Origin of the sequence: Oceanobacter sp. 5_MG-2023 (genome assembly GCF_030548165.1) — a bacterium.
GTDB lineage: Bacteria > Pseudomonadota > Gammaproteobacteria > Pseudomonadales > Oceanobacteraceae > Oceanobacter.
Genome location: NZ_JAUORS010000002.1, coordinates 1 through 57,671, shown reverse-complemented (window position 1 = coordinate 57,671; position 57,671 = coordinate 1). Strand labels below are relative to the sequence as shown.

Below are 57,671 nucleotides of genomic sequence, written 5' to 3'. Positions count from 1 at the left end.
TCCAGCCGTAACTGCCGCTGTTTCATCTCCGGGGCACTCAATTCGCCCACCAGACTCATACCCGGCAGTGGTGATGTCCAGTCGAGGTAATAAGCCTGTTGACGTCCCAGCGATTCACTGACGGCTCCCAGAGCCTGGCTCAACCCCGGACGATTGGCCTGCAAACGCTTCATGGCTACTTTATCTGCTGTCGGATTACGTCGGCGATTGGGCGACACCACATCGAGGAAATCCCGATACGCGCCGTCATCCCCTTGCCGGAAACGTTGCGCCAATGCCGCATAGCGCGCTTCTTTATCTTGCAGGCCAGCGGCATCGTCACCAGACAATAGCGCCGGTTCAAGCAAATACAGCAACCCAAACGCATGCCGCTTGACCAATTCTGTCGCCACCATACCGCCAAAAGAATACCCAACCAGATCGGTATCCCACCAATCCAGCGCTGTCAGCAATTCTTCAATTTGTTGCGCATAATCGTTAATGGTTGGCTTGTCGCAATCGATAAAGGACGACTTGCCCATCCCGGCAAAATCCGGAATCAATATTTCACTCCAACCATCCAGATAATTAGCCACATACGTCCAGGTCAGTTCCCCGGCGATACCGGCACCGTGCAGCAACACCAGACGCCGGTGCCCGGCCTGAGATGTTGATGGCGATGTCGATTGCAACAGCAGTGCATGTTGATTAACACGGGTGGTACGAAGATTAACGGGGTGCTTTTCCACAATTAGCCTTAAAACTACAGAATAATAGGTTCAGAAGGGCTCAACGGGCAGGCAAAGGCTGCCCAAAGACGACAGCGCCAGTCTAACCAGCAGGTTATAGCAATGCCAGGGGTTGTGAATCGGACACCATGCGCCGGATAATACGCCGCTATTTTATCCACCGACCGATCGGGAATCCTTCGCTCTCATGTCCAGCACGCCCATACCGGCCGCATCTCACGCCACCGGACTGCCCTTTTCAGCCCGATCACTCTTGTTCTGCTGCCATCAACTCCCCGGGGCTGCCTTATTGTACAGCGGCAGCAGTGGCCAGTCGCACTCTCAACGCTGGGCCGTACTGGCCTGGGCTCCGAGCCGCACCCTGTCGGCTCGCAGTGCATCACAATGGCAGCAACTGCAACGCACTCTGGAAACAGGGCAAACGCCATCAACAAACCCGACGGACCGTTCCGACAACAGTGGTTTTATCAGTGGCTGGATGGGGTATTTCTCCTTTGATGCCTGCCATCAGACGGTCGCGGGCATGCAGCCATCGGCGACGCAGTCGACACCGGCACAACCACCGCTGGCAGAATTTCATTATTATCCCCATAGCCTGCTACTCGACTTCAACGCAGACACCGTCACCCTTCGCAGCCCACAGCCTCTGACTGGCCAATACCGTCACGAGCTGATTACGCAGTTACAGCAAGCGCTTGAGCAACAAGATACTCACGACACCGCTCTTCAGCTCCAACAACCAGACAAACCCGATTGGCAAGCCCGCTGGAATGCCCGCGAGTATGAACAGGCATTCAATCAGGTGCAGGATTACATCCTTTCCGGTGATGTGTATCAGGTGAATCTGACCATGCCTTTTCGCTGTCAAAACGATCTGACCGATGCGGCACCAGCCGGATTACTGGAGCATTTTGATGCGCCGTTTTCTTGCTATTTCCGGAGCCAGTTCCTGACGCTGTTCAGTGTCAGTCCGGAGCGTTTTATGCGTATCCGCCAACGCCAGATGACCACCAGCCCGATCAAGGGCACCGCCCCCCGGGGGAAAACCGCCAGCGAAGACCAGGCCAATCGCCAGTGGCTGGCCGACAGTCAAAAAAATCAGGCGGAAAACCTGATGATTGTGGATCTGTTACGTAATGACCTGGGGCAATCCGCGCGCACCGGCAGTGTTCAGGTCGACAAGCTGTTTGATATTGAATCCCATGCCAATGTCCACCATATGGTCAGCACCATTCAGGCACAGCTGAAAGCGGATATTTCACCGTTGCAGGCTGTATTAAGTGCTTTTCCTGGTGGCTCGATCACTGGCGCACCCAAAAAACGGGCACTGGAAATCATCCAGGAACTGGAACCCGATAGCCGTGGCCTGTACTGCGGTTCTTTTGGTTACTTCAGTGATCAAGGGGAAACTGATTTCAATATTCTGATCCGCTCGGTCGTGGCGACCACAACGGGGGCAGAATGCTGGGCCGGTGGCGGCGTGGTCAAGGATTCTACCGCAACAGGGGAATACGACGAGTTATACAGCAAGGTTCAGGCGCTGCTGGATATCATCGGCTGACATCATCGTTCAGAGCCAACCAGACCGGTCATCAGCCATGGCTACTGATCGATCCGGTATATTACCTGCCCACCACTTTCACGCGTCTTGATGTTCATTACCGCATCCTGCTTGCTGATCACGGTCGTACCGGTGCTGGTGGTCGACGATTTTTTGGCTGCCGTTGTTTTGGCTGGCTTGACTGACCGGATTGGTGTGGTCGACTTCGCTGGTGCCGCCGCTTTGGCCGGCTCCCTCGGTTCGACCACGGTTACCGCCTTGGCCACAACAGCGGACTCAGCCTTGGCCTCGTCTTGTGACTTGGCAGGGGTTGCAGCCACTGGTGTTTTCCTGGCTTTACTGGTTGTTGTCGCCGCAGGTTCGGCACCGGGATTATTCAGATCACGATTGGCATTCCAGCGCGGAAAGTCTGCCGGCACTTTTTTGGTGGTCTTGACCGATGACGTCGCTGCCTGATTCACCGCAGGCGACTTGACCACCGGCTTTGTTTTGTTCAGCGTCAGACTGCTGGACGGCGTTGGCAATGCCCGCTGACTGGTCACCGCAGGTTTGGTGGCAAGGGTTTTAGAGCTGCTCACTCCAGCCACACTCTTGCCAGACGATGCCTTGGGGGCCACATAAGCCGGGACTGAGCGCTGGACTGTCCCGGTATCCCGAACCGTCTTTTTGGAAACCAGTGCCGAAGCAGGAATCGGCACCACTTCGATAATTTCTGACCGGGTGTACCCTTGGGTTGTATTGCTACTAACCGACCGGGAGCGGGAACCAATATTCTTTACACCTTGACGGTGTGACACTCCGGTACTGCCGGAGCTGTTTCTGGAAACCAGTTCAGACGTCGGCATTGGTGCGACCTCAACCACATTGGAACGGGTATAACCCGGAGATACCCTGGCCGCAGGAACGGATGATCGAGTGGTATCAGCAGCACCTAGATGGCGGTCTGCTTCCAGTGGTTGCGGAGGCAAATACGTTACTTCAGCCGGTGGCCGGTAATTCACTTCCTCCTTGACCACGACGCGTCCACTATGATTTGCCGCCGGCACTTCCACCATACCGGCAGCTTCCTGGGGCTGAACCCGCCGCCGGGACTGTAACTGATTGACCTGATCCGCCGGTAGCAACTTGATTACCGGGGCACTGTGTTGCTGTATTTCCGCCACATGAGGAACAACTTCCTGTGGCACTGCCATTTGCGGACTGGTCATTTGTTGACTGGTCATTTGCGGACTGACCACCTGAGCACTGACCGCTGGTGGATTAACTACCTGCTGGGTGATTTCTGGCGAGCTATCACTCCCGGCACCGACTTCTACGCTGCCAGCGAGAATTTCCATCAACTCGTCTTCTGCAACAGCGGCACTGCCACCATGCTCTTGCCCTTCACCATGACCACTGGGGGTGTCGGCCGTTTCAGTACGGGCAACCCCTGTCAGCTCCTGCGAAGGAACCGGCAAAGCAAAACTGCTGCGGCGTTGTTCTTCGATTCTTACCGCAGCGGCTGGCAGGTTGCTGGCAGTTGCTGTTTTGGGAGTCGAGGTGACCGTCGTGGTCGTGGTGTTCTTTTCTTTGGCGACCGGTTTTGTTGTTTTGACCGGCGCAGCGGCCGGCGCCTTGGCGGCGGAGCGGATTACCGGAGAACGGCTGGCAGCAGACGATTGACCGGCGCTTGACGAATGCTGCGTCACCGTACTGCTGCCGGAAGAGGTCATTGGAGTCTGATCGTAGGTTTTGTGATCTTCCAGATGCGATTGCCCGGTGGAAATCACCACGTTGTCAGCCAGAACGGTTGGGGCAAGCCCACACAGCACAAATGCCAGCAACCATCTGACAGTTTCTCTCTTGGAGTTCCTGACTGGATTCTCCCGCCATTGCCTGTTGGTCATACTTAAAATCAGCCATTGCTGATACATATTCAGAACCCGTTTATCACTTATCAGCAAAGGAATTACAAGTACTGGAAAATCCCTGAAGATGCTCTGGCCACCATGGCAAAAACGACATCCAACCAGATTTTATCTTGAATAACGTAGCTTTCTTAAAAAACACACTGTCACGAACGCCTAGTATAGTCGCGACTGTAATAACTTCCCGATTTAATTGTCATTCTGGCTGTCAGCGGTACCTGCCCATGAATGTCATCGCCAAATTACACTGTTTTGGCTGACCTAAAAAGATGTATTGGCTATTCAACACACCCTTACCGCCCATTACGACAAAACCGATGAACGATTGACGGACAATCCGCCAATCGCTCAATACGTATTACAGTGGATACATGACATCAAATACAATACTTGACCATACATGCATTAAATCACATCAGGATCAGAGACTTAGTTCACGATTACTGGCTTTGATAAACGCCTTTTTCAAATCGTCATACGTATGCACTGCTGGAAATTGCGGAAATTCGTCAATCACATTTTGCGGTGCATGAAACAGAATGCCAGCATCGGCTTCAGCCAGCATGGTGGTGTCGTTGTAGGAGTCACCGGCCGCAATGGTGCGGTAGTAGATGGTTTGCAAGGCCCGGATCGATTGCCGCTTGGGATCGGCCTGACGCAATTTATAATCCACAACGTTACCGGCTTCGTCCGTAATCAGGCGGTGGCAAAACAGCGTTGGAAAACCCAGCTGACGCATTAATGGCTGGGAAAACTCATAAAACGTATCGGACAGAATAATTACCTGAAAACGCTCACGCAGCCAGTCAACAAACTCCGCAGCCCCTTCCAGTGGCGACAGGGTCGCTATCACGTCCTGAATATCCTGGATTTTCAAACCATGCTGTTTCAATAAACCCAAACGTTGCTGCATCAGCACGTCGTAGTCAGGAATATCACGGGTTGTGGCTTTAAGCGCCTCAATCCCGGTTTTATTGGCAAATTCAATCCAGATTTCAGGAACCAGAACACCTTCAAGGTCCAAACATGCGATTTCCATGATATCTCCGCGATTCGAGGAAGTTTTTCGGGGTATTTTCAGCCGCCGTACTCTAGCCAGTTGCCTGCTATAACACAACCGCCGGGGGGAACGGAGGTTTAAGGTTCAACAACGATCTGTTAGCTTTTAAGAGCAAGGACAAAATAACAGAATTCCTTCTGGTTAAATGATTACCAGCACCCTGCCACGCTACCGCCAGCTGATGGTATTGAGCCTTAACGGCGCGCAGCTTAAAAACACTGACTTTATAACCATAATGAAATAACAATATTCTTTATTAGTATTTTTTGACCTAAAAGTGGCGTGCTACCATTTAACCAAACTTCCAGTAATTAGCGGTTCAGCCAGATGACAGACTTCACCCAACTTAATGCAGAGTATGCTAGCCAGCGCCCCAAAGACCTGATTCGCTACGCCCTTGAACAGCACGACGCCATTGCCGTGTCGTTCAGTGGTGCCGAAGATGTGGTGCTGATCGATATGGCCGTCAAGCTTCGCCGGGATGTTCAGGTATTCACTCTCGACACCGGCCGCCTGCACCCTGAAACCTATGAATTTATCGAAGCCGTACGCAAGCACTATGGCATCAAGATCCAGGTACAAACGCCGGACCAGCAGGCACTGCAGGAGTTTACCTCCGACAAGGGCATGTTCAGTTTTTTCGAAGACGGCCATAAAGAGTGTTGCGGGATTCGTAAAATCCAGCCGTTAAAAAACAAACTGGCCACCCTGGATGCCTGGATCACCGGCCAACGCCGTGACCAGAGCCCCGGTACTCGCAGCAATATCGAAATGATCGAGGTTGATGCATCACCCGGCCGCCAGGGGGAGTTAATCAAGTACAACCCGTTAACCCACTGGACATCCGCGCAGGTGTGGGAATACATCAAGATGTTTGATGTGCCATACAACCCGCTGCATAGCCGTGGTTTTGTCAGCATCGGCTGCCAGCCCTGTACACGCCCGGTACTACCCAACCAGCACGAGCGGGAAGGTCGCTGGTGGTGGGAAGAAGAAACCCATAAGGAATGTGGCCTGCACAGCGCCAATATCATCAGCAAGGGATAACGACTCTCCGCCTAGGCGGAGGCTTGCGCACTGCGGTTGCCAGTTCCATCAGGGCCTGGCACCCATGCGCTACCTCGCGATTACAGCCTCAGTGCCTCAGTGCCTCAGTGCTGTAACGGTGTAAACGGCTTGCCTGCCAGACAGCTTGCCAACCCCGGCGGGTCCCCCCTACCGGCTACGGTCAGACGTCCGGCAGCTTGATCCCATCAAATACGTCTTCCACATCGTGTTTACTGCCACATTGTGCCGCCGCATCCACCAGCTCTCGCGTCAAATGTGGCGCAAACCCGGCAATAAAGTCATACATAAAACCACGCAGGAAGGTACCTTTTCGGAAACCGATCTTGGTCACACTGGGCGCAAACAAATGGCTGGCATCAATCGCGACCAGATCTTTATCCTGCACTGGATCAAGCGCCATACTGGCAATAATGCCAACACCAACCCCTAACCGTACGTAGGTTTTGATCACATCGGCATCCGCGGCAGTAAACGCCACTCTCGGTGTCAGCCCTCGACTTTTAAAAGCCTCATCCAGCTTGGAACGCCCAGTAAAACCAAAGACGTATGTTACCAACGGATAATTGGCGACCTGCTCCAGCGTCAGCTGTTGGCACTGCGCCAATGGATGATCAGCAGGTACCAGTATGCTGCGATTCCAGCGGTAACACGGCATCATTACCAGATCACTGAACAGCTCCATGCCTTCCGTCGCAATGGCAAAGTCGACGGTACCATTGGCCGCCATCTCTGCAATCTGCATTGGCGTCCCCTGGTTCATATGCAGCGCCACATCAGGATACTGCTTCATAAAGACGCTGATCACTCCTGGCAAGGCATAACGGGCCTGGGTATGCGTGGTGGCTAGCGTCAGGGAGCCTTTGGTTTCATCGCTAAATTCCTGGGCAACTTGCTTGATACCTTCGACTTTGCGCAGGATTTCTCCGGCTACCGCAAGAATTTCTTCACCGGCAGGGGTAACCCGCGTCAGGTGCTTGCCACTGCGAGCAAAAATCTCAACGCCCAGCTCATCTTCCAACAGACGAATCTGCTTGCTGATGCCTGGCTGCGAGGTGTACAACACCTGAGCGGTGGCAGACACATTCAGATCGTGGTGGGCTACTTCCCATATGTATTTAAGCTGCTGTAGCTTCATGCTACCTCCCCAGAAATTCAGTTATAAAAATATAATCAAATATTCTTTTTAAGTATAGAAGGTGCTCGGTTAGAGTACCATCACATCCTCTTTCCGTTCTCGGCAGTGTAGACCTCAAACATGGACTTTCTGTTATATATCCTCGCCGGCGCTGGTGTTGGTTTTATTGTTGGCCTGACAGGCATCGGCGGCGGCGCGCTGATGACTCCTCTGCTGCTGCTGTTTGGTTTTCCTGCCCATATCGCGATTGGTACCGATCTGATGTACGCCTCAATCACCAAGGTCTCTGGCGCAATATCGCATCACAAGCAGGGCCATGTGAACTGGGGCATTATGCGCAAACTGGCACTGGGTAGTATAACCTCCGCCTTGATCACCGGTGTAATACTGAACCAGCTCTTTGATAACCCAGAGCAATATAGCCATATTCTGACCAGCGTGCTGGGTGCCATGCTGCTGTTCACGGCCTGTGCCATCGTTTTTCGCACCACGATCCAGTACTGGTCCAACCGCCTGCTTGGCGACAACCCTGCCCGCATTGGTCATTTAACCATCGCCATGGGGGTTGTTCTTGGTGTATTGGTCACCTTGTCGTCGGTGGGCGCCGGTGCCATTGGTACTGCGATCCTGATGATTCTGTACCCTGCGCTGCGCTCAACCAATGTGGTGGGTACGGATCTCGCCCACGCGGTCCCCCTGACACTGGCAGCCGGTTTGATACATATGTATATGGGGCATGTTGACTTTATGCTGTTGGGCGCTCTGCTGATTGGCTCCATCCCGGCAATTCAGGTATCCAGCCGTCTGGCCCGACATATCCCGGAAAATGTTTTGCGCAGCTTGTTGGCCAGCCTGCTGTTTGGACTGGGCCTTAAATACGCGCTGTTCTGAACCATCAGCCTTGCCAGGCCTGGGCCAAACCCTGTACCTGCACATCAGCCCCATAAATCCGCGGTCTGATGAATGCCACTTTCTCCGGGCCAGACAACCGGCTGCTGCCAGTACTCTTGCAGCAACCGCCGATGCAGCTGCGGCACATCGTGATTACCCACGGTATGCCAGAAAACATAGGGCGACTTGCCCTGCTGCTGCCATTGGCTCAACTTCTTGTGCCATTGCTGGAAATAGCGCTGATTGTCTTCATAACGAGGATGGCCGATAAAACGCACCACCGGGCAACGCCCTGTCGCGATCGGGTGTACTGGCATGGCTGGCTTTTTACGCTGGGCATCCAGTAGCGCTGCAGACGAGCCCTTATCTGCCATCAGGCCCCGAGTATCAAACACGACCCGGTCAATCTGGCGATCGGCCAACGCCCGCAACCATCGGGGCTCATGATGGGTTTTGTCAAAAAACGACGGATGCCGGCATTCCACGGCAATATCCAATGCCAGTCCACTGCCCTGACCGCCACTGAAATGACCACCCAGCAAATAATCCAGAGCCTCCAGAACCGCTCCGGCACGGTCGGCCCCCAAGCGTCCGGGAAGCTGCAACATCAACACACCCAGTTTGTCGGGAGCATGGGCCAGGATCACTTCCAGAAAAGCTGCAAGGTCTCGTCCTGGCAAGCCTCGCAAAGCCGCCTGAATATCCGTTGCATGACTGATTGCCCGAGGCAGCTTGAAGCAAAAACGAAAGTCTTCTGTTGTCAGGTCCAGCCACTGCCGTAGCCGCGCCGCCTCAGGCAAACCATAAAACGTCGTATTGCCCTCAATCGAGCGAAAGACCTGGCTGTATTCTGCCAGGGCACTGGCGCTGGATTGATCGGCTGAGAGCAATTGCCCTTTCCATTGCGGCAAAAACCACATCGGCAGCCCCATGCGTAATACACCTGTTTCATTTGCTGAATGTGCTTTTTGAGCTGTATTTGTCATAATCACTCAATTATAACAGCGCCACCGCCCAAAATGCCGCCCGCTTTAGCAGAGCTGGCTATACTGACCGTCGAGCGATCTGGCCCAACATACAAGCGTCAACCATCATCAGGATTTTTATGACAGACAACCGTGTCGAAGACTTGAACATCGAGTCGATTACCACCCTGATCACCCCCGATCAGCTCAAACAGGAAATGCCTATTTCCGAAGCCGCCGTCAGCTGTGTACAACAAGGCCGCCAGGTGATTCGTGATATTCTGGATCGCAAGGACAATCGCATTTTTATTGTTATTGGTCCCTGCTCAATCCATGACGTCGATGCCGCCAAAGATTACGCCACACGCCTGAAAGCGCTGTCTGAAAAAGTCGGCGATACCCTGTATCTGGTGATGCGGGTTTATTTTGAAAAACCCCGTACAACCGTTGGCTGGAAAGGTCTGATCAACGACCCTTACATGAACGACAGTTTCAAGATTGAAGAAGGCTTGCACATTGCCCGGCGCTTGCTGCAAGACCTGTCTGAAATGGGTCTGCCGCTGTCTACCGAGGCACTCGATCCGATTTCTCCGCAGTACCTGCAAGACCTGATCACCTGGTCTGCCATTGGTGCCCGCACCACGGAATCCCAGACTCACCGCGAAATGGCTTCCGGCCTGTCTTCTTCGGTCGGCTTCAAGAACGGCACCGATGGCAGCCTGTCAGTCGCGACCAACGCCTTGATGTCGGTCGCCAATCCGCATCGCTTCCTCGGTATTAACCAGCAAGGTTCGGTAGCCATTGTGACGACCCAGGGCAACCCGTATGGTCATATTGTTTTGCGCGGTGGTGGCGGCAAGCCAAACTATGATTCCGTCAATGTTTCCCTGGCTGAACAGGCGCTGGAAAAAGCCGGGCTGGCACAAAACATCATGATTGACTGCTCGCACGAAAACTCCAGCAAAAACCCGGCCTTGCAACCACTGGTTATGGAAAACGTCACCAACCAGATCCTGGATGGCAACCAGTCCATTATCGGTCTGATGGTGGAATCCAACATCAAGCACGGTCGCCAGAATATTCCGGCCAACCTGGATGAGCTGGAATACGGTCAGTCCGTCACTGATGGCTGCATCAGCTGGGACGAAACCGAAACAGCGATCCTGACCATGTACGACAAGCTTAAAAACGTATTACCCAAACGCGGGCAATAATTCCCCGTCATGCCTTGCTCGCAAGACGGTACCGAAAAACAGCGCCCGGCAAAGCGCTGGAAAAACGATGTAAAGATGTAAAGATGTAGAAAGTCGAGCATAAAAAAAGCCCCGGTGTTTATCTATCACCGGGGCTTTTTGGTTTTATCGATCCATCACATCAACTCAAAATCACATCGAATAGGTTTCGCCAGTGGATGCCGGGTCTTGGTCTTCCTTATCCCAACCTTCGTCCCAGTCTTCATCCCAATCGTCATCCCATTCTTCGTCGTCAAAATCGTCAAAATCATCTTCAAAGCTATCGGCCGCCACACCGTCATTCACCAGATATTCCCGCCGTTGCACATAAAAACTGCGCAAGAATATATACCGATCACCCGTAATCAGGCCTTCTGAGGAAATCAGGTCGGCGCGCAAATCAACAGCCTGCAAGGCGATCATCGAGTAGTCTTCAGTGACGCTGTCACCTATCCTGGAACTGGTCAGGCCACTCCCCCAGTGCATCACCAAACCACCGGTATCGCGCAAGTTGCTTGGACCAAGGAGCGGCAGCATCAGATACGGGCCGGTGCCAACTCCCCAATACCCCAGCGTCTGGCCAAAGTCTTCATTGTGTTTTCTGAGGCCAATATGGGTTGCGACATCAAAGAAGCCAAAGAAACCGACCGTGCTGTTAACCAGAAAACGGCCAGTATCCGACGCCGCCTGAGTCAATTTGAGCTGGCCCAGGTCATTCACCACCACCAGCACATCGCCAATGTTGGAGAAAAAATTACTCACCGAATCATCCACACTTTGTGGTGTCACATACTGGTACGCTTGAGCTGTCGGCTTCAGCACGTATTTATCCATCACCTCGTTGAATGCAAAAACCCGACGGTTAAAGCCCTCCCACGGGTCCAGATTGTCATCAGCGCTGGCCGCTTGGCCAGTGCTGGCCAACGTCAAGAGCAACGTCGCAAGAAGAAGCTTCATCATGATCCCCTCAATCCATTTGGGCGGTATTAAAACAGCTTGCAGGCATGGAAAAAAGCCGCATCTCAATACCGGCCTGTTCCATAAACAAAGACAACCATCATAATGACCAATCGCTGTCCTCACCAGAGCGCCCAGCCACTAACTTGTCAACTCTTGCCAACGTTTATCAAGCCGTTTTAACGACACCGCTTCCTGGGTGCCTAGCGGCTGGGCAAACAGCGACACCCGGAACTCCTCCAACAACCAGCGAAAATCCGTCAGTTCCGATGGTTCATCCAGCACCATACCTTCAGTGAACTTCACAAAAGGCTCATAAACCGAGGCGTATTCTTTCATGCCCAGACGGTCGCGAGGCAAGTTGCCCTGCAGTTTCTCGATGCGATATTCCATGGCTTTAAGGTAGCGGGTAAAACATGTCAGCCGCTTCCAGCTGGCATCGAGCATAAAGCCGGGTTGCAGCAAACGCTCCAGATTCACCTTGATATCGCTGTAGGCCATGGCGCGATCCAGGCTGACAGCCCCACTCATGCTCTTGAGGATTTTATGTCGCAGGGCAAGCCATTCGATAAATTGCGCCAGTAGCTGCTCACCGTGCTCTACCAATGTCGCTCGACGTAACAAGCGTTGCTGAAAATCACTCTCTTTATAGGGCAATGGCTCATCCAACGGAACAAACACCTGCTGGAAAGCGGCTTCGACCAACTCGTTGGTCAGGGACTGTTGGGTACCCATTCCCTTGGCCTGCAACCAGCGGTTGTTCATACTTTTCTGGATGCGGTTTTTTAACAGCCGCTCCTGTTCGCTCAGCGATTGCCGGAACAGGGTCACCAACCCACGCCGATGACTGCGCCGGGCAGCATCAGCATCCGCTTCCACGGTCAGTTGCAGCTGCTCGTTGTCCACTTTCAGGCACGGGAATGCCCGCACTTGCAAACCGTTGATCTCAGACTGAGTGGCTTCGGGCAAATCGCCAAAATCCCAACGCTGGACGTTTTCCCGCTGCAGCTCATGCTTCACCATGCCTTGCATCTGACGCTTGCTGAGTTCATTCAGATCGGTTTTTAATGCCTCCAGATCACGACTCTCCGCCATCAACTTGCCGCCTTCCAGCACCTGGATATTCATCAGCATATGCGCAGGTAACTCAATCGCCCTCAAGGTATCTACTTCAATACGGGGCCGGGCTGTCCGGTTCAGGTAGGCACACAACAAAGAATACAAACTGCCTTTGCTGGCATGCGCCCCTTGCAGGAAATCTTCGACGGTATTCGGTACCGGAACAAACAATTTACGGATGGCTTTGGGCAGGCCCTTGATGATCAGCGCTACTTTTTCGGCAATAAATCCGGGCACCAGCCACTCCACTTGAGCGGAAGGCACCTGCTGTAACATCGCCACGGGAACACTGAGCGAGACCCCATCATCCATGGCACCGGGTGCAAACTTGTAACTCAGTGGAAATTGCAGCCCCTGCCACTCCAGCTCTGCCGGAAAGTCCCGATCAGTAATACCGGCAGCGGCATCACTCAAGAGTTGTTCCCGGGTCAGTTTGAGAGCGCTTTGTTGCGCCTCAGTCGCTTTGCTGTACCAGCGTTCCAGATGCCGGGTAGTCACTACCTCTTCGGGCAAACGTGCCTGATAAAAGTCGATCAGGAAGTTGTCATCAATCACCAGATCACGACGGCGGGATTTCTCTTCGTATTCGGTCACCTCGGCAATCAGGTCGATATTGTGCTGCAAGAAATCCGCCCGAGTACGGATCTTCTGTCCGACCAGACCTTCCAGAATCAGTATTTCCCAGGCTTCCCGTGGATGACTGAGGGCATAATTCACCCGTTTGCGCGGATTAACGATCAGGCCATACAGGGTGCTCTGTTCAAACGCCACCACCTGGCCACGCTTCTCATGCCAATGCGGCTCAAAATATTGGTATTTGAGCAAGGGTTTGCCGATTTCCTCAATCCAGGCCGGTTCGATCTTGGCCACGGTACGGGCAAACAACCGGCTGGTTTCCACCAGCTCCGCCGCCATCATCCATTTCGGCTTTTTCTTGTGCTGGCTCGACGCCGGAAAAACAAACAGCTTGCGGTTACGGGCACCCAGATATTCCTGGCCTTCACTTTTAAAACCGATCTGGCTCAACATGCCCGCCAACAACGATTTGTGCAGCGACTCGTAACTGGCAACCTGACTGTTTTCGGTCAGGCCAAGATCCTTGCACAGCAAATGCAGCTGACGATGGGTATCGCGCCACTCGCGCATGCGCATATAGTTGAGAAAATGCTTGCTGCACCACTTGCGAAGCTGGTTCTGGGTCAGCTCCTGGCGTTGCTCTTCGTAGGCATTCCAAAGATTCACCAATGCCACAAAGTCTGAGTCTTCATCTTGCCAGAGGCGATGCTTTTCATCGGCCTGCTGTTGTTTATCCTGCGGTCGCTCACGCGGGTCTTGCACTGTCAGTGCCGCCGCTATAATCAGCACTTCCGTTAATGCACCTTGCTTCTGGGCTTCCAGCATCATGCGGGACAAACGCGGATCGGTCGGTAAACGGCCCATCTGCCGCCCCAAAGCAGTCAGCTTGTGTTGTTTATCGACTGCCTCCAGCTCTTGCAGCAGGGTAAAGCCATCCTTGATAAACCGCTCATCCGGTGGATCGACAAACGGGAAATCCTGCAACCGCCCCAGCCCCAGATGCAACATCTGCAAAATCACTGCCGCCAGATTGGTGCGGCGAATTTCCGGGTCGGTAAATTCATCCCGCCCCAAAAAGTCACTCTCTTCATACAGACGGATACAGATGCCCGGCGAGGTTCGGCCACAACGACCGGCACGCTGGTTGGCGCTGGCCTGCGAAATCGCCTCTACCGGCAAACGCTGTACCTTGCTTTTGTAGCTGTAGCGGCTGATACGGGCGACACCGGCATCCACCACATAACGAATACCCGGCACCGTCAGCGAGGTTTCAGCAACGTTGGTGGCCAATACCACTCGACGCCCACCATGGGGTTTGAATATCCGCTGCTGGTCGGAACCACTCAGACGGGCGTACAGCGGCAAAATATCCGTAGCGGGCAAACTGGCACGCCGTAAATATTCAGCACATTCCCGGATCTCTCGCTCGCCGGGTAAAAACACCAGGACATCCCCAGGAGCACCGCCTTTTTTGTCCTCGTTACGCAATTCAGTCAAGGCATCATGCACCCCTTCGAACAGGGTGCGATCAGCCTCCTCTTCCGATTCCCGTACCAATGGCCGATAACGGGTCTCGACCGGATAGGTTCGACCGGACACCTGTATCACAGGCGCATCGCCAAAATGAGCCGAGAAGCGTTCGACATCAATGGTCGCCGAGGTGATCACCAGCTTCAGGTCAGGCCGTTTGGGCAGCAGGTTTTTCAGGTAGCCCATCAGAAAATCGATGTTCAGACTGCGCTCATGGGCTTCGTCAATAATGATGACATCGTATTCATTGAGGAAGCGGTCATGCTGGGTTTGCGCCAGCAGAATGCCATCGGTCATTAACTTGACGCGCGTCTGGTCGCTGCTCTGATCGGTAAAACGAATCTGGAAGCCGACCAGCGACCCGAGCTCGACACTCAGTTCATCCGCGATACGCTGCGCCACCGACCGGGCCGCCAGCCGGCGCGGCTGGGTGTGGCCAATACGACCATAACGCCCCAGTCCGGCTTCCAGACAGATTTTGGGTAACTGTGTGGTCTTACCTGACCCGGTCTCACCGGCAATCACCACCACCTGGTGGTTCTTGATGGCTGAAAGAATCTCATCCTTGCGCTCCGAAACCGGTAAATCCGGATAACTCAAGCGCACCGGATCACTGCGTTGCGCCACCCGCTGCTGACTGGTTTCGATACGTGACAGCAGCTTCGCCAGAGCGGTTTCTACCGGTCGCTGCTGACGCTGATTGGCCAGCAGCTCTTTTAATTGGCGGCGCAAGCGCAGGCGATCCCGGATCAGGCAATGGTCGATCGCCTGGTGCAAGGCCCGCGCATCAATGGCAGCAGGGTGTGAATCGGCGGTTACAGCCTGGTCAGAGGTGGGGACTGAAGAATGGTCGGAAGACAAAAGCGATCCTGAAAACAGCGAATATGAGGGAAATCAAACGGCCATTATACGACGTGTCAGCGCCAGAAGGCAGACGGTAATTTCAACCAGCAAGGCCGCTTGTATCGAGACCAGTCCAACCTGTCACGGCCAGCCACTGGAATGATTCAGAAACCGGCACAGGCACCGCAGCGGATATTTTCATGCCAGCACAATATCCGCTGCATTCTGGCCGTATTTTGGGCCTTCCTGGCAGAATCCTGTTATCCCTGACTGGCGCCTCAAACGTACCCGGCTGACCCGCCCCAGGCGCAGCAAGCCCTGAAGCACATCAGTCTGCAGCCACCTCGGTGACCTGGCGAATCCAGTCGTCGAGGTTGTAGTAGTTGCTGACGCGGGCAATTTTGCCATTCTGAACATCAAAAAACGCCCCGGCAGGCAATACATAACGCTGGCCATTGGCGGCGGGCAAGCCATCATCCGTGAGCAGGTATTCGCCATGCACCACAAATTCAGCTGCGGCACGTTCGCCGTCGGGGCTGCTGAGAATCACAATATCTTTCAGCGTTTCCTGGTAGTGCCGGCTCATTCGCTCCATAAAGCGCGCAAAGGCTTCCTTGCCAATTTCTCGTTCGCTCTGGTTGATATCGTGGATCACATCCGCCGTCAGCAAATCCAGAAAGGTCGTCATATCGCGTTGATTAAACGCTTGGTAGTAGTTGAAAATCAGTGCTTCAGTGTGGGAACGGGTCATAGGCAGTCATTCTCATAAGTAACAGACTGACCGAGATTACTACGACTGGGACAGGCCGTGATCAGGCCTGTCATCACGAAAAAGTGTTTTTATGCCGACGGTTTTATCGGGCACGATCGATCTGTTCACACAGCACTTGAATTTCATCCAGCGCCCGTGGCGTCATGCGGTGTAACTTGTCGGCATTCGGATGAATCATTTGCTGGTTTTTCACCGCTGGAATAGTTGGCCAGCGACTCCAGTTAACCGCATCAGCGTCAATATTGCTGTTGTCGTTTGTATTGTGGCTTGGCTGGATAATGACTTCCGGAGCCGACACAATCACCTGCTCCAGACCAACACCGGGGTAATCCTGATCCAGACTGGCAAAAGGGTTGTGTGCACCGCACAGGATCAACTGTTGCTGTGGCCAGGCGTTACCCGCCACCGTGGTCAGCGGTCGCGACCAGAGTTCGTAAAACACGCGCACCGGAGCTTTACCTGCAAAGCGATGGCGTAATTGCTGCAAGCGTTGCTCATACGCCAGCGCTTGCTGCTCGGCACGCTTTTCATGGCCGGTAAGCTGGCCAAAGTGGCGCAACTCGCTGGCCACATCATCCAGTCGGGTCACTTCGGAATACACCACGGGCAGACCATAGTGCTGCAGTCGCTCCAGATCCGGCAACGGGTTCCCGGTGCCCCAGGCGATGATCAGATCCGGTTTCATTTGCAGGATTTTTTCAATCTGCAAACCAGCGTACGACCCCACTCGGGGAATGTGATTGGCCGCCTCAGGGTAGTTGGCGTATTCGGTGGTGCCGATAATCTGTTCACCGGCACCAATGGCATAAAGCAGCTCTACGATATGTGGCGCCAGCGCAATAATACGCAACCGCTGACGGTCGGCGGCCACAGCAGCGGCAGGCGTCACCGAAACAGCTTGAGGTGCTGTCCCGGCTGACATGGCGAGTGCGGTCTGCACCGCCAAGACCGTGGCCAGCCAGAGCCCGCCAATACCATGAACCAATCTCACCAATCGACTCCTTTACGGGCCTTGATACCGGCGTCAAACGCATGTTTGATCGGCTGTACTTCACTGACGGTATCGGCCAGTTCAATCAACCGGGGATGCGCATCCCGACCGGTAATCACCACGGTTTGTTCAACCGGGCGATTGGCCAGAGCGTCGAGAACCTCGTCAATATCCAGGTACTCGAAACTGAGCATATAGGTCAGTTCATCCAGCAACAGCACATGAATATCCGGGTCCGCCAGAAATACCTTGCTGGCCGCCCAGGCTTCTTGTGCCGCGGCAATGTCTTTTTCCCGATCCTGAGTATCCCAGGTAAACCCGGTCCCCATCACATGAAATGGCACCCCCAGTTGTTGTAGCAGATCTCGCTCGCCACAGGGCCAGGTGCCTTTAACGTACTGTACAACGGCTGTTTTATAGTCGTAGCCCAGTGCCCGCACAATGGTGCCAAAACCGGACGTGGACTTGCCCTTGCCATTACCGGTGATCACGATCAGTGTGCCGCGTTTTTCCTGTGCAGCCTTGACCCGTTCGGCGACGGTGGCTTGCTGTTGCTGCATTTTGGCTTTGTGTGTTGCATTTTTATCGAGTGGCTGGCTCACGGGTTGCTCCCTGATAATGGATGATGGCTGTTTTCTTGGCTGTTTTCTTGAGTGGGTACTTGGGGCCTGGATGCCGAGCTAAACGCCAGCAACGCCGGGATATCAAGATGTTCGGCACAGGCAGCGGCAATACGATCCAGCGCCTGCTCCTGTTGTTGCTGATAATCGTCAATCCGGTCAGTGCTGGCACCGGCCCAGGCCAGAATGGACTGCAAGGCAGATGGAGTATCAAAAACCCCATGCAGATAGGTTCCAGCCACCTGATCGTCGGCGCTATAACAGCCGTCCAGTTGGTTCTTGCCGGAATCCAGTTGTGCAAATGGCCGGGCCGTCGATGGCTCAAGATAATGACTCCGTCCGACGTGTATTTGATAACCGGTCACTGGCACCCGCATCGGCGGCGCTACAATCTGGTGATGATCGTCATACAACAGCAACTGGCCATGATCGTTGGTGAGGGATTTGTCCGGGAACAGTCGTGTTGTAATCGGCAGGTAACCCAGGCCTGTTGCACTGCCCGCCGGGCCTTCGACACCTTCGGGATCATGAATGGCTTCCCCTAACAGCTGATAGCCTGCACAAATACCCATCACCTTGCCGCCATATCGCAGATGGCGGGCGATATCGCCGGCCCAACGCCCCTTACGTAACAGGTCCAGTTCGGCCCGGACGTTTTTACTGCCGGGCAAAATAATCAGATCAGCGCCGGTTAATGGCTGCCCTGGCCCGACATAAGCAAAGTCTACCTGCGGGTGCTGGCGCAGCATGTCAAAATCGGTGTGATTACTGATACGCGACAGCACCGGCACACGTACCCGCAAGCGAATGTCGGTGTGATCAAGTTGCTGCTCGGTGTCAATGGCATCTTCTGCCGCAGCACCAAGGTTCATAAGGTAAGGCAAAACGCCCAGCACCGGTTTGCCCGTGCGTTGTTGCAGCCAGTCCAGGCCCGGTTGCAACAACCCGATATCTCCGCGAAACCTGTTGATCACAAAGCCCGCCACCCGCTGCTGTTCGGTCTCAGATAACAGCTCCAATGTCCCCACCAGCTGGGCAAACACGCCGCCCCGATCAATATCGGCAATAATAATCACCGGGCAGTCAACGGCTTCAGCGAACCCCATATTGGCAATATCCCGGTCGCGCAAGTTGATTTCTGCCGGACTGCCCGCCCCTTCCACCACGATCAGTTCGTACTGCTGCTGCAAGCGCTGGTGGGATGCCAGTACCGCGGTCATCGCGGTGGTCTTGTAATCGTGATAGGCCGCGGCTTCCATATCGGTAATGGCCTTGCCATGAATAATGACCTGGGCTCCGGTGTCTGAATGGGGTTTGAGCAGCACCGGATTCATATCGACATGGGGTACCAGTCGTGCGGCTTTGGCCTGGAGTGCCTGAGCCCGGCCAATTTCACCTCCGGACGCGGTCACGGCACTGTTCAGAGCCATATTTTGTGGTTTGAACGGCGCCACCGCGATACCAAGATTGTGGAAACAACGGCACAGGCCCGCCACCAGCAAGCTTTTACCGGCATCCGAGGTGGTGCCTTGCACCATCAGTGTGTCCGGGGATCGCCAGGTATGATTCAGCACGACTCACTGCCCGCAGGCAACCAGCCGATACACTCCACCACCGGTGCCACGTCAGGGTGCGGCGAAAGGCGGATACGGGTGCGACTGCCATAATGAATCGCCAGCGAGGAATACCAGTTGCCATCCCGCCAGTCGACCGGTAGCAAGTAACCCAGAATCAGGCGAATCACAGCACCGTGGCACATCACTACCACATGCTGCCCCCCATGCTGCTCCGTTATTTGCTGCCAGCCCTGTACCACCCGTTCGTACACCTGTTCGATGCGTTCGCCTCCCGGTGGTGGATTACCGGCCGGAAACTGGGCAAAGGCTTCCAGTTCGCTCCAGCCATCCGGGTTATCTTCCGGGGGACCAAACAGGGTGGTAAATGGAATACCGTCCCAATCGCCAAAATCGTACTCCCGCAACGCCGGAACAATATCCAGCGCCATTCCTTGTTGTTGCGCCCAGTGAGCAGCAAACGCCTGACATCGCTGTAGTGGAGAGCTAATGATCGCGTCTATGCTTGTATCCGCAGCAGTAATCGCGGCCAATGCCTGCTCCAGCTGCCGCCAACCGACGGGGCTGAGTGCAATATCAAAACGGCCATACAAGGCCGCCTCACCGTCCACGGCACCGTGTCGAACCAGGTCAATAATCGTATCGCCTGTTGTTATATCGGTTGTCATGCTTGCACCTCCTTTACAATCACGGGAATACCAGCCACCACCAGCGTGACCCGGTCGGCGATTGCCGCCACTGCCTGATTTAGCCAGCCTGCCTGATCGACAAACCTTCGACTGACATCGCCAGCCGGTATCACGCCCAAACCGATTTCATTGGCAATCAGCACCACATCCAACGGGCACTGTTGTAATGCCTCGGTCAACGACTGAAACAAGGCGGGGAAATCCTGCTCAGGAAAATGATAAAACTGGTTGTTTAGCCATAACGTCAGGCAGTCCACCAGCATCACACCCGGGCCGGACTGCTGCGCCAAATACTCAGGCAGCGCCAGCGGGACTTCGGCCAGCGGCCAATCCTTTCCTCGCTCCTGCTGGTGCCGCTCAATCCGATGCTGCATTTCATCGTCGAATGACGTGGCAGTGGCGACAAAATATTTGTTCACCTGTTGCCGGGCTGCCAGATCACTGGCAACAGACAGGCCGTAACGGGATTTGCCCGAGCGAGCGCCTCCCAGTATCAAATGAATCATGCCAGTTGCCCGCCATTCGCAAGGGCCAGCAAAACGCTATAAATCAGCAACTCCTGCAATTGCTGGGCAGCACCGAGGCTATCCCCCGTAAAACCGTACAGATGTTTGCTCATCCAACGTTTCAGCCACCATCGCATGACCACAACAGCAATCACCAGCACCCATGCCGACCAGAACGGCAACCACAGCAGTCCCGCCGCTCCCGTCACCAGTACCTGCATCAACAAGGCGGTGTTCATGGGTTGCGCCAGCGGATCGCTTTTACTGGTTCCCGGTGCCGATACATACGGCAAATCCTGGGCATGGGTAATCGCCATCGCCCGCGACAAGGGATAACCAATCAATAACGCCAGTAGTAATTCGCCCTGTTCTGCCAGGGCGACCAGCAACAGGTACTTGAACAGCAACGCCAACAACAGCGCACTGCTGCCATACGTGCCCAGTCGGCTGTCTTTGAGAATGCGGAGTTTGTGAGGCTGATCCAGGCCCCCATAAAAGCCATCAAAACAATCCGCCAGGCCATCTTCGTGCAAGGCACCGGTCAATAACAGGCTGGTTATCAACAGCACACATACCGCTGGAGCCATACCTAATCCGGTTTCTGCCAGCAGATACACCGGCATCAATAACAACCCCAGCAGCCACCCCACCAACGGAAAGTAACCCAAGGCACTGTGCATTCTGTCAGGGCTATATAGCAACTGACTACTCATTGGCAAACGGGTCAAAAACCCGATTGCCAACTGTAATAACTGCCAATGCTGGCGTAACTGCATCAGAAGACTCGACATCAGACCTCGACCCCGGCGCTGGCAAAGCTGGCCATCTGGTTATAAAAACCTGCTGCGGCCCGCAACAAGGGTAATGCCAAAGCGGCGCCGGTGCCTTCGCCCAGTCGCAGCCCAAGATCCAGCAAGGGGTTGGCTTCCAGGGCCTGCAGCGCCAAACGATGTGCCGGTTCCGCAGAATGATGGCAGAACACCATATAGTCCCGACAGCCGGGTTCCATCCGACAGGCCAGTAGCGCTGCAACCGTGACAATAAAGCCATCCACCAGAATGACCGTCCGTTGCGCCGCCGCCGCCAGTATGGCTCCAACGATCTGGACGATTTCAAAACCACCCACTTCCTGCAATGCAACCGCCGGACTGGCATCGGCATACGCTGCCCGAACCCGCTGCACACCCCGGCCCACCAGTTCACTCTTGAGCAACAGCTGATCATCATTAATGCCCGTCCCCCGGCCAATGACTTGCTCGACTGCCAGGTTTTCTGCCAGTGCCAGTAACGCGGAGGCGGAGCTGGTATTCCCAATACCCATCTCACCCAGCCCCAGCACATTACTGCCTTGGGCAATCACCTCGCGGGCCACGTCTGCACCCAGGTATAACGCGCGCTGGTACTGCTCTGCCGTCATGGCTGACTGGGCCGAAAAATCGGCACTACCCGGGCCAACCCGACGCCGTAACAGTGACCGATGATCAGCTTCCAGCGGCTGAATCACTCCGGCATCAATCACTTGCAAGGCCATATCACTGGATTGACAAAAGCAGTTGATAGCCGCCCCACCAGCCAGAAAATTCAGCACCATTTGTCTGGTAACAGCCTGAGGGGCAATACTGACGGGATGACGAGCAATACCATGGTCAGCAGCAAACACCAGCATGGTTGGCCGGGTGATCCGGATTTCCTCGTCGCCGCCATCCAGTTGTTGGATCTGGGCCAGTTGGGCGGCCAGTACTTCCAACGCCCCCAATGCCCCCGGAGGTTTGGTTTTCTGATCAATCCGTTGTTGTATCTGCGCCTGACCAGCCTGTCCGAGTGCTGGAATATCAAAAGAAACCGTATGCATAAATAAACGAAACTCCAGTCAGCTCTGATCAGGCCAGCCGCTGACGCATAACCAACAGAAAAAAGACGCTGCCCAAAGCAGAGGTAATAATACCGATGGGAATTTCCTGGCTGGCGACTGCCGAACGGGCAATCACATCCACCCAAACCAGAAAGGTACTGCCGAGCAACAAACAGCCTGCGATCAGCGTTCGGGTCGTAACGCCCAGCCAGCGTCGCACAATATGGGGAATCATCAGGCCAACAAAACCGATACCACCACAATACGCCACGACTGCAGCGGTCAAGGCAGCACAGATCACCAGTGCCAGCGCCCGTAGGCGTACGGCATCCACTCCCAGCGTGCGAGCGTTGTCATCCCCCAGCAACATGGCATCAAAATGACGCCCAAGCAGCAGCAGTACACCACTGCTGACCAACACCACAGGGAACAACAGCCATAATTGACTGCTTTCAACCCGCCCCAGGCTGCCCATCAGCCAGAACAGCACCTTGTTGGCAGCAAAAGGCTCACCGATAAACAGAATAAAATGGGTGAGTGAACCCAGCATCAACGAAATCGCCACCCCGCCCAACAACAACTGCTCGGAACTGCGGGCGAACGAAGTAATAGCCAGAACCTGAACCAGCATCACCGCAAACAAGGCACCACCAAACGCGGCCAACGGCAAGGCCGTGCCGACCGGCAACCAGCCCAGCAGCCAGGCCAGCAACGGCTGCTGTGACAGCATCGTACCCATCAACACGGTGACCACACTGGCCCCCAAGCCGGCACCGGCGACTACACCAAACAGATAAGGATCGGCAAGGCCGTTACGGGTTACGTTCTGTAATGAGGCACCGGCAATGGCCAATCCAGCACCAACCAATACGCCTGCAGCAACCCGCGGCAACCGCAGGTCAGTAAAGATCAATTGGTCCAGAGGATCGACCGGCAAACCGGCGAGACAACGCCAAACGGTATTAAAAGGCAGGTCGGCAGACCCAAAAAACAACGCCGCCAACGGCGACAACAACGCCACCGCGATCAGGATTATCCAGCGATATCTCATATGGCTTGATCCTGCCCCGTCGGAGCGACGGTCTGAGCCATCGGTGCTGGTGGTGAAAAATCGACCCGCAACGCTCCGGCATCGTGACGTACCGCACAAGGCAAACGAAATACCTGCTGCAAACGCCCAGGCTCCAATACCTGCGACGGTGTGCCATAAGCCACTTGTTCGCCATGATCCAATAACAACAACTGGTCGCAGTAATGTGCCGACAGATTAAGATCGTGCAAACTCATCACCACGGTCAGGCCGTTATCCCGAGCCAATTGCCCCAGCAAAGCCAGCACATCGTGCTGGTAATACACATCCAGATGATTGACCGGTTCATCGAGCACAATCAGTTCTGCCCGTTGCACCAGTGCCCGGGCAATCAAGCCGCGCTGCTGTTCACCACCAGACAAAGAGGCAAACACCTGATCGGCTTTTGTCGCCAGACCAACACGATCTAACGCTTGTTCGATACATTGGTCGTCCTCCTGGGTCTGTCGCCCCAACCAGGACTGATGCGGCAATAATCCCATGCGTACCATTTGCCGCAGGCTGAGCGCAAACACCGTATCATTAAGCTGATGCACAACAGCAATCCGCCGCGCCCGTTGACTCAAGCGGTAATCCGCGACCAATTGGTCACGCCAGCACACAGTACCGGCGCCAGACAACTGACCGGACAACGCCAGCAGCAAACTGGTTTTGCCCGCCCCGTTAGGGCCCAGCACGCCCAGTACCGAGCCACGCTTTAACGCAAAAGAGATCTGTTTCAGAATCGGCTGTTGATCAATCGTGAGCACCAGCTTATTGACCGCCAGACCGGAACAACCAACCATGGAGATATCCGACAAAAGTAAGCCGTACGAAGCAAGACCATCAACACCGTGCCGACATGTGCATCCACAGGGAAAGGAGATGGTTCGTGTCTTCCCGCACGAACAAAATTCAAGAGACTGAATCATTCATTCACCCGTGCACGACGTTAGTCGAGACAGGGCAGAGAACCATTCCAGGGAGGTATCTGACTTTTCCTGGCCCATCACGGCCACAGAATTACAGTTGCGGGTACAGTTCCGGACTCACACCGGATTCCCAATTACGTTAAGCCGCCAGAGCAGCCCAACACCTGTTTGATAGCGCAGGACTATATCAGCAAAGCAAAAACCATACGATAGCGAATCGATTCAGGGGTTCAGCCAGTTACCATCCACTTGCAGCATCACCTGTCATCACCTGCCACAGCGTTACCGCTCATTATGGCGATGCGCGTCACATCGCCTCACAGCAGTCAACACTGACATTTCATGACGCAACCGGTCATCCCGCCTTGCTTCGCCACAAACAGTCCGCGCCAATCACGGCAGGATTTCCCTGCCTTCTCAGTACAGCAACAGAAAACACCCACATCGAGACAACACCAACCAAAAAGGCGTCTTATTCTTATTATAATTCTTACTCTGTTAATTTCGATGCTGTATAAAACAGCCGGAAAAACCTGAAAATATGACAAAAACATATAAAAATTATTAAATTTTAATTAAAAACAAACAGTTGAAGCTTCTTTACAGCTACTGGTAGCAGAAAAATACCACATCACCCAAAGATAATTACAAAATCAGACCCAGCACTCATTTCGTGCAAAATTAAGCCGACTGGTGAATAATTCCACTATCCTTGTAAGCAGCAAAGGTTCTTTTGGGCATCGATACATCGCCGCTGGCAAGGTGGTTTCTGACAAGAAATCCATTGCCCAACAAGAGACACAACAAGTATCAAAATACAGTAAAGATATGTAAAAAAAGGCATTACATCCATCCTGAGAAACAACAGGGATATTCCAGCGTCTCAGGTGCATGTAACAATCCAGGCCTACTCATCCTGATGTAAAGTGATATTTTGCACCAGGGTCGGTCATGTACTAGACAAAAAATCAGACCTATACCGCCATGTTGCGATAGAAGGCAGGCCACAAAAAAAGTTAACGTTCGAAATGACCTCAGATGAAATCATTCATTGACTCAGGCCTTCGATAAGATCATTTTTTGCTGCATTGTAGAGCAATCAAACCACCTGACTGTTATTTCTCCAGGTTGGCAAACGCCAGCCCTCCTGGTAGTCAAGACCAAACGGCACATGAAGAGAATTCGCGGAGGAATTCAAATGCTTCTGATCTTCATTGTTGTGTTGATCTGGTTTTTCTGGATCAAACGACCTAAAAAGAACAACTACACCGCTAACAGAGCCAATAGTGTTGTGGCTATAACAGGCAGTCTGATCATGCTTAGCCAGAGGATGATGAAAGATCATCTGATGCTTGGCGCAGGGGTGAGTACTCGTTCGGCCCACAGCCAGCGCGATGTGAGCGTCATGCTGTTTAACCAGCGCCTGGAACAACTGAAAAAAGAAGATCACGACGAAGCGATGCAGAAGCTGTTGGCCAACACGCAGGCCATTTGGGATATCCACCAACCCCAGATTCTGGCACAGCCAGACCTCAATCTGGTTGGCAACCTGATGCAAGATAATGACCGCTTGCTCGCCCTCTGTGATGATATTGCCCGCAGCAAGGCAGAACATGAAGGCGATAACATCGCCAAAATGGCCTACCTCGCAGGCAGACAGCGTATGCTATCCCAGCGAATTGCCAGAAACTGTGTGGCTATTTACTGGGGCTATGACAACGACTGGATCCATTACGATCTCGACGCCACCATTGCGCTGTTTGATCACACCCTGCGTGAGTTGATGCATTCCCGTCTGACCACGCCACAACTGGCGGCATCGCTGGAAGCCGCTGCATCCTTCTGGATGGCATCCAAAGCGACGTTCAAACTGTTTCAGGACAGTGCCGACAAGCGTAAGGATGTGCCACATATTCAGGAAGTGACTGAAACATTACTGGTAAAGCTGGATAAGATCACCAGCCAGTATGAAGCGATTATTGTTGGGGAAGAACGCCCGGACCAGTCCTGAGCCAGCCGTTCTGAAGCCTCCATCGCGGCTCAGACCCGCATAAAAAAGCGGATAAGGGTTCTCCCTTATCCGCTTTTTTAGTTAGCCATCATACCAGCCGAGTACCTTCTTCAGCGGGACTGGGCAAGCTCTTCTGCTCTCAGCTCACGCCGGAGTATTTTACCAACATTGGTTTTTGGTAATTCAGTACGGAATTCCACATATTTAGGTACCTTGTAATTGGTCAGACGCTCTTTGCACCAGTGGCGCAAATCCGCCTCACTGAGTTCAGACTTCACCACAACAAAGACCTTGACGGCTTCTGAGCTTTTCAGATCCGGCACACCAATAGCAGCCACTTCCATCACCTCGGGGTGATCGGCAATAACATCTTCAACCTCGTTCGGATACACATTAAAGCCGGAGACAATAATCATGTCTTTCTTGCGATCCACAATACGCATATAGCCATCATCCTGGATCACGGCAATATCCCCAGTGCGCAGCCATTCGCGGGCAGGCAAACCATCAGCCCCTGGCAAAAATGCCTCATCGGTCGCCGCTTCCCGTTTCCAGTAGCCTTTCATGACCTGTGGCCCTTTAACGCACAACTCGCCCCGTTCTCCCAACGGCAACTCATGGCCATCATCATCCACGGTAATGCAGAGGGTACTCGACACCGGCATACCAATACTGCCCAGCTGGATATGTCCTGGCGGATTAAACGACACTACCGGTGACGTTTCTGTCATGCCGTAACCCTCGGCAATATCATTACCGGTGACTTTTTTCCATTGTTCGGCAGCGGTTGTGGTCAACGCCATGCCACCGGAGATCGTCAATTTAAGGCCAGAAAAATCCAGTTGCCGGAATTTTTCCTGATTACACATGGCCACAAACAGGGTATTCAAGCCCACAAACGCTGAAAACCGGTGCTGCTGCAGGGTTTTGACAAACCCTGGAATATCTCTGGGATTGGGAATCAGCAAAGAACAGTTCCCGGTTTCAAGCAGCACCATACAATGCACCGTAAAGGCGTAAATATGGTACAGCGGTAGCGGTGCTACCACCCTCTCCACCCCTTCATCCAATGCCATCACAAACAAGCCATGACACTGCAACATATTGGCGATCAGGTTTCGGTGCGTCAGCATCGCGCCTTTGGCCACCCCGGTGGTACCGCCGGTGTATTGCAGCACCGCCACATCATTGCCGGCAGACGGATACGGCTGACAAGGGCGCTTTGTACCTTTCGCCAGGGCCGCCCGCAATGTCACCGCACCGGGCAAATGATAGTCCGGCACCTGTTTCTTGACGTACTTCACCATGCCATTGATCAGCATCCGTTTTAACCCTGGATGCAAATCGGCCACTTCCGTGACAATAACGTGCTGGATCCCCGTATCACTGAGTATCTTTTCGGCCTTGTCGGCCATATTAGCCAGCACCACCAGCGCCTTGGCTCCAGAGTCGTTGAACTGGTGCTCCATTTCCCGCTCGGTGTAGAGTGGATTGGTGTTCACAACCACCAGCCCTGCCCGCATGGCACCAAAAACCACAATGGGGTACTGCAAAATATTTGGCAATTGAATGGCAATACGTTCACCAGGCTGCAAACCCAGCTCATGCTGCAGATAGCTGGCAAATTGTGCACTCAATACATCCAAGTCCTGGTAGCTCAGCGTATGTCCCAGGCACATAAAAGCAGGACGATCAGCAAATTTTTTCACAAAGCGATCAAAAAGCTCGATGACTGAATTGTATTTATCGGCATCAATCGTGCCTGGATAATTTTCCGGATAGCGTTCCTGGAAGAACTGCTCGTTCATACCGCCCCCTTACACCCCAACATTGGTTATTCTTATACGTCGTTGTCTGCTCGTTTATTTCGCGATAACGCTCAGAATGCGGAGCGCGTCATAAACAATTAGTGAGTCAGAATCTGGAATTGTAACCATCTTTTGAATTTCAGGCAAAAAACTGTTTCCCAAATCAATACTGAATTACCGATTCGATACCGTTCTGGCCCGTGGATAGTACAATATAGACAACCTGCAGCCGCCTGCACGACCATTTCGCCCCGCTTTTGATTGCCACACAATCACGAACCGGGACAACTATCGACGGAAAGGAATATTTCATGAACGATGTCAGCCCTGCGCATACTTTCAGTATAGCCAGTGATAGCGGTCAGACATTTGCTGCCCAGCTGTTTATGCCGGGCACTGAGCCAACGGCCCTGATCCAGATATATCACGGCATGGCAGAACACTGGCGCCGTTATCAACCCTTGATCCGCAAACTGGCTGCATCCGGTTACGCTGTGCTGGCACATAATCACCAAGGTCATGGAGAACGTCAGCCGCTCGGCCACCTGCCCGTCGGCCATCACCACACCAGCACCGGCTGGCAACAACTGATCAACGATGCCAACCAGGCTCGCCAGATAGCTTTGGCCACACTGCCGGAATCGACCCCGGTTATTTTGCTGGGTCACTCCATGGGATCGTTTGTGGTATTAACAACAGCGATGCACCCTGTGGAAGGTCTGGCAGGCTTGGTATTATCGGGCAGTGGTTACCCTGCACGCTGGCGCTGCCAACTGGGTTACATCGTTGCCTCTGTCATTGCACACTGGCATACCGCGGAAAAACCCTCAGCGTTACTCGGGGCACTGGCCTTTGCCGGATACAACCAGCAGATCAAACAGGCTTCTGGCCGCTGGGACTGGCTGACACGCGACGCCAACCAGCGCCAGCAATACCGTACCGATCCCTTGTGCGGCTTTGATTGCAGCGCCGGCTTCTGGCAAAACCTGTTCACCGCTCTGACAAACATCACCCGGGAGAACGCACTGGCATCGATCCCACCGCAGCTGCCTGTCTTATTGTTATCTGGCGATCAGGACCCGGTCGGTCAATATGGCCGAGGTATCCGAGCGCTCGACCATGCCTTACATCGCAGCGGCCATGATCAGATCAGCACGCTGTTATACCCTGGCGGACGCCATGAAATGCTGAATGAAACCAATGCCGGGCAAGTGCAGTCTGACCTGCTGGCATGGCTACAAAACCACTTGGGTTGATCCACTCTACCGGGATCAACAGCAGTAAGTGATCCTGATCAATAGCATGGCAAATGACCTGTGAATGGTGCATTGAGCGCTGGATTTCACGTTACACTCTTGCCGTCCACTTATATTCCAACGACCAGAACTGGTCATTTTTCACCTCTGACATCGGATGTATATCATGGAAACCATCACCAATCGCACCTACGAAGAACTGAACATCGGCGACAGCTGCCAGCGCACCCACACCATTGATGAGCGCGATCTGCAGCTGTTTGCCATCGTCTCTGGTGACCACAACCCTCTCCACCTTGATCCGGTTTTTGCCGCGACCACCCAGTTCAAAGGCCAAATCGCCCACGGCATGTACTCCGGCGCTCTGATTTCAGCTGCTTTGGGAATGGAACTGCCAGGGCCAGGCACAATTTATCTGGGCCAGAATGCCCAGTTCAAACGCCCGATCATGATTGGAGATACCGTCACCGTGACACTGAGGGTAAAAGAAAAGCGGGATCGTAACCAGGTTGTTATCGACACCACCATCACCAACCAGAATGATAAAGCGGTCGTAACCGGAGAAGCTTTTATCCTGGCTCCAAGCGAAAAAATGACCATCGACATGCCGGATCTGCCAGAAATCACCATCACCCAGCCAGCTGGCAAATAGTGGGTTATTGATTTGACCGACCGCCAGTAACAGGCGGTCGCTCTGCATCGGCATACCACACAGGTCCGGTATGCCTTTGCAGAGCACTTAGCCCCATAGCCCCAATCCCGGGCAACAAACAAATAATCGCAGAACAAGCAAAACAAGAACTTCAAAACCAGCACCAGAAAGATAACGGTATAATTCCGATTTTTACTGTACCAGCTCCGCCTGTTGTTGTTGCACAACCTGAAGATAACTGGCCAAACGCTGATGCTCCTCTGCCAGGTACACCAACAAACTCAGATACACGTGTCGCTGTGACAGTTGATAGTAGTAATCTGCCTGTGACTGATAGGCCGCCTGCCTGCCACGCAACAGGGTCTCATCCTCCAGCCCTTCGCCATTGTCTTCACTGACCTTCTCAGTGCGGCTGTCATCTGCCGCTCCGGCCACCAATACCCGAGCGTCAGGCACCAGCCGCTGTGTTACCTCTGCCAGGGCTGCCAGGCGTGTTCGCAACCCCTGCGACTCCTGACGATCGACCCAGGCTGCACGCAACGTCTGGGACCGTACAGCCTGGTTCAAATAACGGAGCGGCAGACTCTGGCAGTGCCTACTGTCATGACGCCCAGCAGCAATCAATCCGGCTGCCGGACACCCCACAAACGCACGAAAACGTTCATCCGCTTCGGCGCTGTCCGGCATCATTCCTTGTCCCAACCAGTGCTGTAACAATTGCTCCAGACGTTCGGGGTGCTGCCATTGCCGCACAGCGTCAATATGCTGCTGTAATCGCAAGGATAACGCCTGCAACAACACCGGCCGCATCGACGCTCCCCCCATGGTATTCAGCACCTGCAACTGCAACATCGCCTGATCCAGATGGAACAGATCCAGTCTGGCCGGATCTGCGACCCATCCAGTCGTGGTGGCAGAGAGCGCTTGCAACCAATCCCTGCTGCCACTGGCAAGCGGCAGCAAAGGCTGCACCACCCTTAACACCAGAGCCGTCACATACCAGGGAGAATCCAGGGGAATCCGCTGCGACAACCTCTCCATTTCGACCGTCTCACCGGCTTGCCACTGCGCCATCCACACCATGACTTGCACAGAAGCCATCAGATTGGATGTCTCACGCTCCGTCACTCCGCCAGCATCCGCCAGTGCCTGCTGCAAAGTCTGCAGCAGAAACACCTGTAATTCCGGTTTGACGCCCAGCTGTCTCGCAGCCAGGATCACATCCAGTCGGGCCAGCAGGCCCAAGCCAAACTGGCCCTCTGCCAGGTCGCCGTGGGTAATCGCCATTCCTGATGACACATCCATGGCATCACTCAGGCTATCCGGCTGGCCTTCCGCCAGTAGAAACCGGACACGGGCATATTGCGCCAGCCGCTGCAGCGGTGGAGTTAACCGGGGACCTTGCGCCAACAGGCTATCGCTGGCGGCTTGTAGCTGCTTATCCTTTCCTTGGTACAACATCATCAGGATTTCATCGGTAACGGCCTGCTGTTGTCTGGCATCCAGTGGCCGGATTGAGTCTGCCTGGCACGAAGCATAACCACAGCAACCGACCAGCAGCACGCCAATCATCCCGGCAAACGACCGCTTCAGAGACGCAATCCATAACGTTAAAAACAATGGCCATCGGCCGTGTCTGTTCATAAGCAGCCTAGTCTGAGGTATCCGTTCGGAGAATCATAAACTGCACTTCAACTCTGATTACCTGACCCGCATATCGGGGCTGGAACAGCACGCTGCTCATGGATTGCCCGGCGGCTTCTGCGAAGGATTCGCCACTGGATTCAATCAGCCGCAACAGGCCAACCTGGCCGTTTGACAGAATCGTAAACTCAATGACAACCCGCCCCTCTTTGCCACGTCTGAATTCCTTGTCGGGGTAGTGAGGCAAAATGCGAATGGCCGGCTGAATATCACCAGCAAACAGCATACGTACAATGCCACGGGTTTCAGGCCCGGCCGTCGGCACTTCAAAACCGGATCGACTGCTGACCGTCGTGGTCATGCAACCCGCCAAAGCACTACTTCCTGCCAGGATAACCAACAGAGTCAGAATCGCTGTTATACGCTCTGAATACCTAACCATCACTTGCACCTGCCACTCCCGTTATCTGTTACTGTCGATCCAGCGAATACCCCGCAGCCGATGCTAACAAATACCCCAACATCCACCCACAGGTATTGCCGGTAATAGTCGTCAGAACACGGAGCTACCCTGTCGGCGATAATCAAGCGCCATGAATAACGGCACTCACACCGTGCTGTTATCAGAGGAAATTCATCAGGAAACACACCACTGCCAGTCGTTATTTACAACCTTGACAGCAAAGCCACAAACAGAACAGGGAAATATAGCGAGGATGGCCATTCACTACGGCGCCGGGAACAATACCGAACAGCAAGCGAACAGCCAGGTTTATTTATTCCAACAGCCCGGCACACTCTGCAGCTGCAAAAAAACGCTCTGCCAGAGCTGCGGGCGCGCCAGACCGGTTGGCCAGTTGCCGAGCAGTCATCGCCTGACGCGATAACAACCAGGCCAGCTGCCGAATAACAGGACCTTCTGTCTCAACCACCGCATCAAACAGGCTGTCATCAGGCATCAGCACCATGCGTCCACAGCAATCAGGACAAGCTCCAGGCAGTGGCTCACCATGCCAGGCTTGCCAGCCACAACGCCAGAGCAGTTCCCTGACCGGCCGTCCAATCAGCGCTTGCAGTGCCATCGGGTCATCGGCAGACAAGCTGCGGTGCTTGAAACTACTGGATGGGCTGAAATGACGGGTCACGCACTCAGGAATATCATGTTCAATAAAACGCTGCGCACCACCCGCGACAATAATTTCGCCATGGTGGGAAGTTTGCAGTGAAGCATTCAGTTGATGTTGCAGACAAAACTGAACTTGTTCCAGCAGCCAAAACTCTGCCCCAGCCCACTGAAAGGCTCTATCAGACATGGTCACCCCCGTCTTGTTATTGTTTTTTCCGGATTCGGGCGCCGCAAAGAATGCGTATACGATTCCGGGGGGTCAATATTTCCACCAATGCTGGCTCACAATGTTCACAGCTACATAACGGAGCACACCCCCTGCCACCACAAACGCACAGAAAACGTCCGGTCAATAACGAACAACTGTCGTGATCCATAAAAGCAAAAGCAAAACAAACAGGAAGATCTGGCGAAACAGAATCCAGCATCAGCAACAATATCGTTGTCAAGAAAACAGTCAGAAGGAAAACAGCAGCCAGAACAGGCCGGATACAGGCAGGAGAAAAACAAACAAGAGAAAAACAGACAAGCACCAGCGGCAAAGTGCCACTGGTGCTTTCAGACTTACTTGACGCTCAGTTCAACACGACGGTTTTCTGCACGACCAGCAGCAGTCACATTGCTGGCAATCGGGCTGGCTTCACCGTAACCACGAGCAGTCAACTGATCCGCGCTCAGACCTTTACCGATCAGGTAGTTACGAACGGAGTCTGCACGTTGTTGGCTCAGACGCAGGTTGAATGCTTCAGCACCCTGGCTATCTGTGTATGCCGCGATTTCTACCATGGCATCCGGGTAGTTGCGCAGTTCAGCGGCTGCGTTATCCAGAATGGTACGGGCGTTGGCAGTCAAACGAGTGCTGCCACTTTCAAAGTTAACACCGTGCAGATTGCCTTCAAATACAGCACAACCCTTGGCATTCACGTTGGCGCCGGCAAGCGTGTCCATACACTCGTCATTGTCATCGATAACCCCGTCGTTATCGCTATCTGCTGGCTCAGGAATCACCACTGGTTTTACTTCTTCAACCACAGGTTCTTCAATGACTGGCTCTTCGATAACCGGCTCTACGACAACGGGCTCAACTGGCTTGAATTCTTCAACGATGGTTTCTTTGGTGCGAGTCATGCCACTACCAAAGCGATAACCAATTTCCATCATGAACACACCGTGCTCATTGCCTTCATCGGTCATTTCATCAATATGCAGCTCGGCACGGCCAAACAGCTCATCATTCAGGTCATACTGCACACCACCACCCCAGCTGAATACATGGGTTTTACGGTCGAGTGCACCATCCTGGGGTACATCAAGGATTTCGATACCATAACCTGCTGTCAGGTAAGGTTTCAGGGGACGCTCACCAAAGAAGTACAACCCTTTCAGTTGATACTGTGATACATCTGGTTTCATATCACCTTGCAAGAACGACGGGAAAGTCAGGGATGCTTCTGCTGCCAGCGCAGGCAGAACCATGTAACCCAGGGATACTTCGTTGGTCCAGGAATCATTGACGTTATGACCGGTTCTGGTAGTCAGCTCGTCATAAATTTCGTTTTCAACGTATCCGATACCACCCGTAACGTACATTTCCTTGTCGGCGTGTGCCATTGTTGCGCTCGCAACAGCCATGGCTACCAATAATGGTTTGGTCAACATATTTCTCTCCAAAGTGAACAATGTGTGTGTTCTTTACAATTTATGGCGCATATTAGTAATACTACGTGACAGTTCAAGCGGAATCGGCCATTTATTCTGAGATTTTTGTCACGATCACAATAATCAGCGACTTTCGTACGCTATTTCTTTACCTCACTCCTCCTAAAGTAGACTGTTTTTCGAAAAAATCGAGTTTGTCTATGCCATTTACCGAAATAGTATGTAAATGCTTGATGACATATGATCAAAGGAACAGGCACGCCAATTGCCTTGTCGATGGATTCAACGAAGGGAGAACACCATGTTGAGTGATTCCAGCAACTATAAGAAGAAAAAAGTAGCACTGGCGATGATAGGCGGATTGAGCATCGCAGCAACATCACTGGCAGCCAGATCTGATGGCAGCCATTTTGACTTTCGCAGCCCGACCATAGAACCGGAGTCTCGCTTCGATATTCAACACCTGTATTCTGGTTTTGGCTGCACCGGCGACAATATTTCCCCGCCATTGGAGTGGTTTCATCCACCGGAAGAGACACAAAGCTTCGCCATTACCCTGTACGACCCGGACGCCCCGACAGGCTCGGGCTGGTGGCATTGGCAAGTATTCAACCTGCCTGCCGACAGTCGTTCCCTGGAAGCAGGGGCTGGCAGTATGCATTCACCTTTGATGCCGGCCTCTGCCCAGCAAGGGCGTAATGACTACGGTAGCCATGCTTACGGTGGTGCTTGCCCACCAGCGGGAGACCAGCCCCACCGTTATCAATTTACCCTGTTTGCCCTCGACCAGCCCAGCCTCGATATCCCGGCGGATGCCAGTGCTGCGCTGATTGGCTTTATGCTGAATGCCCATGCTATCGACAAGGCAAGCTTTACGCTATATTACAGCCGTTAGCCACCGTTCACACGGCGTATCAGGGTGTGGTGCCTGCCGCATCCACAAGAGCCTGGTCGGCACGCTTGTCGACCTTGTGCTCATCCTCGCTACGTCCCAACTTCCAATAGCTACTGATATAGGTTTCCTTGCGCCCGGTCTGGCGTTGCTGCCGAAAATACCGCCGCAATGCCTTCATTTTATGAAACTCACACGCCGCCCACACAGCAACACGACCGGGCAACCATTCAGCCGCCACCACTCGCTGCAGCAGAGCGCTTGACGTTGCCATGGATTCAGCCTGCGCCAGCTCCGGGCTTGTCTCATCCACAACCCAGATCACCTCAACCCCGGCCGGACATTCGAGTGATTGACGGTCTTCGGCAGAGGCAATCTCAATCACGGCATAACCCCGAGCCTCTGCTGGCAATTGCTCGAGGTTGCAGCTGATTGCTGGCAGAGCCGTCATATCTCCAGCCAGGAAATACCAGTCGGCGCTGTTATCAATCAGCTTGGTTGGGCCTGGGCCACCCACCAGAATCCGCTCACCGGGCTGGGCACGTGCAGCCCAGCTGGCGGCAGGTCCTGCCGGTTGAGGGCCATGGTTATGCAAGGCGCAATCAACCGTAAGCTGGAACTTGTCCGGGTCAAAGGCCCGCACCGTATAGGTCCGCATCAGAGGCCGCTGGCCTTCCAGCGCCGTTGCCGGGGTCAGCGGCTGACCATCGGCGGTAAACATCAATTTGATATAACCACTGGCACTGTCGACCGGAAAATCGGCCAGCGCATCGCCGGAAAAGACCAGCCGTTGCATATTAGTCGTCAGGCGTGATGACGAATGAACCACCAATTCACGGGGAGAAGGACGAGACATTACCGCTCCAGATAAAAAACAGACGGACTTGATCAGTGTACCCAACCAAGGTGACAGACAAACAGTGTAACGCCCTGCCTGAAAAACACGAGAATGATTCTCAGAACCAAGATTCCCGTAACAGCAACAATGTCAACTCAGCACCACAATACGCCAGCGACCCGAGCCCAACAGCAGCTCATCTTCCAGCCCCAGGGTCAGCAAGCGTTTGGCCAGTGGCGCCGAGATCGACAACAACTGCACCGTCTCGCCCTCCAGCGACAAGGTTCTGCCACCGACAGGGGTCAGCCAAAACCAGCGGCGTCTGTCTGCCGTCGTGCTGCCCAGCGAATCAGCGGGTTCCAGCCCGACCAGAGTTCCCAGCGCCAACGGTGCATCTTCCTCCTCGCCATTGCCGAACAGCGGCACCACCCAACGAGCGATCTGGATACGCTCCTGCTGCAACGCCAGAATACGTTCCGACTGCCCATGAGCCAGATATGCCGCTTCCAGACTCAGGGTATCGTACTGGTTTTCGGGTTTGTTACCCTCATGTGCGGCACTTTCCTGGGCTGTCCGGGCAGCGGCCAGGGCAACCTCGATTTCCTGATCCAGCAGCGCCAGCAAACAGGGCTTAAGTTGGCTTTTGTTCACACAAAATAATCCGGTACAGTAGAAAGAAATCACACTCATTATTGGGTGCAACCCGCCATTCTAGCGATTTCTGCAAGGTAAGCCATGCGCCAACATCAGAACCGGTCATTAAAAGAACGTCTTTCAACCAGTGCCTTTTGCCATTTCGAGCAACGCGGCGAGCTGCCCTGCATCGTAATTCAACACCCCGGGTTCAGTGCCAGCCTGCTGCCACAAGGAGCGCAACTGCTCTCCTTTTGCCCCACGGACGATACCTCCTGGATCTGGCTCAGCCCAACCGCAGAATACCGGCAAGGAGTCTCATTGCGCGGCGGTATTCCAATCTGCTGGCCCTGGTTTGGCAACGCCGATAAAAACCCGCCCGAAGTCCGGGATGCCATCGCCGGAAGACAACCACCCGCTCACGGCTTTGCCCGAACCAATCGCTGGACGCTGTCCCGGCTGTATGAAGCCGCCGACCGTATCGAAATCGAACTGACGTTACCCCAAAGCCATTGCATCCAGTCGGTCTGGCAAGGCAACGCCGAGCTCACAGCGCGCTGGATTATGACCCCCGACAGCCTGGAAATGCAGTTGATCACCACCAACACCGGACGCTCCACCCTGGCATTCAGTCAGGCGTTACATACCTACTTGCCGACACCAGACATCCATACCACCCGTATCGACGGGCTGGCAGGACACTCGTATATTGACACCATGACTGGCTGGCAACGCAAGCAGCAACAAGGGGCAGTCGTCTTCCAGGGAGAAACCGACCGTATCTATCTGCAGCAGGCAACGCCCTTGCGTCTGGTTACACCGCAGCGCACGTTACTGATTCACAGCCGTGGCAGCCACAGCACCATTGTCTGGAACCCCTGGGTTGAAAAAGCCCAACGCCTGAGCCAGTTTGACGATGCTGCCTGGCAAACCATGCTCTGTATTGAGACAGCCAATGCCGCCGATGACTGGGTCAATCTGGCCGCTGGGGAAAGCCACTGCCTGAGCATGCGTTTAAGCGCCGTCTGAGGCTATCTGCGACGGATGTGATTCAGCAATGCTGGGCCACATCCACAATAATACGACGTAACCAGCGATGCGCCTGATGATGCTGCACCAGCGGTGACCAGGCCATTTTCAACTCAAATGGCGGGATTGGGAACGGTGGTGGCACCACCAGCAAGGATGCTGATTCCGCCTGCATATCTGCCACTTTACGCGGCAAGGTCGCCACTAGATCGTTATTGTGAGCCAGCAAGGCGGGCATTTGATAATGGCGGGTAAATACCGAAATGCGCCGTTTATAACCCAACTTGGCCAGCGCGTTATCGACCCAACCAAGGCGAACCACTTTCTCAGGGTCTATCCCTACCCCGGCGCCCATACCGGTTTTAGACACCCAAATATGATTACTGGCGACGTAGGCTTCCAGATCAAATTTTTCGGCCAACGGGTGGCCATGATTCACCAGGCAGACAAAGTCGTCTTGCCACAGCGTCATCTGGTGGAACGATTGCGGCATATCATCAAAACGGTTGATGGCCATATCAACCTTGCCCGCTTCGACATCCTTGAAGGTCACATCCGATGGCGTCAACACATCAAGAATCACGTTCGGGGCTACTTCCCGCAGGCGCTTGACCAGCTCAGGAATCAGCGTTGACTCTGCATAATCACTGACCATCAGGCGAAAAACCCGATTACTGCTGTGGGCATCAAATTCGCCCAGCGGTTGCAGCGCAGCTTCCAGTTCCGCCAGCGCTTTACGGATCATCGGCTGCAGCTCACGAGCCCGCTCCGTTGCCGTCATACCATCGGAAGTACGCACCAGCAACGGATCACTAAACAGATCACGCAGGCGGCGCAGACCATTGGACATGGCTGGCTGAGTAATACCAAGCTGTTGCGCCGCCCGGGTCACACTGCCCTCACGCAGCAGTACATCCAGATACACCAGCAGGTTCAAATCTATGCGATCAAGGTTCACGACAGCAATCCGGCAGCAAATGACCGGTTATTGTCGCAGCTCCGTTGTCATTCACCAAGCCTATCAACAAAACAATCAGCATTTTTTCAGGTGATTTTTATTCACACTGCCCCTGATTTGCTTTCGATCATACCCCAGAGCACATAAAGCTATCGGGATCCTGCATTAACCGCCGGTTTGCCTTACACTGCACCTCTTGAATATGTGCAGACTGGAGTGCCTATGAACCCGATTTTACCTACGCTGACCGCCACTGGCCTGATTCTGCTAAGTGGCTGTGCCGCTCTGAAAGAGAGCTTGACCGCCGCCGACAAACCCAGCGCCACGATCAGTGGCCTGTCGATCCAGTCCTTGGGGCTGGAACAAGCCGACTTGCTGGTCTCGCTGGATGTTACCAACCCGAACAGCTTTTCAATTCCCGCCAGCGGTCTGACCATGACCATGTCGGTAGAAGATCATGCTTTGGCCACCGTCAACCAAACTGACACCGACCTCACCCTGAGCGCCAACGAAACCACAACCACCCAGCTCCCCATCAGCTTCAGCTACAGCGATCTTTATAACGCTGTCAAAGCGGTTGCCGACCAGGATGAAGTAACCTGTCAAATTGATACTGCCCTGCTGTTTAATTTGCCGGTACTGGGATACATCAGCCTGCCCGCCAGCTACACCACGACCCTGCCGATCCCGCAACGTCCTAAAATCAGCCTGGCCAGCGCCAGTGTTGCAGATTTGAGCTGGCGTGGCATGGAGCTGCAACTGACCGTTGATGTTGAAAACCCCAATGGCTTCGGGATTGATCTGAAAGGGCTGGATTATCAGGTAACTGCCGCCAACAGCGCATTGGCATCCGGCTCGGTGCAGCCAGCCAACCTGGAAAAAAACAGTCAGCAGCAGTTGGTTATTCCACTGTCACTGAGCTTTGCGGATATGGCCAGCAGCCTGATGTCTTTGCTGACCAGCAAGGAAGCGGTTGATATCGGCGTTGCCGGTACCCTGGACTATGCGCCAGAGCTGGCGATCTGGTCACCCGAACCGCTCGACTTTTCCATGTCGACTGCATTGACTCGCTAGGCCAGGCAGTACCAGGAAGGAAACAGGCAATACCAGGAAGGAAAAAAGCAAAAAAGCAAAACGGGCTGCCAAGGCAGCCCGTTTTTATGTTGCAGAATGCACCAGCTTAGTGCTGGTGGCCTTCTGCGCCATGTACATGGCCATGTTCCAGTTCTTCTTCACTGGCATCACGTACGGATTCAACCGTTACGCTGAACGCCAGGTCCTTGCCTGCCAGCGGGTGGTTGGCATCAACCGTTACTTCTGCTTCTTCCACTTCAGTAACAATCAGATTAACCGGGCCTTGTGCAGTTTGTGCTGTAAATGCCATGCCAGGTTCAATTTGATCAACACCGGTAAAGGCATCACGCGGAACTTTCTGCACACGGTCTTCGCTGTATTCACCGTAAGCATTCGCGGCTTCTACGGTGACTTCCAGTTCGTCGCCGACTTTTTTGCCGTCCAACGCCGCTTCCAGGCCAGGAATGATGTTCTGGGCACCGTGAAGGTAAGTCATTGGCGCTGCGCCTTCAGAAGAATCAATAGTTTCTCCAGAAGCAACGTCAACCACTTTATAATGAATGGAAACGACTTTGTGCTGGGCAATTGTCATGATGATTGTCCGTTTTTTGTCCCTGATTAAGGGCAGTGAATTCTACGCAAAGGCGACAGGATGCGACGTTGGAAACCAGCGGCGACCAAAGTCGTTCTCTACGAAATGGGCCCCCAGTATAACAACTGCCCCGCTGAGTGCCAGTCGGTGACGGGTGTGGCCGCCAAAAGCACAGATTCCATCAGCCCGCAACGCCACCCGACGGATCTGATTATCAATGCAACCACTGGATATGCGGCTCGGCAAATACCCGATCCAGGCGCCGGGTTGTCCGTTCGCCATCAAACTGAATAATCAGATACTGTTCATCCTGCTCCATCACGGTACCGGCTCCCAGGCGGGCATGCACCAGTCGTGGCAGTGGCTGTCCGGTCACAGTGGGTTTGGCCGGATCGCGCAACGACCGGTTACCACCGCGAACCCCAGGCTGTACCCGGGACGGCTTCACCTCCAGCACAACCGGCGCCGGTTGTGCTGCCAGATACGCTGGCAGCCAGCTGGCTACCTCGCCTTCCATCACCAGGCGGGATTGCCCTTGCTCCAGGGCACTGGCCACTTGATCACTACGACTGACATTCAGTTCACTCGTAAAAGGGCTGGGCTTTTCCCGTAATGAAGGGCGCTCATCTGACCTTTTACGTCCCGAAGATGACGGCACCAATCGCAGTGGCACCAGCAGATGTAATTGATGAATGGCGCGGGTCATGGCGACATACAACAGCCGCCGCTCACTTTCCTCGCTGGCCGGAGTGCTGAATTCGCCTTCTGGCCGGTACGGGAAGTAATGGCCATTCAGGCCGGGAATAATCACCACCGGCCATTCCAGCCCCTTGCTTTTATGGATAGACGTCAGCCTGACCCCGGCGTGTCGCTCACGGGACTGGGCCCGGGCGCGATCTCTCAGTTCCAACAGCAATTCCAGGGCTTCGTTCGAGTTCACGCCGGAGTCGGCCATAAAACGCACAAACGCCCGGATGGTTTGTAACCGGTCTTCCACCTGTTGAGCAGAAAAAGCACTGTCTTCAATGCCTTTTTCCAATTCAGTCGTATCGATATAAGCGTTCAGCAATCGCTGCACCGGTACCACCACATGCTCGGCACTGTCGAGCACCTCGGCCCGTGCGTGCAGCTGCGCTTTTTGCCAGTGGCTCAGGGTATCGGGAATCGCTTGCTGTAACGCAATGCCAAAGTGCTCGCGGTGCGTCGCCAGCGTATCGGCCATATCTTCCAGAACCGCCCTGCGTACCTTGGGAAACGGCGTAGTCAGTATCTGCAACCAGCCCGAGCGGCGCTGCTCCCGGCTGCGATCCCCAAAACGGCCTGCGGCAATTTCCAGTAACAGCCAGAAGATTTCCAGCTCCCAGCGCTCCAGTACCGAGAGAGAATGATCCAGCTGATAGGGAATACCCGCCTGCAACAAGGCCAGTTCAATCGGCGCACACAAGGCCCAAAGACGATGGATCACAGCAATCTGATGGGCTGGCATGGTTTCCAGGCACTGCCGCACCAGCGTCAGAACCTGATGCGCTTCCGCATTGGCAGAGCAGCTGTGCAACTGTACCTGGGTGGCCGGAGTGGATATGTGGGACAACCCCATCACCGGGTCTCGCTGCCGGTTATGGTGAATCAGATGATTCGCCATCAACGACAGCCGATGTCCATACCGAAAGGTTTCCGGTAACTGATACGTAGTGACGTTTCCCAACTGGCTAGCAAAGCCACTGACAATAAATTCTGGCCGTGAGCCACGAAATTCATAAATCGTCTGGTCTGGATCACCAATAACCATCATCGACCCCCGGCCAGCATGGAGCAGTTCCAGCAAATGCTGCTGAATACCGTTGATATCCTGGTATTCGTCCACCAGAATCCATTGCATATGGCCGCCAAAATAACGCGCCGCTTCCGGATTTTGCCGCAGATGCATCACCGGGTCGTACAGCATGTCGGAAAATCCAATACGCCGTTGCTGTTTGCGCCAGTCTTCAAAACGTTCAAACAACTCAATAAACATACGACACTGAGGGGGTAAATCGAGCTCTTCATAAACCGCCTGAGGAGGCGCCAGCCCGGATTTCACCAGGTCGATAAAACCAACCGCTGGCTCAACCCATTTTTTTCGTTGCGACAGGATTTCCTGCCGGGTGTCGCCGTCGGCCAATTGCTGTAACAAACGCCACACCTGACCTTCAACTTCGCTATCTCCCAACAATTTACGCTCAAAAGCAGGCAACTGTTCCAGTTCAATCAACTTGTGATAAATACGCAATCCCAACGAGTGAAAAGTGCGTACTTCCGGTACCGCTTGATCCGGTAAACGGCGAAATAAACGCTGTTGGAACTCCTGCTGGGCCGCCTTGTTATACATCAGCACCAGCATACGGCGAGACGATACGCCGGCCTGTAATCGCGCAGCAATAAAATGCGTCAGTGTGGTGGTTTTACCCGCACCCGCAACGGCCACCACTCGGGCGTGGCCGTCGACGTGTTGAACAACCTGTTGTTGATAATCAGTAAGTTGTGACATTCAGCCCTCGCGTCAATGCCAAGGCATGCTATGACCAACACCTGAAAATGTCACGAACCATCAACAACCAGACCATCACAGCAGACCGGTAACAGCGCTATCGCTCACCCTGGTCACTCCGCCAACCCAACGTCACGGTTAGCAAGATCCCGATATGCTGGCCTCAGAAAAAAACGTCGGTCCAGCGTGCCACCAGATCACTCCGTACACAGACAGACTGATGACTGCAAGGCTGGCTGCTCTGAGACATCGACCATTTCCCTGCCAATACCTGTTGCTCTAACCAACATCCATCATTACTGGCCAGCCAGCTGATATTGCATTGATCATGATGGATGGCCACTACCCGGTCAGCCATCAGCGAGACGGCCTGGTCAACACTTTGTTTATTCATCGCTTGCCTCCTGTCAGAACACCAAGAAGCCAGCCCACAAGAGGTGAGACACTGGTCATCCTACTGCTCATGTTTATATTAATACAAACTTCATATATAAAGACAGAGCAAGGCTGATACCATCATGGAAAAAATACTAAGCTATTGATTTTTATTTATTTTATAAACTCGATGACCCAAGGTGTTCTGTGACAAAACCCACCACCTGTAATCATATAGACAAACCACCTAACGAGAATAAACCAAACACCACAATACACTTGTTTGCTAACCAGCAAGCCGCATTATCATCATGGCCTGGGGCAATACCTGAAACAGCCACCAGGCCTCTCTGGCCAGCCATCCAAAGACAGCCAGCCAGATCCGCTATTGCCAGTAATTACCAGATATAAGCCAACGTCATCAGATATGAACGCGGCGCACCAGAGTAATAGGTATATGAGCCAGTACTTTGCACATCCGAGGCATTAATCCGGCCGATATAGCGCTTGTCCGTCAGATTGACCACATTTACATCCACCGACAGATCACCACTGGCCAATGGCAACTGATAACCAGCACCCATATCGACACGGGCATAACCGGGCACCGACTCTTCATGACCGGAATCAGCATAACGCTGGCCGACATAACGCAGCATCGATGTCGCAAACCAGCGGTCTTGCTCCCAACGGGCGCCCAGTGCACCAGTCCATACCGGTACATCGGGCAACTGGTTACCCGACACATCCATCACCGTGCCGCCACTGCCTAGCACATCCTTATCAAGAACGGCGTGTGTCCAGGCCAGATTGGCCAACAAATTCAACTCTGGTGTCACTTCCAGACCACCGGCGAACTGCAATCCTTGCTGATGCCCATCCCCCACATTCTGCGAATACACAACAGCTACATCCGGGTCGTAATAGCTGATGCCTTTATTGCGGAAGCGGGCGTAATACACCGTCAGATCCATATAGTGAAACCGCGACGTCCAGGTCAGCCCCAGATCAATCCCGTCCTGGGTTTCGATACGCTGCTTATCCATCACGTCCTGGGCCGTCAACCCCGCGGCAGCAAAAGTGGAATAATTGGACTGGAATTGATTCCAGGATGAAAACGACGGCGCTCCCATCGAACGGCCAACATGAATTCTCGATAACCAGTCGTCATTCCAGCGATAACTCAATCCGGCTACAGGCAACCAGACATCCAGATCAAAACCATCAACACTACGATCCGCCATCGGGCCACTCGATTGTTGCAGCGCTGCTGCATAAGACACATCCCCAAGACCATCGGTATTGTAGTAATCCAGGCTGACCAGGGTTTCACGCACATAGCGCAGCCCGGCTGACCAGTGCCAATTCCCCAGCGAGCGATCCAACTGAGTCCAAACACTGTTCATCTGGTGCTCATTCGTCACCTTGGCCAGTAGAGACCACTTGCTAAACATCAGACTGCCATCCGCTTGTGGCTGGTACATTTTCCAGGCTGTTGGCGGCCCCGGCGGTTCCATTGTCATATACCAGTGCCCCACACTCAGACGCGTATCCTTCACCTCGCGGACCCACTCTGTCCGCACCCCGCGGGCCTTATGATCAATCGACCAGTTCCGGATCATGCCGGAGCTGGTCGCCGACCAATAATCACCCTCTTCGTTACTCTGATAAGGCTGGACACTGATATAACTCTGGTCAGACAGCTGATAACGAGCCTCCAGCAGCCACAGGTCGCTGTTGAACTGCTGACGGTTATGATCGTAATAAAGATGCAGGTCTTCCGGGTCCGAGCTATAGGCATAGTCATACCACTGTTCCAAATCATTCGCCTGCTCAGCACTCAAGGCCCGGTAAGCATGTTGCTCTCCCTCACTCCGGGTGTACCACAGCCGGGCAGTCAAGGCCCCAAACTGCTGCTCTCCGGCCAGACTGATATTATTCTGGTCAGCAGCCTGACCTGGGCCTCGCCATTGATCAGCACTGGATTTTGATAGCGATGCCATCACCCGGCCACCAAAATTCATGGCACCCGAGTCTGCCCGAGCAAACCAGCGTGCCAGATCGTCACTACCGGCACTGTAGGACAGTTGCACCTCAGGATCGATATTGGGCCAATACAGCCGGGTATCCAGCGCCCCAAAATTATTAAACAGATCGACCTGATCGGCAGGTACCGGCCCCTGGTGCAGCGACACACTGGCGATATTTTCCTGCTCGAACATCCACAAGTAACCAGGTCCAGGTCCCATGCCGGTCACCGCCACTCCCTCGACGGTACCATTGGCACCATGAGAGGCATTCACCCCGCGCACCCTTAACCCCTTGTTCCCGCCCATCAGATTGCCAAAGCCAAAAGGGTCGACGGTTTCTGCCTGTACTCCCGGCAATGCCGACACAGCACTGTAAGGGCTACCTGCCCCCGGTGCGGCAAACATATCCAGCTCCTCTTGGCTTACGGTTCGTTGTGATGCCGCCTGATCTGACGGATACCACATAGCGGCCTCCTGTTGCCCCACAACCACAATCGCGTCTTCAACTTCAGTCGGCAAGTGGGTATCCACGGTTGTTTTATCTTCTGCCACCACCAGAGCACACCGGGTTGAAAGCACCATCAGTACAGCCCAGGTCAGCGGTGCAAGCGGTACCGACACCGGGCTGGTAACACGATAAAAACACGTACTGCCATCTGAAACATTCATCTTATGACTCCTGATTAATCACTGTGAAAAAGTCGCATCAGGGATCTATCGCCAAACCAGATGCCGACAGCCAAACAGAACCAGGTTCTCGCCCAGGGACACCATTGGCATCCCCATACACATCACGAGAATTGAAAAATAATCAGCAAAGTCAGCACCGGATACAATAAATAACCTAAAACTACACAACGAAAACCAGGAGCAATGCACGTACCAGAGAAAAGCAGAACGAGCCATCCTTCAACGCCAAGCATAACTATTTGATTTTAAAGATATTTCTCAAAAGCACTCAGATAGCAACAGCTCACAGCAGCCGACTTCAAAACGTCATGGTTGTTCAATAGCTGACAATTGTAATTAATAGTTCAAAACCATATAAAAACATCAATAACAAATAATTACATTTAAAATCAATAACTTGAAAAATACACACTATGATTTTTTATATAAAACAAAATCAACAAAAAGCCAGTAACAGTCAGTAGTTGGTTTGATATCGACGGCAAGAACGGCCGCTAGCGCTCAAATGCGGCGTAAGGGCGGAAAACTCACAGCTTGAGCCTGGTACTGACTGTGTCAGTATATAGACAAGCTACCTAACGGAATCAAATATCCCCTCAATCTAGCCATCACTGCCACTAAAAGTGGCATCCGTGTTACAACGGCACTCCTTTTCTTTTCCGTCAGAGGTATACTCGAGAAATAACCATACAAATGACAAGGAGATCCAGCATGCAACTGGTTGGACGAATCCTGCTTGATACTGATGAAGGCTCGTTATTGGCAGAAAAACGAGTGATATTGCTCGAGGCCATTGCTCGCCATGGAACAATTCAAAAAGCCGCCCAGGAAATGGGGTTGTCATACAAAGGAGCATGGGATGCTGTCAATGCCATGAATAACCTGTGCGATGAACCTCTGGTTATTCGGGAGGTGGGTGGCCGTCGTGGTGGTGGTAGCCATTTGACCGAACAAGGTCGTGCATTAATCACGCTCTATCGCACTGTTGAAGCCGAGTACCAGAGCCTGCTGGATCGGATGAACAGCAGCCTCGGCGATATGCAGCAGTTTCACCGCATGATGAACCGTTTCTCGATGCGCACCAGTGCCCGCAACCAGTTTCATGGCGTCGTAACAGCCTTGATACAAGGGATGGTTAATTGTGAAGTGCGGATGAGACTTGACGATCACACCGAGATCGTCGCCATCGTTACCAACGAAAGTGCAGAAAACCTCGACTTGCGGCTTGGTCTCGAATTGTTTGCACTGGTCAAAACCTCCTATGCCAGTGTTCACACCCAATCTGTCGAGCAGCGCAACTGTTTTGCCGGGGTGGTAGCAGATCTGATCCGCGGAGAACAAAGTACGGAAGTCCGGGTTGATTTACCCAGTGGAAAAAGTGTGGTTGCCGCCGTCAGCAACCAGCAGGCTGACGACCTGGCACTGGCCATGAACCTGCCGGTTTATGCGACCTTCAGCCCCGACAGTGTGATTCTGGCCGTCAGTTAATACCCGGCAGAGACAGCAATGTCTATACGCACCCAGCCCGGTCATATGCCGGGCTGGGTGTTACTACTGATAGCAGTGATACGGATGATCGTCACAGACCGGCCAGCCGGTTCGCTCCAGCCAGAATCCGGCAGAGCCTAAAACTGCATTTCCGGCACGTCGTCTGGTACAACCAGCTTGCCCGCCGTTTTCTCAACAATTTCTTCTACCGACACGCCAGGGGCACGCTCTTTCAAATGAAAGGCTCCGTCTTCAATTTCAAGCCAGGCCAGGTCAGTCAGTACTTTTTTGATGCACCCCTTGCCCGTCAGCGGCAAGCTGCACGCAGGCAATAACTTGGACTCACCATGTTTGGAAGCATGGGTCATGGTAACAATGATGTTATCCGCACCAGCTACCAGATCCATCGCGCCCCCCATTCCCTTGATCAGCTTGCCGGGGATCATCCAGGAAGCAATATTGCCATTGATATCCACTTCAAAAGCCCCCAGCACCGTCAAATCCACATGACCGCCACGGATCATGGCAAAGGATTCCGCCGAGCTGAAAATAGACGCCCCGGGCGCCGCCGTTACCGTTTGTTTCCCGGCATTGATCATATCCGCATCCAGCTCGGCTTCAGTCGGAAAGCGTCCCATGCCCAGCAAGCCATTTTCGGATTGCAGCATCACTTCCATCCCATCTGGGACATAGTTGGCCACCAGCGTCGGAATGCCGATGCCCAGGTTGACATAAAATCCATCTTGCAATTCGCGGGCTACACGCTGTGCCATTTGTTCACGAGTAAGGGCCATGATCATCACCTGTTATTAATGGGTTAAGTCGTCGAATCAGCTGTCAGATAGCGTTCGTTTTTCGATACGTTTTTCAAAGCTGCCAACAATCAGACGATTCACATAAATACCCGGTGTATGTATCTGCGAAGGTTCCAGCTCACCCACTTCTATCAATTCCTCGACTTCAACCACAGTGATCTTTCCCGCAGTGGCTGCCATCGGATTAAAGTTCTGTGCAGTATGACGGTACATCACATTGCCATAACGGTCGGCTTTCCAGCCTTTGACGATGGCAAAATCGCCGCGAATGGATTCTTCCAACAAATATTCACGGCCATTAAACTCACGCACTTCCTTGCCTTCGGCTACTGGAGTACCCACCCCGGTAGCCGTATAAAACGCCGGAATACCAGCCCCACCGGCACGCATTTTTTCAGCCAATGTACCTTGTGGCGTCAGCTCAACCTCCAGCTCGCCGTTCAGCAACTGCTGTTCAAACATGGCGTTTTCGCCAACGTATGACGAGATCATTTTTTTGACCTGCTTGTCTTCCAGCAACACACCCAGACCAAATCCGTCGACCCCACAGTTATTGGAGACGATGGTCAGATGACGGCTGCCTTTGCGTTTGACTTCCGCAATCAGGTTTTCAGGGATGCCACACAAACCAAAACCACCGGCGATGATGGTCATGCCATCTTCGAGCCCTGCCATTGCTTCTTCGTAGCTGCCTACAACTTTATCGAAACCTGCCATTATTATTTTCTCCTTGCTTCATCGTTGGGAAGTGGCCGGGCAATGCATCGATAACCACGGCAGCAGAGCATAATCATGCACTGCCTCTGCTGTCATGTTCGATTATTTATGGGTAGATTTGCAGTTTGTATCAAGTCTTTTGATTTTTTAAATCAATTATTCAAAACTTTTATTCAGTTTTTTAAATCAATAGCACAGTGACCGGGTGGCACCCTGCGTATCAAACTGTGGTTGATCACTGCAAAGCAGCCGGGCGATGCAGGCTGCCATCAAGGCTATCCGCTCCCATTCCAATGGCGAATCACCGCTCACCCAGGGATTCGGTCAAGGTTTTACGCAACGGTTTCAGCAAGTATTCCATCAGACTGCGTTCACCCGCACGAATATCCACGCGAGCAGTCATGCCTGGCAGAATTTCCAACTGCCGCCCAATCAAACTGCGCACCTTGCCGTCATGCATTGCCAAACGCACATGCACCCGATAATAAATATCAACGTTATCACCGCTTTCTTCCTTGAGGGTATCCGCACTGACATACACCACGCTGCCTTCAACGCCGCCGTAAATCGTGTAATCAAACGGATCAAACCGCACCGTCGCCAGCTGCCCTATTTCAACGCGGGAAATATCGGTCGGACTGATCTTGGCTTCCACAATCAGTTCGTCATTCACCGGAACGATTTGCATCAACTCCTCACCGGCGCGCAACACACCACCGATGGTAGTGACCCGTACGTTTTTGACGATACCGTCGACCTTGGACCGAAACACACTGTCATTCAACTGCTGTTGTCGCTGGGTCAGCACTTCGGAGGTTTGTGCCATTTCGTCCTCGGCAGTCGTCAACTCTTCGCTGGCATCTTCAAAAAAGCGATTACGACGACTGAGCAATTTGTTCTCTGCCTCGTTGATTGCACGCTGGGTGCGGATCACCTCGGAGCGGTTTACATCGCCACTGTGCTGCAGCCTAGCCACCAGAGCTGCATCTTCCTGTGCCAGCTCCACTGCCCGGGTCAGGTTGGCGAGTTCGGCTTTCAGGCCATCACGACGCTGCTCAAACAATGCCAGTTCAACCTGTTTCTGTTCATCGAACGTTTCCAGAAACGGTGGGAAGACCAATTCAGGTTTCCCGGTCACTTCTGCCCGCAACCGGGTTGCTTTGGCCAACAAGCCCGCCAGCCGTGCCCGCATTTCCCCCACACTGGCCCGAACCCGGGTTTCGTCCAGCTCGGCAATCACCTGGCCAGCCTGAACCCGGTCACCTTCACGCACCTGGATGCTGCGGATCACACCACCATCAACCGACTGGATAATTTGTACCCGGCTGGAGGCAATCACCTCGCCATTCGCACGGGTCACCTCATCGATCTGGAATTCAATGGCCCAACCAATAAACACCACAAAGGTGGCCGCAATCAACCAAACGATCCAGCCACTACGATCCAGGTGATAACGCGCCAGCCGCTGGGCACGACTGGCATCACGATCGTCCATCAAGCTATCAGATAACATTGATCGGGCCTCCTGCCGGTGGTCGACGAGCCGTACCGGATGGCGCTCGCTGGCGCTGGAAAATGGCTTCCGGGCTGTCATCCCGGATAATCCGACCCTGCTGCATCAGCAACACGCGACGCGCCAGCCGTGAGGCCAATGCTGGCTTGTGCGTCGATACCACCAGAATATCAGAAGGCTTGAGATGGGATTCCAGCGCTGTTAATACCTGTTGTTCGGTATCCGGATCCAGCGACGCCGTCGGCTCATCCAGCAACCAGATGGTTGGCCGGGCCAATACCACCCGGGCCATACCGACCAGCTGCTTCTGACCTCCCGACAGACCATCGCCACCTTCACTGATCGGCAAATCCATACTGTAGGGGCTATCGGCGGCAATACGATCAATCCCCAGTTGCTGGGCCACTTCCAATAAATGACCATCGGCGATGGCACCACCCAATATCAGATTGGAACGCAAAGACCCCTTGAACAAATGCACCGACTGCGGCAAATACCCGACCTGTTGGGCAACAATCGCCGGGTCCATTTCCCACAGATCACCTTGCCCCAGCCGCACCCGACCAGCGGACGGCCGATAAAGACCGGCCAGTATTTTCAGCAAGGTCGACTTGCCCGAACCGATTTGACCCACCACCGCCACCCGATCCCCGGCCTTGAGCGACAATGAGCCGACATCCAGTTGCAACACCGGCGAATCCGGATAAGAAAAACTCACCGCTTGCAACGCGATCTCCGCCGGAGGCTCCGACGGCATCAGCAGCGATTGCTCCGCCCGTCGCTCGGTATCCAGATCCAGCACCTGATCCACCATTTTCAGCGACTGCTGCACATTTTCCCACTGCGCCATATAACGCACCGCCTGACTGACCGGAGCAATCACCCGCCCGCCCAGAATACTGCATGCGATCATCGCCCCGATCGTCATATGTCCCTCAGCCACTTCATAAACCCCGACCACAACAGCCGCCACATAAGCGACTTGTGACAGACTGGCAGTCGTCAGCTGGATCAGGTTATTCAGCGCTTTATGCTGAATACCAAACCCGGCCACGGTTTCACTGATGGATTGCCAGATTTCAGAAAAACGCCAACTGGCATTCGCAGCCCGAATGGTCTCGGCTCCCTGAATGCTATCGACCAGCAGCCCCTGACGCTCATTACTGCGCTGCATTTCGTCTTTCATCAAGCGCCGCATGCTGCGTTGACCCAGCCAGCCCAGTAACACCGCCACCGGTAACAGCGCCGTATACACCCAGGCTACGGGACCACCAATCATGGCGATAAACACTATAAACAGCAGTGCAAACGGCGTATCAACCAGGGTAAAAAACACCCCGGATGAAAAGAAATGACGCACCGACTCCAGGCCACTGACTTGCGCAGCGATGGTTCCCAGGCTGCGTGGCCGGGTATCCATCTGCAAGTGTAAAAGGTGATCAAACACCTGTTGACTGACCCTCTGATCGACCTCACAGGCGACGCTGTCGAGCACCCGTCCACGCAAAATTTTCAAGCCCCAGTCCAGCAACAGCACAATCACCATCCCGACCACCAGAGTCCACAAGGTGGCCCAAGCCAGGGTCGGTACCACCCGGTCATACACCTGCATGGCAAACAGAGATGTCGCAACCGCCATCAGATTGATTACCAGAGTGGCAACCACCACATGACCAATCCAGCGACGACGGCGCAACAGCGCCGCCACCACCAGACGGATGGACCGACTCCCCGTCAGCGAGATTTTTTCTTGCGCCTTGGCGGCGGGATTGTCCAGCCAGAGCACCACTCCGTCTTCCAGCACCTCCGGTGCATGCAAATGCGCCACACCGTCCACACCGGTCAGAGAAATTTCATGGCTTGCCGGTATCACACCATCCTCTGGCCAGTCGACCGGAGCGGAATCCTCTGCCTGAGACGATGCGCTGGTGGTTGGCTGTTCCAGCAACTGGCGTTCTGCCAGCCACCATTCTCCTTGCCAATGCATCAAGGCCGGCAGCCGCCGCTGATCCATCCGCGCCCAGCGTAATTGCGCCACCCGCAACCCTCGTAGTTGTAATGCTTGCGCCAACAACTGAATGCGCTGAGGCAGCGACACCGGCCCCATGATGCCCTGTGTATTGGCACTCCAGGCCTGCTCCAGCTTCCCCGGTGCAACACTGACCTGGATTAACAACAACAGCCGTTGCAACAGACTGAGAGGCAAGGATTTGCCTATATCGTCCTCCGCAGAAGGCCCTGTAGATTGTTCAATATCTGACATCGTGTCCACGCGTTATTTTCAAATGTTTTGGCATTCCGGGCTGCCCTCAGAGCAGTCCGAAACAAATCAGTGGTATCTATTGATTGGCATCGGTTTCGGTACCGGCGTGACGGGCTCTGGTGCCAGAGCAGGAACCCCGCTACGCTCGTCCAGATAACCCGCCATACTGGCCAGCTGCAGTGATGCATCAAGCAAGGTCGATTTAATGGTTGCCAGCTCCAGCTGCCCATAAACCCATTCCCGCTGGGCGTTAAGCACTTCCAGCCAGGTCTTGCGACCGGTTTCGTACTGACGCACAAAAGAATCCAGAGTTTGTTTCAACGCATCGACCGTCAGCTCTTGAGAATGCTGCAAAAGCTGCTGCATTTGCCGGTTCAGCAGCAGCGAGCTCACCTGCTGGCGCAAATTCACTTCGGTCACATACAATGACTGTTCGGCCGCCCGTTTACTGGCCACCGCCGCTTTGGTCTGGGCATAATTGCTGACCCCCAGACCGGCAAAACTGGCTTCCAGCGATAACCCCGAGCGCATCTGGTCATCATCTTCATCGCTGGTCTGGTTAGGCATATCGCGCTCAAGCTGAAGATACAAGGTCGGCATCGAGCTGTAACGTTGCTGATTGGCTGTCTTGTCCGCAATCACAACCTGCTCTCGCTGGTACTGCAGATCGGCACTGGTTTGTAAGGCATCGTACTGGATCTGCTGCTCATTCCCTGGCAGCCAGCCCTGTTCCGGTACCGCCTCCGTCGAATCTACCGGCACCTGGGTCAATGCCAGCAATGACGTCTCCGCAACGGCCAGCTGCCCCTGATAATTCTGCTCCGTCGACTGCGCCCACAACAAACGTCCCAACGCCAGCTGCACATCGGCATCCGATGCCAGACCGCCATCGCGACGTCGTTCAATACGGTCGTACAGCTGCTGATGATCTCGGGTGTTCTGCTGGGCAATGTGCAACTGCCGACGCAAGGCATCAATCGCAATATAAGCCTGACTGGTTGCTTCAACCAGATCTCGACGAATCTGCAACAGGCCAACATCCTCAGCTCGCCTTTCGGCCTGCGCCAGCTCAATGGCACTGCTCAACTTGCCAAAAGTCAGCAACGGCTGCTGGAGCGTCACCGTGGCCAGATCATCGTCATAGAGGTTATCGGCCGAAAGCGACAGGTTGGGTAAGCGCCCGGACCTGGCCGCTTGCTCACCCCAGCTGCTGGCTTCCAGCGAGGCCTGTTGACCGGCAATAGCCGGATGAAACTTCAGCGCCGCTTCAATCGCCCCCCAAATACCGCGATACTGGCTGGTTTCGGCCGCCACGGAATGCGTAACGGCGAACAACAGCCCACTGCAAATCAGTAAAAGGGCACGATATTTTCTGAATGTATCCGCCATTACCAAGCCTGTTCCGGCAAATCGCCATCAACCCAGTCCTGGGGTTCATCCAACGGACCAAACGGCGACAATGAGCGACGCCCCAGCTGTTCACGGATAGCAGCCGCTTCTTCTTTCTGGCCCGACAACATCAGCGCCAGAGCCAGGTTATGTTGCCAGGCCCGCTGCCATGGCACCCGCTGTAACGCCTGACGCATCAGACCGATACCGTCCTGAAGATGGCCCTTGCGGCAATAAATCAGCCCCACCAGGTACTGGCAGGCCGCATGTTGTGGATTATGGTACAGCATTTTTTTGCAGCTCCTTTCTGCGCCATCCAGATCATCTGCGTGATACAACGCCACTGCCGCGCTCAAAAAGCCCGGCTCCGGCAACGACAGCATCGAAATCTCATCCCAGATGATTTTGGCATTGGTGCCTTCAGTCAAAGGCCCAAGCTGATTGGCGTAATGTTTCCATTTGGCTTTTGAGGTCTGATAAATCGGTTGCCGTACTTGCCATACACTGGCGGTTTTCACCGGCCGTTCGAGATCACTGTACGCCAGCACTTGTGGCTCCCACGCCACACCAATATATTCCAGCATTCGCCGCGCCTGTCCTTCCGGGTCCTGCAACAGCTGTTCGTATTGCAGCTCCAGAATGCCATCTCCAAACAGCCCATGCCAGTGCTGCATCAGCAGGTTATGGTCTGCCAGTTGCTCGCCAATCCAACGCAGGTCATAGGCGAAGCCCATACCACCGTGCTTGGCCTGGAAATCAATAAAATAGTTGGACAGAGCAATATCACGCGGGTCTCGTCGTACCGAAATAATACGGGCGTTAGGGAAAAGGAATTTGATCAGACCAATATGTTCAAAATTATGTGGCAATTTATCGATCACAAACCGGGCATCCGGCTTGTCAGCCTGAGCCAGATCGAACAGTTCTTGCAAAATACCCTCGGCAATACCATGGCAAACATAAGGCGTCAGATCATCAACACAATCCGGATAGCGCCTGCCAGAACCGATATGACGCTCCCAATTATTCAGCCCCCGGATACGCTGGGGAATAACCCCCAACTCACCCGCCCCCCAGATTTCACTATGGCTGGCCAGCATCTGCTCAACCAGAGTGGTACCAGAGCGCGGCATACCGACCACAAACACCGGCGCCGAAGAGGGGTGCCCATAAGGCTGACCACCATACAACTGCCGATGCTGGAAAAAACTGCGCGAAAAAGCGTAACGAATACGTGCGCACTGCTGCCGATGGGCAACCGGGTCGTAAGGAATATGCAGCTTGCTGGCTTCGTTGGCCTGTCGAACCAACGCCAATGCCTTGTCGTAATTACCCCGTTTTTCCCAGGCCGTAGCCAGCTGGAACAACAAGGACGTTGATACCGACCCAGACAGACCGGGCCGCTGTGCCAGCTTCTCCAGCCGGTGCAAGGTGTTCTCGTCTTCAGGGAAACGGTGGGCATTGACCAGCCCGGCAAAACCCGCAGCCGGGTCAAACCGCTGGATACGCTCATACCAGTCAATGGCATCATCGACCCGCCCTAATTGCATCGCCAGCTGCGCCAGCCCTTGCATGGCCGCAGTGTAGTCTGGAAAATCCAGCAACAATTGGCGCAACGCATGTTCTGCCTCGTCATAATGCTGCCGCTGTAAATCTGCCATCGCCTGCAAATGACGGGCACGTCCCATCAAGGGAATTCGCCAATGTAATGCCGTGTGATGCAACGACTCGACGGCCCCGTCCACCTCAGTTAACCACTCGGTTGGCTCTTCCACGGCCACTAGTTCCAGAGCTTTAGTGGCCGCTTCATGTGCTTTCTCCGGCGCCGTCATCAACAGGGTTTGCCCCAGCTGAACCCACAACCCCGCCCGTGGTAACTGCTTGTCCGCCGCCACCCGCAACGCCTTCTGCAGCAGCCATCCGGCCTGGGCAATACGCCCCCGCACACAGAGCAGTTCCGCCAATTGCGACACCAGTGTCAACGCTTCAGGATAAACTTTCAGCCCCAAACGTAACTGGGCTTCGGCATCATCATGGCGTTCTTGACCAGCCAATAAACGGGCATAGCCCGATACCAGCACCAGCCATTCTGATTCCGACAGATCCTGTCCCGCCTGTTGCAGCCAGGCCTCGGCTCGCTGTGTCTCACCACTGGCCAGCCACAGCTCAAGCTGAAGCCCTCGCAAACGGGCTGTTGTGCCATGCAGAGCGCTATCCGGCAAGCGCTCACAAGCGGCCTGTAATCCGGCAATGGCCTGATCCAGCATCTGCTGGGCTTCCGGCCACTGTTGTTGTTGCAAATACAACGAGGCCAGTGCCTGACATAACGAAAAACGCCCAGGTTTGAGCAGCAATGATTGCCGATAATACGCAATGGCATCTTCCATACGACCTTGCTGAACCCGACCAAAGGCCAGCCGGGCCAATGCCAGATCCTGTTGTGGTTCTTGCTCAAGTACTGACTCCAGACGTTCACAAGCAACCTCAATATGGCCCAACAGCAACCACACTGCCGCCAGGTCCGTTTGAACATCCTCCGTCAAACTCGCAACACGAGCAGCCGGGCCAGCGATCAAACGCTCCGCCTCGGAGTGATTCCCCAGTTGTGCATAGGCCAGCGCCTGCAGTACTTGCAAGGCATCATCGTCCGGTGCCTGCAGTAACAAGCCCTTAACCTGTTGCAGCAGGTGCTCATAGTGCTGATCGTCAACCAAAGCCCGAAGCCGGGCAATGGCTGCGCCATCACCCGCATCTGCTAACGAATGTCCTGTCAGCATCAGACCAACCCCTGTGATGTCATAACGCCCATTGGCATGGTCGTCAGGTAGACTTCATTCAGAGACCGCCCCTCATTCAGATCACTCCACCTTCCATCCCACAACGATACCGAACCGGATAATGCATGGTCCGCCCAGCGGAAAACAAAACCCGACTCCTGCAATGAGAAAGCCGACCCCCACACCGCCATGCTATCTCCGGGAGAACTGAAAGAAGCAACCGCCGAATTATTAGCACCCAGTACCGCACTCCCCGACCCGACCAAGACCACCTGATCATCACTGCCAAGAGCCTCTGCATTGGCCCAGCTGCCCCACTCACTTGAATCGGTATTCAA

47 protein-coding genes and 1 riboswitch (1 of these 48 running past the window's edge) are annotated in these 57,671 nt (G+C 53.9%); of the genes, 11 read left to right on the top strand and 36 right to left on the bottom strand.

Annotated elements, in window-relative coordinates:
- A protein-coding gene (locus Q4551_RS01850) for an alpha/beta fold hydrolase (protein ID WP_303431451.1) crosses the window boundary here: on the bottom strand, positions 1–728 show its 5' portion. It extends 124 nt beyond the left edge of the window; 728 of the gene's 852 nt are visible here — the first part of the coding sequence; the start codon lies at positions 726–728; its stop codon lies beyond the left edge, outside the window.
- Between the two features lie 187 nt (positions 729–915).
- On the opposite strand from Q4551_RS01850, the gene Q4551_RS01845 reads away from it, so the two are divergent.
- Positions 916–2,289, top strand: a complete 1,374-nt coding sequence (locus Q4551_RS01845; RefSeq protein WP_303431450.1) for an anthranilate synthase component I family protein — start codon at positions 916–918, stop codon at positions 2,287–2,289.
- A 41-nt stretch (positions 2,290–2,330) separates the two neighbouring features.
- On the opposite strand, the gene Q4551_RS01840 is transcribed toward Q4551_RS01845, so the two are convergent.
- Together Q4551_RS01840 and thrH are read right to left on the bottom strand one after the other, a co-directional pair.
- Complete coding sequence (locus Q4551_RS01840; protein WP_303431449.1) at positions 2,331–4,061, bottom strand: hypothetical protein; 1,731 nt, start codon at positions 4,059–4,061, stop codon at positions 2,331–2,333.
- A gap of 556 nt (positions 4,062–4,617) precedes the next feature.
- Positions 4,618–5,235, bottom strand: coding sequence for a bifunctional phosphoserine phosphatase/homoserine phosphotransferase ThrH (gene thrH, locus Q4551_RS01835; protein WP_303431448.1), 618 nt, complete (start codon positions 5,233–5,235; stop codon positions 4,618–4,620).
- Between the two features lie 348 nt (positions 5,236–5,583).
- On the opposite strand from thrH, the gene Q4551_RS01830 reads away from it, so the two are divergent.
- Entirely contained in the window at positions 5,584–6,303 is a 720-nt protein-coding gene (locus Q4551_RS01830) for a phosphoadenylyl-sulfate reductase (protein WP_303431447.1), read from the top strand.
- A gap of 181 nt (positions 6,304–6,484) precedes the next feature.
- Here Q4551_RS01830 and cysB read toward each other — a convergent pair whose 3' ends face one another.
- The gene (gene cysB, locus Q4551_RS01825; protein ID WP_303431446.1) at positions 6,485–7,459 is read right to left on the bottom strand and encodes an HTH-type transcriptional regulator CysB; all 975 of its coding nucleotides are present in this window, start codon (positions 7,457–7,459) and stop codon (positions 6,485–6,487) included.
- Between the two features lie 120 nt (positions 7,460–7,579).
- Between cysB and Q4551_RS01820 the strand changes: the two genes are divergently transcribed.
- Complete coding sequence (locus Q4551_RS01820) at positions 7,580–8,350, top strand: sulfite exporter TauE/SafE family protein (RefSeq protein ID WP_303431445.1); 771 nt, start codon at positions 7,580–7,582, stop codon at positions 8,348–8,350.
- A 44-nt stretch (positions 8,351–8,394) separates the two neighbouring features.
- Here the strand turns inward: Q4551_RS01820 and Q4551_RS01815 are convergent, their stop codons facing one another.
- Positions 8,395–9,336, bottom strand: coding sequence for a DUF72 domain-containing protein (locus Q4551_RS01815; RefSeq protein WP_303431444.1), 942 nt, complete (start codon positions 9,334–9,336; stop codon positions 8,395–8,397).
- Positions 9,337–9,455: 119 nt separating this feature from the next.
- Between Q4551_RS01815 and Q4551_RS01810 the strand changes: the two genes are divergently transcribed.
- Positions 9,456–10,529, top strand: coding sequence for a 3-deoxy-7-phosphoheptulonate synthase (locus Q4551_RS01810; protein WP_303431443.1), 1,074 nt, complete (start codon positions 9,456–9,458; stop codon positions 10,527–10,529).
- Between the two features lie 171 nt (positions 10,530–10,700).
- Here Q4551_RS01810 and Q4551_RS01805 read toward each other — a convergent pair whose 3' ends face one another.
- The 12 genes from Q4551_RS01805 to Q4551_RS01750 all read right to left on the bottom strand — a co-directional run bounded on the left by Q4551_RS01805 (position 10,701) and on the right by Q4551_RS01750 (position 24,451).
- Entirely contained in the window at positions 10,701–11,504 is an 804-nt protein-coding gene (locus Q4551_RS01805) for a VacJ family lipoprotein (protein ID WP_303431442.1), read from the bottom strand.
- 141 nt (positions 11,505–11,645) lie between these two features.
- On the bottom strand, positions 11,646–15,590 hold the full coding sequence (gene hrpA, locus Q4551_RS01800; protein ID WP_303431441.1) for an ATP-dependent RNA helicase HrpA: 3,945 nt from the start codon (positions 15,588–15,590) through the stop codon (positions 11,646–11,648).
- Between the two features lie 310 nt (positions 15,591–15,900).
- Positions 15,901–16,323 (bottom strand): ketosteroid isomerase-related protein, encoded by a 423-nt coding sequence (locus Q4551_RS01795; RefSeq protein ID WP_303431440.1) that lies wholly within the window; start codon positions 16,321–16,323, stop codon positions 15,901–15,903.
- Between the two features lie 103 nt (positions 16,324–16,426).
- Complete coding sequence (locus tag Q4551_RS01790; protein WP_303431439.1) at positions 16,427–17,335, bottom strand: cobalamin-binding protein; 909 nt, start codon at positions 17,333–17,335, stop codon at positions 16,427–16,429.
- Complete coding sequence (gene cobO / locus Q4551_RS01785) at positions 17,332–17,937, bottom strand: cob(I)yrinic acid a,c-diamide adenosyltransferase (protein ID WP_368501351.1); 606 nt, start codon at positions 17,935–17,937, stop codon at positions 17,332–17,334. The genes Q4551_RS01790 and cobO overlap by 4 nt, the downstream gene beginning before the upstream one ends.
- A complete protein-coding gene (locus tag Q4551_RS01780) occupies positions 17,934–19,493 on the bottom strand; it encodes a cobyric acid synthase (RefSeq protein WP_303431713.1) in 1,560 nt (519 codons plus the stop codon). Before Q4551_RS01780 ends, cobO begins: the two co-directional genes overlap by 4 nt.
- 29 nt (positions 19,494–19,522) lie before the next feature.
- Entirely contained in the window at positions 19,523–20,197 is a 675-nt protein-coding gene (locus tag Q4551_RS01775; protein WP_303431437.1) for a histidine phosphatase family protein, read from the bottom strand.
- Positions 20,194–20,724, bottom strand: coding sequence for a bifunctional adenosylcobinamide kinase/adenosylcobinamide-phosphate guanylyltransferase (gene cobU, locus Q4551_RS01770; protein ID WP_303431435.1), 531 nt, complete (start codon positions 20,722–20,724; stop codon positions 20,194–20,196). Before cobU ends, Q4551_RS01775 begins: the two co-directional genes overlap by 4 nt.
- Positions 20,721–21,515 carry an adenosylcobinamide-GDP ribazoletransferase gene (gene cobS / locus Q4551_RS01765; RefSeq protein ID WP_303431434.1) on the bottom strand — a complete coding sequence of 265 codons (795 nt, stop codon included), beginning with the start codon at positions 21,513–21,515 and terminating at the stop codon, positions 20,721–20,723. The genes cobU and cobS overlap by 4 nt, the downstream gene beginning before the upstream one ends.
- The gene (gene cobT / locus Q4551_RS01760) at positions 21,515–22,576 is read right to left on the bottom strand and encodes a nicotinate-nucleotide--dimethylbenzimidazole phosphoribosyltransferase (protein WP_303431433.1); all 1,062 of its coding nucleotides are present in this window, start codon (positions 22,574–22,576) and stop codon (positions 21,515–21,517) included. Before cobT ends, cobS begins: the two co-directional genes overlap by 1 nt.
- Before the next feature lie 28 nt (positions 22,577–22,604).
- Positions 22,605–23,627, bottom strand: a complete 1,023-nt coding sequence (locus Q4551_RS01755; protein WP_303431432.1) for an iron ABC transporter permease — start codon at positions 23,625–23,627, stop codon at positions 22,605–22,607.
- Positions 23,624–24,451 (bottom strand): ABC transporter ATP-binding protein, encoded by an 828-nt coding sequence (locus tag Q4551_RS01750; RefSeq protein WP_303431431.1) that lies wholly within the window; start codon positions 24,449–24,451, stop codon positions 23,624–23,626. The genes Q4551_RS01755 and Q4551_RS01750 overlap by 4 nt, the downstream gene beginning before the upstream one ends.
- Positions 24,452–24,609: 158 nt before the next feature.
- Positions 24,610–24,760: riboswitch (cobalamin riboswitch) on the bottom strand.
- A 1,015-nt stretch (positions 24,761–25,775) separates the two neighbouring features.
- On the opposite strand from Q4551_RS01750, the gene Q4551_RS01745 reads away from it, so the two are divergent.
- The gene (locus tag Q4551_RS01745) at positions 25,776–26,588 is read left to right on the top strand and encodes a type IV pili methyl-accepting chemotaxis transducer N-terminal domain-containing protein (protein WP_303431430.1); all 813 of its coding nucleotides are present in this window, start codon (positions 25,776–25,778) and stop codon (positions 26,586–26,588) included.
- Between the two features lie 110 nt (positions 26,589–26,698).
- On the opposite strand, the gene Q4551_RS01740 is transcribed toward Q4551_RS01745, so the two are convergent.
- The gene (locus Q4551_RS01740) at positions 26,699–28,396 is read right to left on the bottom strand and encodes an AMP-binding protein (RefSeq protein WP_303431429.1); all 1,698 of its coding nucleotides are present in this window, start codon (positions 28,394–28,396) and stop codon (positions 26,699–26,701) included.
- 311 nt (positions 28,397–28,707) lie between these two features.
- Between Q4551_RS01740 and Q4551_RS01735 the strand changes: the two genes are divergently transcribed.
- Both Q4551_RS01735 and Q4551_RS01730 read left to right on the top strand, forming a co-directional pair.
- Positions 28,708–29,652, top strand: a complete 945-nt coding sequence (locus Q4551_RS01735) for an alpha/beta fold hydrolase (RefSeq protein WP_303431427.1) — start codon at positions 28,708–28,710, stop codon at positions 29,650–29,652.
- 166 nt (positions 29,653–29,818) lie between these two features.
- Entirely contained in the window at positions 29,819–30,304 is a 486-nt protein-coding gene (locus tag Q4551_RS01730) for a MaoC/PaaZ C-terminal domain-containing protein (RefSeq protein WP_303431426.1), read from the top strand.
- 192 nt (positions 30,305–30,496) lie between these two features.
- Here Q4551_RS01730 and Q4551_RS01725 read toward each other — a convergent pair whose 3' ends face one another.
- The 4 genes from Q4551_RS01725 to Q4551_RS01710 form a co-directional block, all read right to left on the bottom strand.
- Entirely contained in the window at positions 30,497–31,948 is a 1,452-nt protein-coding gene (locus Q4551_RS01725) for a hypothetical protein (protein WP_303431425.1), read from the bottom strand.
- 7 nt (positions 31,949–31,955) lie between these two features.
- A complete protein-coding gene (locus tag Q4551_RS01720) occupies positions 31,956–32,390 on the bottom strand; it encodes an energy transducer TonB (RefSeq protein ID WP_303431423.1) in 435 nt (144 codons plus the stop codon).
- Between the two features lie 334 nt (positions 32,391–32,724).
- Positions 32,725–33,261 (bottom strand): hypothetical protein, encoded by a 537-nt coding sequence (locus tag Q4551_RS01715; RefSeq protein WP_303431421.1) that lies wholly within the window; start codon positions 33,259–33,261, stop codon positions 32,725–32,727.
- Positions 33,262–33,638: 377 nt separating this feature from the next.
- Positions 33,639–34,733, bottom strand: a complete 1,095-nt coding sequence (locus tag Q4551_RS01710) for an OmpA family protein (RefSeq protein ID WP_303431420.1) — start codon at positions 34,731–34,733, stop codon at positions 33,639–33,641.
- 301 nt (positions 34,734–35,034) lie between these two features.
- Between Q4551_RS01710 and Q4551_RS01705 the strand changes: the two genes are divergently transcribed.
- Positions 35,035–35,628: a YbhB/YbcL family Raf kinase inhibitor-like protein gene (locus Q4551_RS01705; protein ID WP_303431419.1), complete on the top strand. Its 594-nt coding sequence runs from the start codon at positions 35,035–35,037 to the stop codon at positions 35,626–35,628.
- Between the two features lie 19 nt (positions 35,629–35,647).
- Here Q4551_RS01705 and Q4551_RS01700 read toward each other — a convergent pair whose 3' ends face one another.
- Together Q4551_RS01700 and Q4551_RS01695 are read right to left on the bottom strand one after the other, a co-directional pair.
- Positions 35,648–36,481, bottom strand: coding sequence for a siderophore-interacting protein (locus Q4551_RS01700; RefSeq protein WP_303431418.1), 834 nt, complete (start codon positions 36,479–36,481; stop codon positions 35,648–35,650).
- Between the two features lie 132 nt (positions 36,482–36,613).
- Positions 36,614–37,114, bottom strand: a complete 501-nt coding sequence (locus Q4551_RS01695) for a hypothetical protein (protein WP_303431417.1) — start codon at positions 37,112–37,114, stop codon at positions 36,614–36,616.
- An 84-nt stretch (positions 37,115–37,198) separates the two neighbouring features.
- Between Q4551_RS01695 and Q4551_RS01690 the strand changes: the two genes are divergently transcribed.
- Positions 37,199–38,125, top strand: a complete 927-nt coding sequence (locus Q4551_RS01690) for a D-hexose-6-phosphate mutarotase (RefSeq protein WP_303431415.1) — start codon at positions 37,199–37,201, stop codon at positions 38,123–38,125.
- A gap of 22 nt (positions 38,126–38,147) precedes the next feature.
- Here Q4551_RS01690 and Q4551_RS01685 read toward each other — a convergent pair whose 3' ends face one another.
- A complete protein-coding gene (locus Q4551_RS01685; protein WP_303431413.1) occupies positions 38,148–39,083 on the bottom strand; it encodes a LysR family transcriptional regulator in 936 nt (311 codons plus the stop codon).
- A 222-nt stretch (positions 39,084–39,305) separates the two neighbouring features.
- On the opposite strand from Q4551_RS01685, the gene Q4551_RS01680 reads away from it, so the two are divergent.
- Complete coding sequence (locus tag Q4551_RS01680; RefSeq protein ID WP_303431412.1) at positions 39,306–40,157, top strand: LEA type 2 family protein; 852 nt, start codon at positions 39,306–39,308, stop codon at positions 40,155–40,157.
- A 106-nt stretch (positions 40,158–40,263) separates the two neighbouring features.
- Here Q4551_RS01680 and slyD read toward each other — a convergent pair whose 3' ends face one another.
- The 4 genes from slyD to Q4551_RS01660 form a co-directional block, all read right to left on the bottom strand.
- Positions 40,264–40,749: a peptidylprolyl isomerase gene (gene slyD / locus Q4551_RS01675; RefSeq protein WP_303431410.1), complete on the bottom strand. Its 486-nt coding sequence runs from the start codon at positions 40,747–40,749 to the stop codon at positions 40,264–40,266.
- Between the two features lie 214 nt (positions 40,750–40,963).
- Positions 40,964–43,276: an ATP-dependent helicase gene (locus Q4551_RS01670; protein WP_303431409.1), complete on the bottom strand. Its 2,313-nt coding sequence runs from the start codon at positions 43,274–43,276 to the stop codon at positions 40,964–40,966.
- A gap of 163 nt (positions 43,277–43,439) precedes the next feature.
- Positions 43,440–43,670 carry a hypothetical protein gene (locus tag Q4551_RS01665; RefSeq protein ID WP_303431408.1) on the bottom strand — a complete coding sequence of 77 codons (231 nt, stop codon included), beginning with the start codon at positions 43,668–43,670 and terminating at the stop codon, positions 43,440–43,442.
- 379 nt (positions 43,671–44,049) lie between these two features.
- Positions 44,050–46,350: a TonB-dependent receptor gene (locus Q4551_RS01660; protein WP_303431406.1), complete on the bottom strand. Its 2,301-nt coding sequence runs from the start codon at positions 46,348–46,350 to the stop codon at positions 44,050–44,052.
- A gap of 732 nt (positions 46,351–47,082) precedes the next feature.
- Between Q4551_RS01660 and Q4551_RS01655 the strand changes: the two genes are divergently transcribed.
- On the top strand, positions 47,083–47,859 hold the full coding sequence (locus Q4551_RS01655) for a TOBE domain-containing protein (RefSeq protein ID WP_303431404.1): 777 nt from the start codon (positions 47,083–47,085) through the stop codon (positions 47,857–47,859).
- A gap of 137 nt (positions 47,860–47,996) precedes the next feature.
- Here the strand turns inward: Q4551_RS01655 and Q4551_RS01650 are convergent, their stop codons facing one another.
- The 7 genes from Q4551_RS01650 to Q4551_RS01620 form a co-directional block, all read right to left on the bottom strand.
- A complete protein-coding gene (locus Q4551_RS01650; protein WP_303431403.1) occupies positions 47,997–48,653 on the bottom strand; it encodes a CoA transferase subunit B in 657 nt (218 codons plus the stop codon).
- A gap of 36 nt (positions 48,654–48,689) precedes the next feature.
- A complete protein-coding gene (locus Q4551_RS01645) occupies positions 48,690–49,391 on the bottom strand; it encodes a CoA transferase subunit A (protein ID WP_303431402.1) in 702 nt (233 codons plus the stop codon).
- 301 nt (positions 49,392–49,692) lie between these two features.
- Positions 49,693–50,904 carry an HlyD family type I secretion periplasmic adaptor subunit gene (locus tag Q4551_RS01640; protein WP_303431401.1) on the bottom strand — a complete coding sequence of 404 codons (1,212 nt, stop codon included), beginning with the start codon at positions 50,902–50,904 and terminating at the stop codon, positions 49,693–49,695.
- Positions 50,894–53,167, bottom strand: coding sequence for a peptidase domain-containing ABC transporter (locus tag Q4551_RS01635; protein ID WP_303431400.1), 2,274 nt, complete (start codon positions 53,165–53,167; stop codon positions 50,894–50,896). Before Q4551_RS01635 ends, Q4551_RS01640 begins: the two co-directional genes overlap by 11 nt.
- 66 nt (positions 53,168–53,233) lie before the next feature.
- The gene (locus tag Q4551_RS01630; RefSeq protein WP_303431399.1) at positions 53,234–54,556 is read right to left on the bottom strand and encodes a TolC family protein; all 1,323 of its coding nucleotides are present in this window, start codon (positions 54,554–54,556) and stop codon (positions 53,234–53,236) included.
- Positions 54,556–57,333, bottom strand: coding sequence for a tetratricopeptide repeat-containing sulfotransferase family protein (locus tag Q4551_RS01625; protein WP_303431398.1), 2,778 nt, complete (start codon positions 57,331–57,333; stop codon positions 54,556–54,558). The genes Q4551_RS01630 and Q4551_RS01625 overlap by 1 nt, the downstream gene beginning before the upstream one ends.
- The coding region (locus Q4551_RS01620; protein ID WP_303431397.1) for a hypothetical protein at positions 57,333–57,671 on the bottom strand (339 nt) is incomplete at its 5' end. The genes Q4551_RS01625 and Q4551_RS01620, both read right to left, overlap by 1 nt.

Bases quoted from the DNA above. Each gene is read 5' to 3' on its own strand.
- Q4551_RS01845 (WP_303431450.1), top strand. From the start codon at position 916: ATGTCCAGCACGCCCATACCGGCCGCATCTCACGCCACCGGACTGCCC.
- thrH (WP_303431448.1), bottom strand. From the start codon at position 5,235: ATGGAAATCGCATGTTTGGACCTTGAAGGTGTTCTGGTTCCTGAAATC.
- Q4551_RS01830 (WP_303431447.1), top strand. From the start codon at position 5,584: ATGACAGACTTCACCCAACTTAATGCAGAGTATGCTAGCCAGCGCCCC.
- cysB (WP_303431446.1), bottom strand. From the start codon at position 7,459: ATGAAGCTACAGCAGCTTAAATACATATGGGAAGTAGCCCACCACGAT.
- Q4551_RS01820 (WP_303431445.1), top strand. From the start codon at position 7,580: ATGGACTTTCTGTTATATATCCTCGCCGGCGCTGGTGTTGGTTTTATT.
- Q4551_RS01815 (WP_303431444.1), bottom strand. From the start codon at position 9,336: ATGACAAATACAGCTCAAAAAGCACATTCAGCAAATGAAACAGGTGTA.
- Q4551_RS01810 (WP_303431443.1), top strand. From the start codon at position 9,456: ATGACAGACAACCGTGTCGAAGACTTGAACATCGAGTCGATTACCACC.
- Q4551_RS01805 (WP_303431442.1), bottom strand. From the start codon at position 11,504: ATGAAGCTTCTTCTTGCGACGTTGCTCTTGACGTTGGCCAGCACTGGC.
- Q4551_RS01795 (WP_303431440.1), bottom strand. From the start codon at position 16,323: ATGACCCGTTCCCACACTGAAGCACTGATTTTCAACTACTACCAAGCG.
- Q4551_RS01780 (WP_303431713.1), bottom strand. From the start codon at position 19,493: ATGGTGCAAGGCACCACCTCGGATGCCGGTAAAAGCTTGCTGGTGGCG.
- Q4551_RS01775 (WP_303431437.1), bottom strand. From the start codon at position 20,197: ATGACAACCGATATAACAACAGGCGATACGATTATTGACCTGGTTCGA.
- cobU (WP_303431435.1), bottom strand. From the start codon at position 20,724: ATGATTCATTTGATACTGGGAGGCGCTCGCTCGGGCAAATCCCGTTAC.
- cobS (WP_303431434.1), bottom strand. From the start codon at position 21,515: ATGTCGAGTCTTCTGATGCAGTTACGCCAGCATTGGCAGTTATTACAG.
- cobT (WP_303431433.1), bottom strand. From the start codon at position 22,576: ATGCATACGGTTTCTTTTGATATTCCAGCACTCGGACAGGCTGGTCAG.
- Q4551_RS01755 (WP_303431432.1), bottom strand. From the start codon at position 23,627: ATGAGATATCGCTGGATAATCCTGATCGCGGTGGCGTTGTTGTCGCCG.
- Q4551_RS01750 (WP_303431431.1), bottom strand. From the start codon at position 24,451: ATGGTTGGTTGTTCCGGTCTGGCGGTCAATAAGCTGGTGCTCACGATT.
- Q4551_RS01745 (WP_303431430.1), top strand. From the start codon at position 25,776: ATGCTTCTGATCTTCATTGTTGTGTTGATCTGGTTTTTCTGGATCAAA.
- Q4551_RS01740 (WP_303431429.1), bottom strand. From the start codon at position 28,396: ATGAACGAGCAGTTCTTCCAGGAACGCTATCCGGAAAATTATCCAGGC.
- Q4551_RS01735 (WP_303431427.1), top strand. From the start codon at position 28,708: ATGAACGATGTCAGCCCTGCGCATACTTTCAGTATAGCCAGTGATAGC.
- Q4551_RS01730 (WP_303431426.1), top strand. From the start codon at position 29,819: ATGGAAACCATCACCAATCGCACCTACGAAGAACTGAACATCGGCGAC.
- Q4551_RS01725 (WP_303431425.1), bottom strand. From the start codon at position 31,948: ATGAACAGACACGGCCGATGGCCATTGTTTTTAACGTTATGGATTGCG.
- Q4551_RS01720 (WP_303431423.1), bottom strand. From the start codon at position 32,390: ATGGTTAGGTATTCAGAGCGTATAACAGCGATTCTGACTCTGTTGGTT.
- Q4551_RS01715 (WP_303431421.1), bottom strand. From the start codon at position 33,261: ATGTCTGATAGAGCCTTTCAGTGGGCTGGGGCAGAGTTTTGGCTGCTG.
- Q4551_RS01710 (WP_303431420.1), bottom strand. From the start codon at position 34,733: ATGTTGACCAAACCATTATTGGTAGCCATGGCTGTTGCGAGCGCAACA.
- Q4551_RS01705 (WP_303431419.1), top strand. From the start codon at position 35,035: ATGTTGAGTGATTCCAGCAACTATAAGAAGAAAAAAGTAGCACTGGCG.
- Q4551_RS01700 (WP_303431418.1), bottom strand. From the start codon at position 36,481: ATGTCTCGTCCTTCTCCCCGTGAATTGGTGGTTCATTCGTCATCACGC.
- Q4551_RS01690 (WP_303431415.1), top strand. From the start codon at position 37,199: ATGCGCCAACATCAGAACCGGTCATTAAAAGAACGTCTTTCAACCAGT.
- Q4551_RS01680 (WP_303431412.1), top strand. From the start codon at position 39,306: ATGAACCCGATTTTACCTACGCTGACCGCCACTGGCCTGATTCTGCTA.
- slyD (WP_303431410.1), bottom strand. From the start codon at position 40,749: ATGACAATTGCCCAGCACAAAGTCGTTTCCATTCATTATAAAGTGGTT.
- Q4551_RS01670 (WP_303431409.1), bottom strand. From the start codon at position 43,276: ATGTCACAACTTACTGATTATCAACAACAGGTTGTTCAACACGTCGAC.
- Q4551_RS01665 (WP_303431408.1), bottom strand. From the start codon at position 43,670: ATGAATAAACAAAGTGTTGACCAGGCCGTCTCGCTGATGGCTGACCGG.
- Q4551_RS01660 (WP_303431406.1), bottom strand. From the start codon at position 46,350: ATGAATGTTTCAGATGGCAGTACGTGTTTTTATCGTGTTACCAGCCCG.
- Q4551_RS01655 (WP_303431404.1), top strand. From the start codon at position 47,083: ATGCAACTGGTTGGACGAATCCTGCTTGATACTGATGAAGGCTCGTTA.
- Q4551_RS01650 (WP_303431403.1), bottom strand. From the start codon at position 48,653: ATGGCCCTTACTCGTGAACAAATGGCACAGCGTGTAGCCCGCGAATTG.
- Q4551_RS01645 (WP_303431402.1), bottom strand. From the start codon at position 49,391: ATGGCAGGTTTCGATAAAGTTGTAGGCAGCTACGAAGAAGCAATGGCA.
- Q4551_RS01640 (WP_303431401.1), bottom strand. From the start codon at position 50,904: ATGTTATCTGATAGCTTGATGGACGATCGTGATGCCAGTCGTGCCCAG.
- Q4551_RS01635 (WP_303431400.1), bottom strand. From the start codon at position 53,167: ATGTCAGATATTGAACAATCTACAGGGCCTTCTGCGGAGGACGATATA.
- Q4551_RS01630 (WP_303431399.1), bottom strand. From the start codon at position 54,556: ATGGCGGATACATTCAGAAAATATCGTGCCCTTTTACTGATTTGCAGT.
- Q4551_RS01625 (WP_303431398.1), bottom strand. From the start codon at position 57,333: ATGCTGACAGGACATTCGTTAGCAGATGCGGGTGATGGCGCAGCCATT.